Below are 55,582 nucleotides of genomic sequence, written 5' to 3'. Positions count from 1 at the left end.
CATGCGGTTCTGGGCGAACAGCCACGGGTCCTGCCAATGGGTCTCGCGGTTGCCGGCCTCGTCCTTGTCGGTGAGCACCGAGAAGTCCTTGTTCACGCCGCCGATGACGGTGGAACGGGCGCGGGTAGAGGCGGCGTAGTCGGCCACACCGAAGGACATGGCTTCCAGGCGCTTCGACGAGGTGGCGATCGCCTCCACGTTGGCCATACCCAGAGCGGTCTCGATCAGCACCTCGAAGCCGATCTTCTTCTCGCGCTTCTTGGCCTGCTCGATCTGGGTGGTCAGCACGTCGATGGCGTAGACGTCGGCCGGCACGCCGACCTTGGGGATCAGGATCATGTCGAGGCGCGGACAGGCTTCGACGATGTCGACCACGTCGCGGTACATGTAGTGGGTGTCGAGACCGTTGATGCGGATCATCATGGTCTTGGTGCCCCAATCCAGGTCGTTGAGCGCCTGGATGATGTTCTTGCGGGCCTGCTCCTTATCGTCGGGGGCGACCGCATCTTCGAGGTCGAGGAAGATCACGTCGGCCTTCGAGGAGGCGGACTTCTCCATGAAGGTCGGGTTGGAGCCGGGAACGGCGAGTTCCGAGCGATGGAGGCGCGGGGTCGCCTGCTGGATCAGGGTAAAGCTCATCGGGGAATCCTTCCTTGTTTGGTTTCGTTGCGGGTGGTGAGGCCGCAAAACGCGGTCCACCATACCGGTCGTGGGGCGCTCGCGCGCCAGCCCCAGGGCCGTGTCCGACCCTCGGTATCCTTACAAATGCCTCAGCCCGTCGCGCCGAAGCCGACGGCGATGCAGTTGATCGACAGCAGCAACGCGGATTTCACCGCCTCGCGCTTGTCCTCGTCTTCCTCGCCCCGAAAACGGCGAAGCAACTCCACCTGTTCTCGGCTGACCTGATTGATCGTCGGCAGCCGGCCATTGAGGCGGTCCCGGAACTGCGGGTAGCGCTCGGCCAGTTCGCGGTCGCCGCTGACACGCAGGGCCATCTCGCGGGTCAGCTCGTACTCGGCCTCGATCAGCGGGAAGATGCTGTTGCGGGCGGCCTCGTCGGGCACGAGACCGGCGTAATCTTTCGCAATAGCGAGGTCGACCATCAGAAGTGTCTTCTCGACCTCGTCGAGGATGAGGCGGAACGGCTTCGATTCGGCAAAGAGCCGCTTCAGCTGTGCTTCGCCCTGCGCTCCGCGCACGTCGAGGAAACTCTTCAGGCCGGAGCCGACGCCGTACCAGCCGGTGATGACGTGGCGGTTCTGCGACCAGGCGAAGACCCAGGGAATCGCGCGCAGATCCGCCAGCGAGCGGGCGCCGAAGCGCCGCGCCGGACGGGAGCCGATGTTGAGGAGCGCGATCTCGTCGAGCGGGCTCGCGGCCTGGAAATAGGTCACGAGATCGGGGTGCTGGATCAGGTTGACGTAGGCAGCGCGCGAGGCGCCCGACAGCGCTTCCAGCGTGTCGTCGAACTCATTGCGCGGGATGTTGATCGCCTCGCGCTCCGATTTCAACGCGTGGTCGAACACTGACGAGGCCAGGAGCTCCATCTGATAGGCAGCGGTGCCGCGGTTGGCGTATTTGAAGGAGACGACTTCTCCCTGTTCGGTGGTGCGGAATCGGCCGTTGATCGATCCCGGCGGCTGGGCGGCGATGGCCCGGGCGGTGGGCGCCCCGCCACGGCTCACCGAACCGCCGCGACCGTGGAAGAAGGCGATCGGCACGCCCGACGACTTGCCGAGCTGGGTCAGCTTGTCCTGCGCCTTGTAGAGCTCCCAGTTCGAGGCGACGAAGCCGCCATCCTTGTTCGAATCCGAGTAGCCGATCATCACCTCCTGCATCCCGCCCTGCCAGCGGGTGGAGCGGCGCACGACGGGGATCGAGAACAGCTCCTTCATGATGGCGGGCGCAGCGCGCAGGTCGTCGATGGTCTCGAACAGCGGCACGATCGGCAGGCAGCAGATCTCGGTGCCGGCGGCATCGAGGAAGTTGCCGGCTTCTTTGGCGAGGAGATAGGCGCCGAGGATGTCGGGGACCGAGCGGGTCATCGACAGGATGAACGAGCCGAAAGCCTCGCGGTCGAGCTGCTCGCGCATCTCACCGACGAGGGCAAACGTCTCGAGCGTTTCGCGGGCATCGTCGGGCAGGCTCTCGAACGAACGCTCCCCATGCATCGGCTTCGCCAGCTCGGACAGCAGCCAGTTCTTCCACTCGGGCGATTCGAGGGCGGGCGGCGTCTTGTTCTGGCCGTGGCTCTGGTGCCACAGGGCATGGAGCGTCTTCGTGGTGCGCGTGGTGTTCTCGCGCAGGTCGAGGCGCACGGTGGAGAAGCGGAAGATCTCGACCATGCGGCGCACCGGCCGGACGAGGTCGATGGCCAGCGACGGGCAATTCGCTTCGGTGAGGCCGGCTTCGAGGTGGCGCAGATCGTTGATGAGCCCGTCGGCACTCGGATAGTCGGGGCCGCTGGTGCGCTGCCCCTTGTTGCGCGCGATGGTGGCTTCGAGCTTGCGCAGGATGCAGGTGAGGAACTGGCGATAGGCCTCGCCCGGATTGCGGCTGGCGATGGCGCGCCCGTCGCCGCTCTCCGCGAGAAGCTGCGCGAGTTCGGACTTGAACGTCGCCGGCACAGGCAGCGAGCGCTCGGTGAGGGAGAGCGTGCGGCCAAGCGCCGTGACCCCGTCGCGGTAGCGCCGCAGGGAGGCCAGCGCGTTGCGCTGGAGCGTGGCACGGGTCACCGACGAGGTGACGTAGGGATTGCCGTCTCGGTCCCCGCCGATCCAGGAGCCGAACTGGAAGAAGGCCGGCACCTCGAACTTCTCGTCCGGGTAGTATTCGGCGAGGGATTCCTCGAGGGAGTAGAGCACCTCGGGGAGCATTTCGAACAGGGTCTCGTCGAAGAAGTGCAGGCCCCAGGCGACCTCCCGCTCTACGGTGGCCTTCTCGAGATGGAGTTCGCCGGTCATCCAGACGAGCTCGATCTGGTCGCGCAACTCGTTCATCAGGCCGTTGCGCTCGCGCTCGGTCCAGCGCGGCAACTCAAGCTCGCGCAGGACGAGGTAGATGCGTCGGAACTTCTCCAGCACCGTCACGCGCTTGCCCTCGGTGGGATGCGCCGTGATCGTCGGGCGGATGCGCAGATCCTTCAGCAGGGCGTGGATCTCGGGCGCTTTGATGCCGTTCTTCACCGCTTCCGCCAGGACCGCGCTGAAGCTGCCGCCGAGCTCCGCCCGTCCCTTCGTGCGCTCCAGGTGCCGGCGCCGACGCATGGCGGCGTTCTGCTCGGCGATGGAGAGCAACTGGAACCAGATGCCCTGCACCTGAAGGGCGCGGGCGAGGAGCTCGGGCGAGAATTCCGAGATGTTGGCTTGGCCCAGGAGCACGGCCTCCAGTTCCGGCTCGTGCCGGCGGGCGACTTCGAGCAGGGCGTGGAACAGGATGTCGAGCGCCTCCTTCGACGACGTACCGGTGATGACCGGCGGCGCGAAGGGATGGTCGAGGGTCCCGACCGGGGCGTGGAGGGTATCGGTCATCGGATGGCCACCTCGAACAGAGTTGAGCCGATGGCCGCCGGGGACGCGCGGGCAACGGTGATGAAGCGGCCGCCCCGCAGCATGGAACGCAGCGTCGGGGCGATCAAGGGGTGGTTTCTGTGGTTGGGTCCGTCGGCGGCCGGGCGGCGCTGCCCCTCTCCCGGTCGCGCCGCGACCACCCTCCCCCGCTGAGGGGGAGGGTTTGCGCGTTCAGGCGGCGAGTTTGCGCATCACCTGCTCGACCGTCGAGCCGAAATCGCCGGGGCTGGGGGCCACGGTCAGGCCATAGGAGCGCATGATCTCGGCCTTCTCGGCGGCACTGTCGCCGGTGGCGGAGATGATGGCGCCGGCATGGCCCATGCGGCGGCCCTTCGGAGCGGTGAGACCGGCGACGAAGCCGATGACGGGCTTCGACATGTTCTCCTTGATCCAGGCCGAGGCCTCGGCCTCCTGCGGACCACCGATCTCGCCAATCATCAGCACGGCCTTGGTGTCGGGGTCCTGCTCGAACAGGGCGAGATGGTCGAGGAAGGACGACCCGTTAATCGGGTCGCCGCCGATACCCACCGACGTGGTGATGCCGATGCCCTTTTCCTTCATCTGCGCCGCCGCCTCATAGCCGAGGGTGCCCGAGCGCGAGATCACGCCGACATTGCCCTTGAGGTAGATGTGGCCGGGCATGATGCCGAGCATCGACTTGCCGGGCGAGATGATGCCGGCGCAGTTCGGGCCCACCACCATGGTGCGCTTGTCCTTGGGGTAGCGGCGCAGATACCGCTTCACCCGCATCATGTCCTGAGCCGGGATGCCGTCGGTGATCGAGCAGATCAGCGCGAGCCCGGCATCGGCCCCTTCCATGATCGCGTCGGCCGCGAAGGGCGGGGCGACGAAGGTGATCGAGGTGGTGGCTCCGGTGGCCTCGACGGCCTCCTTGACGGTGTTGAACACCGGCACGCCGAGATGGGTCTTGCCGCCCTTGCCCGGGGTGACGCCGCCGACGATGTTCGAGCCGTACTCGATCATCTCCTTGGCGTGGAACGTACCCTTATCGCCGGTGATGCCCTGGACGATGATCGGGGTCTTCTCGTCGATCAGAATGCTCATGACGTATCCTCCCCTCGTCTCAGTGGTTGCGCTTGGCGGCGTCGCAGGCGGCGACGGCCTTGGTGGCGGCATCCGACAGGCTGTCGGCGGTGATGAGATCGAGGCCGCTCTCGGCCAGGATCTTTTTGCCCGCCTCGACATTCGTTCCGGCGAGCCGGACGATGAGCGGCACGTCGATCTTCACTTCCTTCGCCGCCTGGATCACGCCCTGGGCGACCCAGTCGCAGCGGTTGATGCCGGCGAAGATGTTGACGAGGATCGCCTTGACGTTGCGGTCCGAGAGGACGAGCCGGAAGGCCGTCGCCACACGGTCGGGGCTGGCGCCGCCGCCGACATCGAGGAAGTTCGCCGGCTCGCCGCCCGCGTGCTTGATCATGTCCATGGTGGCCATGGCGAGGCCGGCGCCGTTGACGATGCAGCCGATCTCACCGTCGAGGCCGATATAGCTGAGATTGTGCTCGGCGGCCTGGGCCTCGCGCGGGTCGCCCTGCGAGGGATCGTGCATGTCGGCGATGTTGCGCCGACGGAACATGGCATTGTCGTCGAAGGACATCTTGGCGTCGAGCGCCAGGACGCGGTCGTCCTTGGTGACGACGAGAGGGTTGATCTCCAGCATGGTGCCGTCGCAATCGCGGAACGCCCGGTAGGCGTTCATGATCGTCTTCACGGCCGCCGAGACCTGCTTGATGTTCAGGCCGAGCTGGAACGCGATCTCGCGGGCCTGGAACTGCTGCAGGCCGACGGCCGGCTCGACCACGACCTGGATCAGGGCCTCGGGCTCGTTGGCAGCGATCTCTTCGATGTCCATGCCGCCGCGCTGCGAGGCGATGACGCGGACGCGCTCGGCCTTACGGTCGAGGACGTAGCCGAGATAGAGTTCGCGCTCGAACGGGTCGGCGGTCTCGATATAGACGCGCTGGACAGGCTTGCCCTCGGGGCCGGTCTGCAGGGTGACGAGACGCTTGCCGAGGAGGTCCTTGGCGGCATCGCGGACCTCGTTGTAGGTCCGGCACAGCTTGATACCGCCTGCTTTGCCACGGGCGCCGGCATGGATCTGGGCCTTCACCGCCCAGAACGAGCCACCGAGCTCGGTGGCGGCGTAGACTGCCTGGTCGGGGCTGAAGGCCACCGCGCCTTTGGGAACCGCGACGCCGAATCCGGCGAGCAACTCCTTGGCTTGATACTCATGCACGTCCATGTGCGTTCTCCTCGGCGTTTTTCCCTGGGACAGACACTCTCGTAAATTTCACTTCACGGAAAGAGCTTCTGTTGTAATATTTTTTTACATTCTCTTTCACTCCGCCTTTAACGGCGGACGGAATGTATTTTTTAGACGAAAAGGCCGGCTGAGTTTGCTCTCGCCGGCCTGTCGTTGGTCTTAGTTCACCTTGGCCTTCACGACCTCGTAGATATTCTCGTTCAATGGTCCTGCTGGCCCAAGCAACTCTTCGAGTTGCTTCAGGCGCTCATCGGCAAATCCCCGATCGTCCAGGCCCTTGGCGTTGACATAGACGTTGAGCGCTGCGCTGCGCAGACCCGCATGAGCGGAGAGAACCGCGACCCCCGCATCGGAGATGACGTTGAGGTTGCCCTTGTCGGCCACGGCCTCGGCGAGGTCGATGACCTCGCGGCAGGCGCGGCAGCAGGCGAGCGGCACGTCGGTGGCGACCTTGAGGGCCTCCTGGATTCTAGCGGCACGGGCCGCCTTCTCCTCGTCGGTGCCCTTCGGCAGGCCGTAGGCTCCCATCACCGCGTCGAAGGCCTCGACATCGTCGGCGATCATGCCGGTGAGTTCGGCCCGGAGCGCTTCGGACTTGCCAAGGATCTCCTTCAGCTCACCCTCGACCTCGACGTACTTCTTCTTCCCGATGGTGAGGTTGCACACCATGCTGAGGAGCGCGGCGCCCATGGCACCGGAGATGGCGGCGGCTCCGCCGCCTCCGGGGGTCGGGGCCGAGCTCGCAAGCCCGTCGAGGAAGCTCTGGATGGTTTCGTTGGCGGGCGACGTCTTCTCGCTCATGGGTCAGGCCATCGTCTTGGCGAGGGCGTAGATCTCCTCGGCGTCGAACACCTTCTCGGCGCTGTCGAAGAGCTGGCCGACGCAGGCGCGGTGCAGCTTCAGCTTCAGGCCGCCGATGCCGAGGGCGCCGAACACCTTCTTGCCGTGGCGCTCCTTACCCTTGTCCATGGCGTCGATGCCGCCGAAGCCGAGGGGCGGCTGGGCGTTGTAGTCGGCGATGAACTCGATGCTGGCCTCGTCTTTCCAGTCGGCTTCGGCAAGAAGCTCGAGGCCGATGGCGCCGGCCGAGAAAACAAGGTTCTGGCCCTTGACGATGGCGGCGCGCGAGGCGGCGTCCGGCGTCGCGGCGGCGCTGATCTGAACGTTGAAGCGCTTGTTGATGGAATCGGCGGCGGCCTGGGCCTTGTCCAGCGAACGACCGCAGAGGACGACGGTGGCGCCTTCCTGCGCAAGGAGCGCTGCCGAGCGCATGCCCACCGGACCGGTGCCGGCGAGCACGACGGCCTTCTTGCCCTGGAGCGATCCGGCGGCCTTCTGAACCAGCGCGACGCCGGCGGCTGCGGTGGTGTTCGAGCCGTTCGAATCGAGCATGATCGACACGCGGAAGGGGCCGAAGAAACGCTTCTTCACGGCCTCGAACACCGCTTCGCCGGCCGCCATGCTGCCGCCGCCGACGAAGATCGCCGTGGACTTCTTCTCGGAACCGCCGCGGGTGTAAATCGTGCCGTCCACCAGCGCGCCGACATTGTCGGGCGTCACGTTGCCGTAGCCGGTGATGCGATCGGCCCCGCCGTCATATCCGACGACCACATCGAACACGCTCGGAACGGTATCGGTATCGAATTGGAACAGCAGCTTCTTCGTCATGTCGTTTCCTCTGCCCGCGTCGCTGCGCGGTTATCGTGTGATTGGCGAGACTGCGATGAGCCGCGCGATGGTGTGCTCCAACATTCCGCAGTGTCGGCGGCCCGTCATCCGAACACCCCGTCGGCACAGCCTCGATCAGCGCCCGGCGATTTGGATTTCGGGCTCCGCTCCACGGCCCCCGAGGGACGTCTGCGTCTCCGAGCCGGGTCTCCACGTATGGAGCCCGATCCTCACACCACGTTCTGCGGCTTGCCCGCAACATAGGCCTCGACGTTGTCCACGAGCTGGTCGGCCAGGATCTGCATGGCCTCCTTGCTCGCCCAGGCCACGTGCGGCGTGACGATGAGGTTGGGCAGGTCGAGCTCGCACAGGATGTTGCCGTTCTTGGGCGGCTCGGTCATCACAACGTCGAATCCGGCGCCGCCGATCGTGCCGGCCTTCAGGGCCTCGGCGAGAGCCTCCTCGTCGACGAGGCCGCCACGCGCCGTGTTGATCAGGATGGCGTGCTTCTTCATCTTGGCCAGCTGCTCGGCGCCGATCATGTTCCGGGTCTCCGGCGTCAGCGGCGCATGCAGGGTGATGACGTCGGATTCGGTCAGGATCGTCTCGAAATCCACGAGGCCTTCCTGCGGGAACACGTCGTAGGCGATGACCTTCATGCCGAGCGCTTCCGCCCGCTTGGCGATGGACTTGCCGAGCGCGCCATAGCCGACAATGCCAAGCGTCGAGCCGGCGATGTCGTGGATCGGATAATCGAAATAGCAGAACTGGGTGGACTTCGCCCAATCGCCCCGGCGCACGGAGTTCGCGTAGGGCACGATGGCGCGCCGCAGGGCGAACATCAGGCCGATCACGTGCTCGGGCACGGTGTTGAAGGCGTAGTTGCGGATATTGACGACCGTGATGCCGAGTTCTTTAGCGACGGCCTTGTCGACGACATCGGTGCCGGTGGCGGCGACGGCGATGAGCTTGAGGTCGGGGAGCTGCTTCAACGTCTCGGCGCGCATGGGCACCTTGTTGATCAGCGCGATCTCGGCCCCCTTCAGGCGCTCGACGATCTCCTCCGGCGTCCAAGTGGAGTCGTACTCGGTATATTCGTGCGGGAAATTGAACTCACGCACCTTGGCGTCGAGGGATTCACGATCGAGGAAGACGATTTTGTGCGCCATTGGAACCCTCAAGCGACGTTCCGCGCCGAGCGCGACGTTACGCGATACACGCTTCTATAGACGATGCCCCGGGGCCGGCGAGATGCCGGCCCCGGGAAACAGCTTCGATCAGGACTTGGCGAGGGGGTTCTCACGCAGGTAGCTGGAGGCGGCGGCGACGCCGGAGCCCGGCTGCACCTTCACGCCGTTGTCGAGCATGGCCATTTCCGCGCCGGCGATGGCGCCGAGGAGCGAGAGCTCGTTCAAGTCACCCACGTGGCCGATGCGGAACACCTTGCCGGCCACCTGGCTCAGACCCGCGCCGAGGGCGAGGTTGTAGCGCACGAAGGCGTGCTTGATGATCGCGGCGGCGTCGACACCCTCGGGGACGAGGATGGCGGTCACCGTGTCCGAGTTCCACTTGGCTTCCTTGGCGCAGGTCTTGAGACCCCAGGCCGCCACGGCCTGGCGGGTCGCCTCAGCGAGTACGGCATGGCGGTGGTAGACGTTCTCGAGACCCTCTTCCCGCAGGCAGGCGAGTGCCTCGCGCAGGCCGTAGAGAAGCGGCAGGGCGGGGGTGTAGGGGAAGTAGCCGGCGCCGTTCTGCTTCTGATGGTCGGCCCAGTCGAAGTAGACATGCGCGAGACGGTCGTTCGGGCCCGACGAGGACTCGGCGGCCTTGAGCGCCTTCTGGCTGACGCAGATCACGCCGAGGCCGGCGGGGAGCATCAGGCCCTTCTGCGAGCCGGCGATGGCGCAATCGACCTTCCACTCGTCGGCGTAGAACGGCAGCGAGCCGATCGAGGACACGCCATCGACGAAGAGAAGCGCCGGGTGGCTGGCCGCGTCGATCGCCTTGCGCACGGCACCGATGTCGCTCGTGACGCCGGTGGCGGTCTCGTTATGGACCGTCATGACGGCCTTGATTTCGTGGTTCGTGTCGGCGCGCAGCGCCTCCTCGATCCGCTGCGGGTTCGCACCCGTGCCCCACTCTTCTTCCTGAACGATCACGTTCAGGCCGAGGCGCTGGGCCATGTCGATCCACAGGTGGCTGAACTGGCCGAAGCGCGAGGTCAGCACCGTGTCGCCGCGATGCAACGTGTTGGTCAGCGCCGATTCCCAGATGCCGGTACCCGAGGCCGGGAACAGGAAGATCGTGCCCTCGGTCGAGCCGAACACGGCCTTGGTCTCTTCGAACAGGGGCTTGGTCAGCGTCGGGAAATCCACCGAACGGTGATCCTCGGAGGGAACGATCATCGCCCGCTGGACGCGGTCGGGGATGTTCGTCGGGCCCGGAACGAACAGATGGTTCCGACCCGGCCGTCTCGTTGCCGCCATGTTGTGTCTCCGGTTCTTCTTCGGTTCGCGCGCACGCATCGTGCGACGCTGGGATCGAATACGGTGGTCCGAGGTCGCGATCCGGCCTGATGGGCAGCCGGGACGGTTCCTAAGCTTTGGGAAAGAAACGGCGGCGCTGCCAGGAGGCCCGGCTGCCGCGCGTCCGTCTGGAGGAGTAGGCAGGGTCCACGATCGCCGACGGAAGGCGCGAGGCCCGCCTCGTGCCATCACCGATGACTGCGAGTTCCGGAGCGCTCGACGTGACTGCCTTCGACTGGATCAAGCCTCTCTCCGTTGGCCGGGGCGCGCGAATACCGCACACTCCCAAGGCCTTGGACGTCGTTTCTCACCTCGTCGGCAACCTTGATTTCGCCTCGCATGGGCTCCGGACACGCGCTTTCCAGCGCGATCCGGTGGGTCACCTTGATCGGGACTATGCCGGGGTTCGCCCCCGAAGGAAAACGCAAAAAACTTCCCGGCCACTCAAAAAATTTGTCGCGCAGCGCAACATCCGCGCGATGCGGTTGAAGTAGTCGCGTTGGGAGGCGAGCCACGGGGCGAGACGGCGCGCGTCATCAAACTGATACGGGAATCCGGTTTGGCTCAATGCACCGAAGCCGTTCGGAGTGGGTCGTGGGCGAAGATACAGAGAAGACGATCCGCGTGAGGACGCTCTTCCTGTCCGATATGCATCTGGGCACGAAGGGCTGTCAGGCAGGATTGCTGCTGGAATTCCTGCGGGATTACGACGCCGACGAGATCTACCTCGTCGGCGACATCGTGGACGGCTGGCAGCTCAAATCGGGCTGGTTCTGGCCGCAGAGCCACAACGACGTGGTGCAGAAACTGCTGCGCAAAGTGCGCAAGGGCTCGACGCTGATCTACATCCCCGGCAACCACGACGAGTTCCTGCGCGATTATCTCGGCATGACCTTCGGCGGGATCGAGGTGGTGGACGACCGGATCCACGTCGCCGCGGACGGCAAGCGCTACCTCGTCATCCATGGCGACCAGTTCGACATGGTCGTGCGGCATGCCAAATGGATCGCCTTCCTGGGCGACGGGGCCTACACGTTCGCGCTCTTCATCAACACGCATCTGAACACGATCCGGCGTCGCCTCGGCCTCGCCTATTGGTCGCTCTCGGCCTGGGCGAAGCTGAAGGTGAAGAACGCCGTCAACTTCATCGGAAAGTTCGAGGAGCTGCTCAGCGCGGAGGCCAAGCGCGTGGGCGCAGACGGCGTCATCTGCGGACACATCCACCATGCCGCGCACCGGCAGATCGCCGGGCTGACCTATCTGAACACCGGGGATTGGGTGGAATCCTGCACCGCCATCGTCGAGCATTACGACGGCACCATGGAGGTGCTGCATTACCCGAGCGTGTTGCGGGCGCGGGCCGCCGCGGAAGAAGCGGAGCGCAGCGCGGTCGCCGTCGGTCCTGCGCGGGCGGTCGCGTGAGGCTGCTGATCGCCACGGATGCGTGGCACCCGCAGGTCAACGGGGTCGTCCGCTCTCTCGAGAACATGGCGGCGGCGGGCCAGGAGCTCGGCTTCGAGACCGTGTTCCTGACCCATCAGGACTTCGCCTCGGTGCCGCTTCCGGGATACCCGGAGATTCGGCTGTCCTATGCCACCAAGGGCAAGGTCGCGCGCCTATGGTCGGATCTCGCCCCGACCCATGTCCATGTGGCCACCGAGGGGACCGTCGGCTACGCGACCCGGCGCTATTGTCTCGCCCATGGCCGCCCTTTCACCACGAGCTATCACACGCGCTTTCCCGAGTACCTCGCCGCCCGCGCCCCCGTCCCCGAAAGCTGGAGCTACGCCTGGCTGCGGCGCTTCCATGGCGCCGCGAGCGGGACGATGGTCTCGACCCCTTCCCTGGAGCGTGACCTCGCCTCTCGCGGCTTCGGCAACCTGATGCGCTGGACGCGGGGGGTCGATACGGACCTCTTTCGCCCCGCCGGGCCGGATGACGTCCCGCCCGATGCCCTGGTCGGATTGTCCGGACCGTTCTTTCTCTTCGTCGGCCGGCTGGCGGTGGAGAAGAACGTCTCGGCCTTCCTCGATCTGGACTTGCCGGGCACCAAAATCGTGGTCGGAGACGGCCCTGACCGGGCACGCCTCGCCGGCCTGTATCCAAAGGCCCGCTTCCTCGGCACCCTGACCGGCGCGGCGCTCGCCCGCATCTACGCGGCAGCGGACGTCTTCGTGTTCCCGAGCCTCACCGACACGTTCGGCATCGTCCTGCTCGAAGCCCTCGCCTGCGGCGTTCCCGTGGCCGCCTATCCGGTCACAGGCCCCCTCGACGTCATCGGCGGAACCGGTGCCGGAATCCTCGGACCCGACCTGCGCGAGGCGGCGCTCGCCGCCCTGTCGATCCCCCGCGAGCGCTGCCGCTCAGAGGCCCTGCGCTACACTTGGGGCGAGAGCGCGCGCCAGTTCTTCACCAACATTTCGCTGGCTCACGGCACCGGCCTTCCCACGCCGAAGCGCCGGGCGTTCAGGACGGCACCGGCAGTGTAGCGTGGGACGGTGGGGATGACCTTCCGGCCTCTTCGCTTGGGGGCACACGCCCACACATTTCTGGCGCCAAGCAAGGTGACCCGTCTTTGGCCGAAGTGTAATCCATCGGGCCGATGACCAGACCGTTCGCCGACCCCGTCGCCAGCACCCTCCCCGCTCTCATCGGCTGCGACGAGGTCGGGCGCGGTGCGCTGTGCGGCCCCGTGGTCGTGGCGGCGGTCTGGTTCGATCCCGCCGTGTTCCCGGCCTCCGTGCTGGCCTGCCTCGACGACAGCAAGAAGCTCGACCGGGCGACGCGCGAGCGCCTGACGCCACTCATTCGCGAACATGCCGAGGTGGCGGTGGCGGCCGGGTCACGGCAGCTCGTGGACCGGATCAACGTCCGCGCGGCGACCCTCGACGCCATGCGGCGAGCGGTGGAGAAGCTCGGTCTCGAAGCGCCCGTGGCCGTGGATGGGCGCGATGCCATCCCCGGCCTGTCCCTGCCGTGCCGGGCGGTGATCGGCGGCGATCGGCTGGTGCCCCAGATCGCGGCGGCCTCCATCGTCGCCAAGACCTTGCGGGACGATCTCATGCGGGTTCTGGCCGGCCGTCATCCGGCCTATGCCTGGGATCGCAATGTCGGCTATGGCACCGCGGCTCATCTCGCCGGTTTGGCGAGCCTCGGCCGCTCCGCGCATCACCGGGTGAGCTTCACCAAGCGTTTCGCGTCCTCGCCCTCTGTTGTCACAACAGGCGCAGCTGTGCCCCGGACGCCGCTGTAGGATCGAAGAGATCCGTGCGCAGGGAGATGCGCGCATCGGCGTAGCCGAGGCGTTGCTTTGCCAGCCGCATGCGTTGGCCGATGAGATCGGCATAGGCCCCGCTGCCGGTCATCCGCCGGCCGAAAGTCGCATCGTAGGCCTTGCCGCCACGGGCCTCGCGCACGAGCGACATCACGTGCCGCCGGCGCCCCGGATAATGCTCGGCGAACCAGTCGTTCACGAGGTCGTCGAGTTCGAGCGGCAGCCGCAGCAGGACATGGCGCGCCTCGACGGCACCGCATTCCCGCGCCCGCTCCAGTACCGCTTCGATCTCGTGGTCGTTCAGCGATGGAATGACCGGAGCCATCATCACCATGACCGGGATGCCCGCGCGGCTGAGCTGACGGATCGCTTCGAGGCGCCGGTCGGGATGGGGAGCGCGCGGCTCCATCCGGCGGGCCAGGACAGGGTCGAGGGTCGTCACCGACATCGCAACCTTGACGAGGCCTAGCTCCGCCATTGGCGCCAGGATGTCGATGTCCCGGGCGACGAGGTTCGATTTCGTGACGATCCCCACGGGATGGCGGAAGCGCGCCAAGACGCCGAGCACGGCGCGGGTGATACCATGGTCTCGCTCGATCGGCTGATACGGGTCCGTGGCCGTCCCGAGGGCGATCGTCTGCGGCAGGTAGCCCTTCGCGGAAAGCTCACGCTCCAGCAACTCGGCCGCATTGGCTTTGTGGAACAGCTTCGTCTCGAAATCGAGGCCGGGGGACAAGCCGACATAGGCGTGGTTGGGCCGGGCGAAACAGTAGACGCATCCGTGCTCGCAGCCGCGATAGGGATTGATCGAGCGATCGAACGGAAGGTCCGGTGACGTGTTCCGCGTCAGGATGGTGCGTGCGTGCTCGGGCCGGTCTTCGGTACGCAGGCGCTGGGCGGCATCATCCGAAACCCAACCGTCGTCGAAGGCCTCCCGCCGTGCCGGTTCATAGCGACCGCAGGGATTGGCCGTGGCCCCACGCCCCTTTCTCGCATCCGCCGACAGGGTGCTCCCCCCAAGCCGCCGGTCGGGCGCGCCGAACGCCTCGTCACCCTCGTCCCCGGCGGCCTTCACCGCTCGGACCACACAGCCAGTTCCGTTCCCGCCGGGTCCTTGAAATGGAAGCGGCGACCGCCGGGAAAAGCGAAGATCGGCGCCACGATCGTGCCCCCCGCCGCCTCGACCCGTGCCTGCATCGCTTCGAGATCTTGCGCATAGAGTACGGGCAAGGGCACCGCCTTCGCCGCGTCGGCATCGAACCCGCCATCGAGACCCTCATCGAAGGCGGCATAGCGCGGGCCGTAATCGACGAAGCTCCAGCCGAAAGCGTTCCCGTAGAAGGCTTTCACCCGGTCGATGTCGCCGCCCGGCAACTCGAGGTAATCGATCTTGCCATCCTGCCGCATGCCTTGCTCCCCATTCGTTTCGACGAAGGGACGCCTGGCGCGTCGCGCGATGCCCCTCCGTTCGGGCCGCGAACATATCAGGAACACGAACGGCATCCCTGCCCTTTTTTAGAGCAATCGACGGGTTATGCCTGCGAGGCGCGGGTTCTCGTCGTTGTTTCGGCGCCATCCGGCTTTCTCCGGGCCGAAAATACGGTATGCGCGCGCATGATTTCGGCTCTGATCCATGTAGCGATGCCGGTCGGCCCCGATGCGGTCGACCAGCTCGCCGATACTCTGGGGGCTCTCGTCGAGGGCGTTGCCGCCGGGCTCGTCGGCGACGCGGTCATCATCGCCCCCGCCCATGATGCTGCAATCGATGCCGTGGCCGAGGCCACCGGCGCGACCTTCGTCGTCCGTTCGGGCGGTACGCCGCCCTGGTCGGAGGGGGCGAGGGCCGCGCGGCGGGAATGGGTCCTGTGCCTCGAGGCCGGTGACGTGCCGGCCGAGGGCTGGATCCGCACCATCGATCGGTTCATCGGGACGGCCCGGCCGGAGATGGTCCTCGGGCGCCTGCGCCGACCCCATGCGGGATTGCCGTCGCGCCTTGCGGCACAGGGCGAGTCCGTCATCGGCGTGCGCACGCCGCGCGCCGGAGACCTCGTACGCCGGGACCGCCTCATCGCGAGCGCCGTCTTCTCGACCCGCCTGCATCCCCGGCGGGTGAACGTGCGGCTGAACCGAGGGTAATCAGACCGGGATCGAGGCGCCGCGCCGCAGGTGTTCGTCCAGGCGCGGCATGATCTCGACGAAGTTGCAGGGCCGGTGTCGATAGTCGAGTTGCGCGGCGAGGATGCCGTCCCACGCATCGCGGCACGCGCCCGGTGAACCGGGCAGGACGAACACGAAGGTGGCGTTCGCGAGCCCCGCCGTGGCTCGTGACTGCAGGGTGGACGTCCCGATCTTGTCGTAGGAGATGCGGTGGAAGACCGCCGAGAATCCGTCCATCCGCTTCTCGAAGAGCGGCTCGATCGCTTCGGGTGTCACATCGCGTCCGGTGAAGCCCGTGCCGCCCGTGGTGATCACCACGTCGACAGCCGGGTCCCGCGTCCAGGATTCCACCTGAGCGCGGATCGCGACGACCTCGTCGGGGACGATGGCGCGGCCGGCGAGGCTATGCCCGGCCGCGACGAGCCGTTCGCACAGCGTGTCGCCGGAACGATCGTCCTCGGCGACACGGGTGTCGGAGACGGTCAGCACCGCGATGGAGAGCGGGATGAAGCTACGGGTCTTGTCTGCGGCGACCATGGCTGACGGCTCTCGGCTCGGCGGTACCGACCGGTTCTAGCCGCGAATGGGGCGGCAGGTCGATCCCGCCACCCCTTGGGTGCTACACCGCCCCGGCTGACGCGCGATGGCCTTCGCCCGAAGTCGGTCGGGAGGGACGCGATGCCGCGTCTGGTTGCTTTACCGGCGCTGGGTCAGTTCCGGGCCGCCCTGAAAGTGTCGCAGGACTTGGTCTGGCCGCTCTTGTAACCTGTCATGAACCACCGCATCCGCTGGTCGGACGAACCGTGCGTGAAGGAATCCGGCACGGCGTAGCCCTGGGACTGCTTCTGAAGTTTGTCGTCGCCGATGGCGCTGGCCGCCTGCATGGCCTCCTCGATGTCGCCCGGCTCCAGGGAGTTGTACTTGTCGTTGGAGTTCTTGGCCCAGACGCCCGCCAGGCAATCGGCCATCAGCTCGACGCGAACGGAGAGCTGGTTCGACTCGACCTTGCTGGATGCGGCTTGTTGACGACCCTGAACCTTGCCCAGGATGCCAAGTTCGTCCTGCACGTGGTGGCCGACCTCATGGGCGATGACATAGGCATAGGCGAAATCGCCCTTCACCCCGAACTTCTGCTCCATCTCCTTGAAGAACGACGTGTCGAGGTAAATCTTCTTGTCGAGCGGGCAATAGAATGGCCCCATGGCCGCCTGCGCCGAGCCGCAGCCGCTGCGCGTACCGCCTTTGTAGAGCACCATGCCGGTGGGGCGGTACTGCTTACCGGTCTGGTTGGGCAGAATTTCCTTCCACACATCTTCGGTGTTGCCGAGAATCGCGGCCGCGAAGCGTCCGCTTTCGTCCGTAGGTTTGGTGTTGCGTTGCGCCTGCGTCTGCGGGTCGACCCGCTCCTGGCGCGGCTGTCCGCCGCCGCTCATCTGCTCGGCGCCGCCGATCAGGATGGCGGGGTTGATGCCGGTGACCCAGCCGATGATGCAGAGGATGACGATCGTGCCGATGCCGAGCCCACCGGCACCGCCGCCGGGAAAGCCGCCGCCGCCTCCGCCACCCTCGCCCCGGCGGTCCTCGACATTGTCCGAAGAGCGGAAATCTTCCCAGCGCATGATCTCGTCACCCTTCGTGGCGTGGACTCAACCCAAACCCGGCCGCCCAACGCATCTCTGTCTTGAGCCTCGTGTGCCCGAACTAATACGGCGGTGAAAGATACGGTTCCGCTTGGCCCACGCCTTTCGCCCTACGCCTTGCCGTCCAGTATCGCCCGCAACAGGCGGAAATCGCGCCAGGCCAAGCGCTTCTGCAGGGGCTGACGCAGGAGATAGGCCGGGTGCAGGGTGGCCAGCGCCTTCACCTCCCGGTCGCCCACCCGATAGGGATAGAACCGTCCGCGCGCCTTCAGAATGCCGTCCTTCGTGCCGGTGATCGCCTGCGTCGCCGGGCTGCCGAGGCAGACGATGACATCCGGATCGGCGAGTTCGATCTGGCGTTCGATGAACGGCTTGCAGATCGACACCTCCTGCGGGGTCGGATTGCGGTTTCCCGGCGGCCGCCACGGCACGATGTTGGTCACGTAGGCTTTCGTCCGGTCGAGGCCGATCGCCGCCATCATCCGGTCGAGAAGCTGGCCCGAGCGGCCCATGAACGGCTTGCCGACGCGGTCCTCGTCGGCGCCAGGGGCCTCGCCGATGAACATCAGTTTCGACGCCGGGTTGCCGTCGGCGAAGACGAGGTTCTTGGCGGTGAACTTCAGAGGGCATCCGTCGAAATCGGCGAGCAGCGCTTCCAGCTCTTCGAGGGTAGCGACATCCCTCGCCCTCGCCCTCGCATCGCCCGCGGCTTCGCCGGGTTTGGACGCTGCGGATTGCCCGTAAGTTCGTGCCGGCGATGTGGCGAGCGCCTCGCCGCGCGGCGGCAATTCGCGACGGGGGGGCACGGGATCCGCCTGCGGCCGCTCCCGAGGGGCGGAGATTTGTGAGGGACGATCAAGGGGGGGCAGGTCGTGCGTTGGCAAGCCGTGCCGCGCCGGTGCCGGGCGCCAGGGTGACGTCTCCTCGACTTCGGAGAAGCGGTCGTGCGGCCGTTCGTCAAGGCAGAGATCGACACCGGCTTCCACGTGGAAGTCCAGTTCGGCGATCACGTCGCGCTGATGGTCGGGACCTTGGCTCATGGTTCTCGATGTGGACCCTGACGGGCCTGTGGACAACACTTCGCCGGACACGTTACGCGGCCATTGGAACGGCGGCGAGACGGCTCAGACCATGCTGAGACCATTGGCAGGCTTGCGTTCCCAGCTTGGAATCGGTTGAGAGTGTTCGCAATCATAACATCGCGCACGCGCTGACCGGTCTCGATCGGTCCAGGCTGGGGCGGCAGGAGGAGTTCACAGGATGGCGTTGCCGGAACGCGAGGGTATGGATTTCGACGTGGTGATCGTCGGCGCGGGGCCCGCCGGCCTCGCCGCTGCGATCCGCCTCAAGCAGATCGCCGCCGATCTTGCCGTCGTGGTGGTCGAGAAGGGGTCCGAAGTCGGCGCGCACATCCTCTCCGGCGCGGTGATCGATCCGCTCGGGCTGGACCGCCTGCTTCCCGAGTGGCGCCAGGACGAAGCCCGGCCGCTCAAGACCGAGGTCGAGCGTGACGAGTTCCTGTTCCTCACCAAGAACAGCGGCATCTCGCTGCCGAACTTCGCCTTCCCGAAATTCATGTCGAACCACGGCAATTTCGTCGGCTCGCTCTCGAACGTGACGAAGTATCTCGGTGCCAAGGCCGAGGAGCTCGGCGTCGAAATCTATCCCGGTTTCCCGGCCTCGGAAGTGCTCTACGACGATGCCGGCACGGTCATCGGCGTGGCCACCGGCGATCTCGGCATCGGAAAATCCGGTGAGCCGCGCGACGATTACACCCGCGGCATGGAGTTGCGCGGAAAGTACACGATCTTCGGCGAGGGAGCGCGCGGCTCGCTCACCAAGACGCTGATCGACCGCTTCCAGCTCAACCGGGACAGCGACCACCAGAAATACGGATTGGGCGTCAAGGAGCTCTGGCAGCTGAAGCCCGAGACGTTCGAGCCCGGTCTCGTGCGCCATACCATGGGCTGGCCGCTCTCCAACAAGACCGGCGGCGGTTCCTGGCTCTATCATTTCGACGACCACCTGCTCTCGGTCGGTTTCGTCACGCACCTGAACTACGAGAACCCGACCCTGTCGCCGTTCGAGGAATTCCAACGTTTCAAGACCCACCCGATGATCCGCGACGTGTTCGAGGGCGCCAAGCGCATCGGCTACGGCGCACGCGCCATCATGGAGGGCGGCTGGCAATCGGTGCCGAAGCTCGTCTTCCCCGGCGGCTGCCTCGTCGGCTGCTCGGCCGGCTTCGTCAACGTGCCGCGCATCAAGGGGTCGCACAACGCCGTTCTCTCCGGCATGCAGGCGGCCGAGGCCATCGCCGCCGCCCTCGCCGCCGGCCGACAGGGCGACGAGCTGACCGATTACGAGGCCGGTTGGCGCGACAGCGACATCGGTCGCGATCTCAAGCGCGTGCGCAACGTCAAGCCGCTCTGGTCGAAATACGGCACGCTCGTGGGTGTGGGTCTGGGCGGCCTCGACATGTGGTCGCAGACGATCCTCGACGCCTCACCCTTCGGCACGCTCAAGCACGGCAAGCCGGATCACGCCGCCACGAAGCCGATCTCGGAGGTGACGCCGATCGTCTACCCGAAGCCCGACGGCAAATTGACCTTCGACCGGCTCTCCTCGGTCTATCTCTCGAACACCAATCACGAGGAGGACCAGCCGCCGCATCTCAACGTCAAGGACGCGGCGCTCCAGAAGTCCTCGGAGCACGACGTCTACGGCGGCCCCTCGGCGCGGTACTGCCCGGCGGGCGTCTACGAATGGGTGCAGGAGGGCAATCGCGTCCGCTACCAGATCAACGCGCAGAACTGCGTCCACTGCAAGACCTGCGATATCAAGGACCCCAACCAGAACATCAACTGGGTGACGCCGGAGGGTCCGGGCGGGCCGAACTACCCCAACATGTGAGGACGCACCGGACCCTAAGTGCCCGCCATCCTTTCGCCTTGCGAGGATGGCGGGAAGAGTTCAGTGTCCCCGCCCGATCGGCATCGGTCCCTGACGGACGATGCGCTACAAACGCGACTGGTGCCCATGAACGGAAACGCCGCGACCCGCCGGACCCTCTCGGCTCTCGCCCTGTGCCTCGCCGCCTCAGTGGCGACGTCGGTCACGGCCCTGGCCGCCCAGCCTCGGGAATCCGCCCCGGTGACGGAATACGAGCCGGCCGAGTCGCTGGAAGGCAACTTCCTGTCCGCTTATATCGCCGGCGCCTCCAAGGACACCTCCGCCGCGGCGAGCTTCTACCGCGAGGCGGTGAAGGCCGACCCACGCAATGCCGAATTGCTCGAACGCGCCTTCGTGTCGCTGCTCGCCGACGGCGCTCTGCCCGACGCCTTCCGTGCGGCCGAGCGCCTCACCGCCCGCGACGGATCGAACGGCCTCGCCCAGCTCAGCCTCGGGGTCCGCCAGATCAAGGCCGGCCAGTTCGCGCAGGCCCGTCAGAACTTCGCCCGCAGCGGACGGGGTGCCGCGGCCGATCTCACCAGCACCCTCCTGACCGCCTGGGCCTATGCCGGTGCCAATGACGGCAAGCGCGCCCTCGAAGTGGTGAACAAGCTGAAGGGCGAGCGCTCCTACAACACCTTCCGCGACTTCCATGCCGGGTTGATCGCCAACCTCGTCGGCGATCAGGCGGAAGCGGAGCGCCGGCTCAAGGCTGCGTACGACGCGGACCCGAACACGCTGCGCATCGTCGATGCCTATGCCCGGTTCGAAGCGCAGGCCGGTCGGACGGACCTGGCGATCCAGGCCTACACGACCTTCGATCAGCTGCTGCCGCGTCACCCGATCGTGCGTGACGCCCTCGACAAGCTCAAGGCCGGCAAGCCCCTGACCCGCCTGGTCAACACGGCACAGGAAGGCGCCGGCGAGGTGCTCTACGGGCTCGGCTCGGCCGGATCGACCCAGGGCGACGAGTTGCCCGCCGTGGTCTATCTGCGCCTCGCCCTCTATCTCGCCCCCGAACACGCCCTCGCCCGCCTCACCCTCGCCGATACGCTCGACCGGATGAAGCAGACCGAGCGCGCCAACGACGCCTATGCGCAGATGCCGGCAACCTCGCCGCTGAAGCTCAATGCCGACATCCAGATCGGCCTCAATCTCGAGCAGCTCGGCAAGGGCGAGGAGGCGACCCAGCTCCTCGACGCCGCCATGAAGGAGCATCCCGACAGCATCGACGTTGTGACCGCCCTCGGCAACGTGCAGCGCTCGCGCAAGAAATACGAGGAGGCGGCGGCCACCTACAGCCGGGCCATCGAACTCATCGGCAAGCAGCCAGCCGCCAATTACTGGACGACGTTCTACTTCCGCGGCACCGCCTACGAGCGGGCCAAGCAATGGCCGAAGGCCGAGGCCGACCTCAAGAAGGCCCTGGAACTGGTCCCGCCGAACCAGCCGGCGGCGCGGGCGCAGGTGCTCAACTACCTCGCCTATTCCTGGGTCGACCAGAACATGAATATCGACGAGGCCTTCACCATGCTGAAGCAGGCCGTCGATGCGAGCCCGCGAGACGGCATGATCATCGACAGCCTCGGCTGGGCCTATTTCCGCCTCGGTCGCTACGACGACGCAGTGCGCGAGTTGGAGAAGGCCATCGAGCTCAAGCCCGGCGACCCGACTATCAACGACCATCTCGGCGATGCCTATTGGCGTTCGGGACGGCGGCTCGAAGGCAAGTTCCAGTGGCAGCACGCCAAGGACCTGAACCCGGAGCCGGACGATCTCGTCAAGATCAACGCCAAGCTCAAGGACGGCTTGCCGGAACTTGAGAAGCCCGCCGCTACCGCCGAGAATCCTCCCGAGGCGGAGAAGGTGAATCCCGATCTGCCCAAGGGCGCTCCGGCTCCGAGCGAGCCCCCCGGCGCGGCCGACAAGAAGACCGGCGGCTGAGACCCGGCTTGACGGGTGGGGGATCGCGGGGCCAGACCGGCCGCGCATTCCCGCGGTCGACAGACCCGCCCCTCTCCGACAGAGCAAGCCGTGCCCATCCTCGTCACCCGCGCTCCGGCGAAGATCAATCTGACCCTCCACGTCCTCGGCCGTCGTGAGGGGGATGGCTATCACGAGCTCGAAAGCCTCGTGGCCTTCACCGGTTCGGGGGATACGCTGAGCCTGCAGCCCGGCGGCGAGCTGACCCTCGACGTTTCAGGACCCACCGCCGGGCCGGCCGGTCTCCTCGACGACAACCTCGTGATCCGCGCCGCTCGAGGGCTGACCAAGGCGATCCCCGGCCTTCGTATCGGTGGCTTCCACCTCATCAAGCGCCTGCCCGTGGCGGCAGGGATCGGCGGCGGCTCGTCGGATGCGGCCGCAGCCCTGCGGCTGCTGGTGCGCCTCAACGACCTTTCCCTCGATCACCCCGCTGTCGTCGAGGCCGCCCGCGCCACCGGGGCGGACGTTCCCGTCTGCCTGGATCCACGCGGCCGGATGATGCGCGGTGCCGGCGAGGATGTCGGGCCGGCGCTGGGTTTTGCGCCTTTGCCGGCCGTGCTGATCAATCCCGGCGTGCCGGTCGCCACCGCGCCGGTCTTCAAGGCGCTGGGGCTGACGGTGGGGCAGCGCCATGCCGGCGAGGTCCACCCGATCCTCGCGCGAGGCCTTGGCTACGACGAGATACTGGCGGCGGTGACGCCGGCTCGCAACGATCTGGAAGCGCCGGCGCTCACGGTCGCCCCCGTCATCGCCGATACGCTCACGGCCCTGCGCGACCAACCGGGATGCCGGCTCGCCCGCATGTCCGGCTCCGGTGCTACGGTCTTCGGCTTGTTCGCCACCCGATCCGATGCGGTTCGGGCGGCTGCCGCCATCCGCGCGATGCAGCCATCCTGGTGGGTCCGAGCCGCCTTACTACGGTGACGGCCTTCCCTGCCCGGCTCGCGTGACGAGCCGGGATCGGATCAGTGAGCCCGGGCGATGCAGAAATCCACCACCTGCAGCAGCGCCGACTTCATCGGCCCGTTGGGGAACAGCGCCAGGGCATCGCGGGCGATGGCGCCGTAATGGCGCGCCCGGTCGATCGTGTCCTCCAGGGCCCGGTGTTTCCGCAGGATGGCGAGGGCCGTGTCGAGATCGGACTCTTCGACCCGACCGTCCTGGAGTGTACGACGCCAGAAGGTCCGCTCCTCCTCGCTGCCCCGCCGGAAGGCCAGGACGATCGGCAGGGTGATCTTCCCCTCGCGAAAGTCGTCGCCGACATTCTTCCCCATGGAGGCACTGGTGCCGCCGTAGTCGAGAACGTCGTCGATCAACTGGAAGGCGATCCCGAGATTCATGCCATAGGAGCGGCACGCCGCCTGCTCCGCCCGCGGGCGGTCGGCGATCACCGGGCCGACCTCGCAGGCGGCGGCGAACAATTCCGCGGTCTTGGCCCGGATCACGGCGAGATACTCGTCCTCGGAGGTCTCGGTGTTCTTGGCGGCAGTGAGCTGCATCACCTCGCCCTCGGCGATGACGGTCGCGGCGGCCGAGAGGATGTCGAGGGCGCGCAGCGAACCGACCTCCACCATCATTCGGAAGGCCTGGCCGAGGAGGAAATCACCGACGAGCACGCTCGCCTCGTTGCCCCACTTGATCCGTGCCGCGACGCGGCCGCGCCGCATGTCGCTCTCGTCCACCACGTCGTCATGCAGAAGGGTCGCCGTGTGCATGAACTCGACGCTGGCGGCGAGCTTCACCGCGCCATCCCCGGCCCCGTATCCGCAGAGATCGGCGGTGGCGAGGGTGAGGATGGGGCGCAGGCGCTTGCCCCCGGAGGCGATGAGGTGGTTGGCCACCTCCGGAATCATCGCGACGTCGGACCCGGTCCGCGACAGGATGGTCGCGTTCACGCGTTCCATCCCCTTGGCGACCAGGGCCACAAGATCGTTCAGGCTCGACTCCGGATCGGAGCGGCCCTCATCGAAGGAAACGACGACACCCAAACGCGATGCCTCCCGAGCTTTTCACACCGGGCAGATTCCGGCGGCGTACCCGCCGCTCGGGCCGATCCGCTCGACCGGGCAATCTCCCGTGACCAACATCCACGCGGGCACCCCTTCGCATGCGCGCCGAGGCGCTGCAACATCCCGCGTTTCTCCTTGTATACAAAGGGCGGCGGCGGGAAGCCGCCGATGAGGCGGGTGGACGCATGAGAGAGCTGATCCGGAGCAACGACATCGTCCTCATGGGCTTTGCCGAGTCGCTGCTGCAGGGGGCGGATATCCCGGTCCTGATCGCCGACACACATATGAGCCTGCTCGAAGGCTCGATCGGCGCGTTCGCCCGCCGTCTGCTCGTGCCCGACGATCATGCGTCCGATGCGCGACGGCTGCTGGAGGATGCCGGTCTGGCGCACGAACTACGCGATGCGTGATGTGAGCATCGAGAAGGCGGTCCCCGAGGCCGCGACCGCCGATCTGTGGCTCGGCGGCCGTCTTCGCCTTTATCAGCCGCCGCGCGGGGACCATCGCGCCGGCACGGACGCGGTGCTCCTGAGCCGAGCCGTGAGGCCGCCACCGGGGGCGGTCGTCATCGATGTCGGCGCGGCCACCGGGGCGGTGGGGCTGGCGGTGGCCACCTACGAGGCGGCGGCGAAGGTCATCCTGGTGGAGCGTGACCTGGACCTCGTCGCCCTCGCGGCGAGGAACATCGACGGGAACGGCCTCGATGGCCGGGTCGGGGTGACCGCCGCCGACATTCTCTCGGTCGAGAGCCGGAGGGCAGCCGGCCTATCGTCGAACATGGCGGATCTGGTCCTGACCAACCCGCCCTTTTTCGAATCGCGGCGCCACAGGCCATCGCCGATCCCGGGAAGGGCCTCGGCCCATACGTTTTCCGGCGGTGATCTCGAAGCCTGGATCAAATCCTGTCTCGACCTCCTGAAGCCGGGCGGGACGCTCGGCCTCGTGCATCGCGCCGATGCCCTGCCGGATTGCCTCGCCGCCCTGCAGAGGCGCTTCGGAGGGATCGTCGCGAGGCCGGTCCAGGCTCGAATCGAGCGCCCCGCGATCCGGGTGTTGGTGACGGGCATCAAGGGAAGCCGTGCGCCGTTCACTCTGGCGCCTTCCCTCATCCTGCAGGAAGCCGATGGCGCGATGACGCCGGAGGCGGATGCACTTCACCGCGGGCTGTCCTGGCCACCCTGATGATCTTCGCGGCGAGGAAGGACTTCCTCGCCGCGAACCGCTTGTTTCAGAGCATCTGCTCAGTAGAACCGGCGCCAGTGATGATGGCGGCGGTGCCAGTGATGGCGATGCCAGTGATGACGCCGGTGCCAATAAGGCCTGCGCCATCCATAGGCCGGACGGTGGTAGCCATAGATCGGGCGGTAGTAGCGCGGCCGCCAGTAGTGCCGGCGGTAGCCGTAATGCGGACGGTGCCAGTGATGCCGGCGGTACCAGTGGTGCCGGCGGTGCCGACGCCAATGCGCCTTCTCCACGAGTTCCGTTCCGGCGGTTCCCGCGACGGCAGCGATGGGTAGCGGCGCCGCGCGTGCCTGGGACAGGGACCCGTAGGCCCCTCCCAGCACCCCGACCAGAACGATCATCCACGTCACGATACGCATGATGGTCAGTCTCCCTGTTTCAGCGGTCCGCATCTCGGTGGCCGTCGGCCGTCGGCCTGCGGCCGAGTGCTGCGATACCGGACGAGTGAAACAGCGAAGCCTGTAAAATGGTTCGATCGTCTCCATTTCGTGGTGTCTGGACCGGAAGCGAGGGCCGTCCCACGCTTCCATGCCGACGACCTCCCCGTTCAACCGAGACGAGACCGATGCCTCTGGCCCTACCGCGCTTCCTTCACCCGCTCGTCCCGAAGGCGTGGCGTGGCCGCAAGCCCATGGTTGCGGTCATCCGCCTCAGCGGTGTCATCGGCGCTGCGTCACCCCTGCGGTCCGGCCTCTCCATGGCGACGGTGGCGTCCAGCCTGGAAAGCGGCTTCGGAATGGCGGGCGTGTCCGCAGTGGCCCTCGTCATCAACTCGCCCGGCGGCTCGCCGGCGCAATCCCACCTCATCCACCGGCGCATCCGCGCGCTCGCCGTGGAGAAGAAGCTGCCCGTCTATGCCTTCGTCGAGGATGTGGCCGCCTCCGGCGGGTACATGATCGCTTGCGCGGCGGATGAGATCATCGCCGATCCGACGTCGCTGATCGGATCGATCGGGGTGGTCTCGGCCGGTTTCGGCTTCGACAAGCTCATCGAACGGATCGGCATCGAGCGTCGCGTCCATACCCAGGGCGAGGCCAAAGCCATGCTCGATCCGTTCCGCCCTGAGAATCCCGAGGACATCGTGCGCCTCAAGGCGATCCAGGCCGACGTGCAGGATCTCTTCACCTCGCTCGTCAGCGAGCGCAGGCCCGCCGTGAGGGCAGGTGGCGAGAACCTTTTCACCGGTGCCGTCTGGACGGGGCGCCAGGCATTGCCCCTGGGGCTGATCGATTCGTTGGGAGACGTGCGAACCACGCTCAGGGCCAGATTCGGAGACAATGTCATTCTGAAGCTGGTCGCCGAGAAGCAGGGGTCATTCATTGGCCGGCTGCTGCGCCGGGCCGTGCCGGGCTCGACCATCACCGGACTCACCGGCAAGGGTCTTGCCGCCGACGCCCTTGCCGTGATCGAGGAGCGCTCCGCCTGGGCACGCTACGGGCTGTGAGAATTCAGCGGAGCGCGACCGTGCAGGCCGAAGACGGTGCACCGTAGCCCGAATAGACCACCCGGACCTTGCGGGTGCAGGTCTCGGTCGCAGCGGGGGCCGGCACGGAGGACACTTCGATCGCCGTCACGGGCGCCGGCATGGCGACGATGTCGGCCTTGTCGGTGGTCGCCAGGGCGTTCGAGGCTCCGACGACGAAGGGCGTAGCGGCCAAAGATGCTGCGAAGAGTGCGGCGAATACAGTGATCGACTTGCGCATGGTCCGACTTCCGCAATGCTTGCCGCTCTTTGCGAGCCGGCTGATCCCTTGATTTGTGCTAAGAACCAGCGACAAGCGGGACAGTTCCGGCGATAAACCCGATCGTGGCGAAAATGTGTGCCGCCGCGCACCCGCATTCGCGGAACGGCTCGGCTTGACTCCGCAAGCCCGCCTCTTAAACGCTGCCGCCCTTTCCCGCTGACCGGAAGCTTCCCCATGTCGAGCGCACAAGCCCTGCCGAGCGCTGTCGATCTCGCACCCAGGACCTCGTTCCAGGGTCTGATCCTGACGCTGCAGAATTTCTGGGCCGCGCAGGGCTGCGTGATCCTCCAGCCCTACGACATGGAAGTGGGGGCCGGCACGTTCCATCCCGCCACCACCCTGCGGGCACTCGGCCCCAAGCCCTGGAAGGCGGCCTATGTCCAGCCCTCGCGACGCCCGAAGGACGGCCGCTACGGCGAGAACCCCAATCGGCTGCAGCACTATTACCAGTTCCAGGTGATCCTGAAGCCGAACCCGCCGAACCTGCAGGAACTCTACCTCGCTTCCCTCGACGCCATCGGCGTCGACCTCAAGCTCCACGACATCCGCTTCGTCGAGGACGATTGGGAGAGCCCGACCTTGGGGGCCTGGGGGCTCGGCTGGGAATGCTGGTGTGACGGCATGGAGGTGAGCCAGTTCACCTATTTCCAGCAGGTCGCCGGGATCGAGTGCGCGCCGGTCGCCGGCGAACTCACCTACGGTCTCGAGCGCCTCGCCATGTATGTCCAGGGCGTCGAGAACGTCTACGACCTGAACTTCAACGGCGGCACGGGCGACGACAAGGTCACCTATGGCGACGTCTTCCTCCAGGCCGAGCAGGAATATTCGCGCCACAATTTCGAGGCGGCGGACACCGCGATGCTGTTCCGCCAGTTCACCGACGCGGAGAAGGCCTGCCGCACCTATCTCGATGCCGGCGCTCCGGAGGATGACGCGGGGCGGCACAGGATGGCGCAGCCGGCCTACGACCAGTGCATCAAGGCGAGCCACGTCTTCAATTTGCTCGACGCCCGCGGCGTCATCTCGGTGACCGAGCGCCAAAGCTACATCCTGCGGGTGCGGGAATTGGCCAAGGCCTGCGGCGCGGCGTGGCTGAAGACGGCGGGTGGCGGCGTGGCATGAAAGGATAGGTAATTTATAGTGATCGGTCATTTTCTGAAAGATACCCAATCACTTCCATACCCTAGCTGACAGATCGATGGCCGCAACAGTCGCGCCAACGACATCCTGACTATCAATTCGGACGCGACCTGAACCCATGCCTGATCTCCTCCTCGAACTGCGCTCCGAAGAGATTCCCGCCCGCATGCAGCGGCGGGCCGCGGAAGACCTGCGGAAGCTCGTCACCGACGCGCTGGTGGAGCGCGGCTTCCTCTACGAGGGCGCCAAGGCTTTCTCCACGCCGCGCCGTCTCGCCCTGCACGTGGCCGGCCTGCCACCACGCGGCAAGGACGCGCGCGAGGAACGCAAGGGGCCTCGCGTCGGCGCGCCGGACGGGGCGATCCAGGGGTTCTTGAAGAGTGCGGGCCTGACGAGTCTCGATCAGGCGACCACCGTCACCGATCCGAAGAAGGGCGAGTTCTACGCTGCCGTGATCGAGCGTCCCGGCCGGGATACGATCGAGGTGCTGGCCGAGATTCTGCCGGCGATCATCAAGAACTTCCCCTGGCCGAAATCCATGCGCTGGGGTGCGGCCTCGGCCCAGCCGGGAAGCCTGCGTTGGGTGCGCCCGCTGCAATCCATCGTGGCGACCTTCGGCCCCGAGACCGAGACACCCGAGATCGTGCCTTTCACGGTGGACGGGATCGCGGCCGGCACCACCACCTACGGACACCGCTTCCTGGCCCCGGACGCCATCGAAGTGCGGCGGTTCGACGATTACATCCAGGCCCTCGAGCGCGCCAAGGTCGTGCTCGACCCGGAGCGGCGCAAGGACATCATCCTGCACGATGCCCGCGACCTCGCTTTCGCGCGCGGCCTTGAACTCGTTGAGGACGAGGGTCTGCTCGACGAGGTCGCCGGCCTCGTGGAATGGCCGGTGGTGCTCCTCGGGACCTTCGATCCGAGCTTCCTCGACATCCCCGCCGAGGCGATCCGCGCCACCATCCGGGCCAACCAGAAGTGCTTCGTGCTCCGCGAGTCCGGCTCCGACACCCTGGCTCCCGCCTTCATCCTGGTCTCGAACCTCGTGGCCAGCGACGGCGGCATCGCGATCACCGGCGGCAACGAGCGCGTGGTGCGCGCCCGCCTCTCGGACGCGAAATTCTTCTGGGAGACCGACAAGGCGATCCGCCTCGAAGACCGGCTGGCGAAACTCGACAGCATCGTTTTCCACGAGAAGCTCGGGACCCAGGGCGAGCGGGTGGCGCGTATCGCGGCGCTTGCGCGCGGCATAGCACCGATCATCGGCGCTGATGTACAACTCTCCAGTCGCGGCGCTCAGCTCGCGAAAGCCGATCTCGTTACCGAGATGGTCGGCGAGTTCCCGGAACTGCAGGGGCTCATAGGCCGCAAATATGCGACGTTGCAGGGCGAGCATCCCAGTGTCTGTGCGGCGTTGGAAGAGCACTACAAACCTGTGGGTCCGTCGGACCGCGTGCCCACCGATCCTGTTTCCGTCGCCGTCGCTTTGGCCGATAAGTTCGATACTCTTGCCGGCTTCTGGTCAATCGATGAGAAGCCCACCGGGAGCAAAGACCCCTATGCACTTCGACGGGCGGCCCTCGGCGTGGTCCGGCTCATTTTGGAGAATGGCCTGCGCCTGAAGCTCCGCGAGAACGTGCTGAAGGACGCTTTCTATGTTCAGAAGAAACGCCACGTCGCCGTCATATCCGTCTCCGGGGATGACGACCGCGATATGGCCGCGCTGGACGCCCACGGGAACCTCGAAGATCCTCTTCCGGCCGATCTCCTCGTTTTCTTCGCAGACCGCCTCAAAGTCTACCTGCGCGACCAGGGCGCCCGCCACGACCTGATCGACGCCGTCTTCGCCCTGTCCGGACAGGACGACCTCCTCATGGTCGTCCGCCGCGTCGAGGCGCTTGGCCAGTTCCTCGAGACGGACAACGGCAAGAATCTACTCGCCGGCTACAAGCGCGCGGCCAACATCCTCCGGATCGAGGAGAAGAAGGACGGGCGCGTCTACGAGGCCGAGCCCGACCGCGCCGCCATCGCGGCTTCCGGCGAGCCGGAGGAACAGGCCCTGTCCGAGGCGCTGGTGGCCGCGCGTGACGCAGCCTCGGCGGCCGTGGCGGCGGAGGATTTTTCGGGGGCCATGCGCGCGCTATCGATCCTGCGCGCGCCGGTGGATGCCTTCTTCGAGAAGGTCATCGTCAACGCGGACGATCCGGCCCTGCGCGAGAACCGCCTCGCTCTGCTCAATGCCCTGCGGGCGGCCACCCGCGAGGTCGCCGATTTCTCGAAGATCGAGGGATAGCCCGTCGCGAGACGCAAGCGGGAGAATTCGGCAATTCAGGATCGAAGACGGGAACGGTCTAGCTCGCCCCGTCGTTGGGGCGCATGGTTTCGAAGGAGATGTCCATGCGTCAATCAATCCTCACTACCGCCGCGTTGCTGACCCTCTTCGGCGCCTCCGCGGTCCAGGCCCAGACCACCATCATCGAGCGTGAGGTGCCCGAGCGCGTCATCGTCGAGCGGCCGGAATCCGAGACCCGCACCGTCGAGACCCGTGAGACCCGAGACGGCTGTCGGGTCAAATCGGTGACCCGCGAGAACGAAGAGGGTGACCGCAAGACGGTGACCCGCGAATCCTGCGACTGAGCCGCCACGAAACCGTTCGCTGTACCGGATAGGACAACGAACCCCGTCCGTCGTTCCGGGTCCTACCATGCGGCCCGGGATGACGGTATGGGGAGGCATGAGGTCGATGCCCGCGACGGCTAACTACAAGGCCTTCTCGTAGCGCCACGCTTCCATGCCGTCCTCGTAATAGTCTTCGAGGATGGCGAACCGGGCGTAGCCATGGCGCTCATAGAGGCGAATGCCGGCGCCATTATCGGCCCTCACCTCCAGCCGCAACATCGTGCAGCCATGCGCTTTTGCATCGGCCTCCGCTGCGTCCAGCATGATGCCGCCGAGCCCCTGGCCGGCGCGTCCGGGGGACACCGCGATGGAGGAGAGCCGGCAGCTGCGGCTTCCCTTGCGGCGCTCCAGCGTGGCCGCCGCCACCAAGATCGATCGGTCTTCGGCGTCAAGCGCCGCCAGCAACGACATCGACGGAGAGCCGATGGCATGGCGGATCGCCCGCCGTTCCGCCCGGTCTCCGGAAAACGCCGCGTGTTCCAGGGCGACCAGGGCGTCGAGATCGCCCAACGTCGCCGGGCGGATGGTGACAGGAGCAACCGTCTGCCGTTTATGGGCTTGGACGCTCACGCTGCGGTCCAGGGATAGACCCAGGTTTCCGACAACGCTCGACCGCCGGCGCGCAGGAAGGCGCGGAGATCGGTGGATTGATCTGCGACGTCGAGGGTGATGTCGATCGCCGCCCGCAACCCGCCAATATGAGGATTCGGGGTGATCGAAGTGGCGGTGATCCGTCCCCGCGAGGCATCGGCCACCACCTCCACCTTGCTCGGGTCGGGGAGATAATAAGGCAGTTCGCCTCCGGCGAAATCGATGAGGAAGCGGCGGCTCAGCGTCCCTTTCGCCTCCTCCCCCTTGGCGGCACCGCTGGCGCTGGTGGCGGCCAGGAAGGTATTCGCCACATACCCGCCCGTATGCAGCCTGCTGTTCGAACTCCTGGCGCGCACGCGGTACGACATGCGGACCGGTTCGCCGGCCGGATAAGGCTGCTTCGGACGCCAATAGGCGACGATGTTATCGTTCACCTCGGTGTCGGTCGGGAGTTCCATCAGGGTCACGGCGCCCTCGCCCCAGCCGCCTTCGGGTTCGACGAAGTAGCTCGGCCTCCGTCCATAGGATGCTTCGAGATCCTGATAAGACTCGAAGGCGCGGTCCCGTTGCATCAGTCCGAACCCCTTCGGATCGCGATCGACGAAGGACGAGATGCGTCGCGCCTTCGGATTGTCCAGTGGGCGCCAGAGCCATTCGCCCGATCCGGCCGCGATCTGAAGACCATCGGAATCGTGGAGCTCGGGCCGGTAATCGTCGGAGTGGTGCCGGTCGTTCTCGCCGATGAAAAACATCGAGGTCAGCGGCGCGACGCCCACCGATGGGAGCGCAACCCTTGGGATCAGCGTCGAGCGAACGGCGACGCTGGTCTCGTCGCCGGGCTTGACGGTGAAGGCGAAGGCCCCGGTCACCGAGGGGCTATCGAGGAGGGCATGGACCAGCAGGGCGTCGGCGTTGGTCTCCGGCATCGTCACCCAGAATTCGCGGAAGACCGGGAATTCCTCCGGGGCGCCCTCCCCCTCCACATTGAGGGCGAGGCCCCGCGCCGAGAGGCCGTAGAGCTGATCGCGCCCGAGGAAGCGGTAATAGCTGGCGCCGAGAAACACGATGAGTTCGTCGAGCAGGTTCGGCTTGTTGAGGTAGCTGTGGAAGCGGAGGCCGGCAAAGCCGAGATCGACGGGCAGAGGCTTGTCGAGCTTCGTCCGACCCATGTCGAACAGGCTCGACTGATAGGCGATAGGAGTCGCGATGCCACGCCGCACGAGGTTCACGGTGACGGGGCGCGTGTAGAGAAAGCCGACATGGAAAAGCTGCAGCCGGAATGGGCTGTTCTCTCCCCCGAGAAAGGCCTTGTCGGGCTTGAAACGGATGTCACGCCAGGCGTCGTAATCGAGCTTTGCGATGGGAGCCGGAAGGGGCGGTACGCGGGCATCGTAGGCGACCTTGGCGAGTTCCTCGGCCCGCCGTTCCACCTCCTCGAAATCGAAGGGTTTGGGTGCGCGTCCATCCTGCGCCGTCGACGCGGTGCCGGCGACGGACAGGGCGGCGATCCCGGTGAGAAGCGCGCGGCGGGTAGGCTCGGTCATGATCCTGCGGCTCTGGTCGGTGGTGAGAGACGATCGGGCTTCCCCGCACGGTCCCATCCAGCCGCCTCATCCTGAGGTGCCCGTCTCGGCGGGCCTCGAAGGAACCCTCCAGAGGCCGCCATGCGTGCTGGAGCCCTCCTTCGAGGCCTCCGCAGCACTCCGGGACCTCAGGATGAGGAAGCGGATTGGAATGGTTCGATCAGCATGAAAACCGCTTGCTCAATGACCCGTTCGCGGCGCCTTGAAAAGAGCTCGCGCGATGGAGTGAGCCTTCGCGGCCACAATGCCGGGGAACGGCGGTGTTTTTGCGGGCTCGGGACCGTTTTTCCTTGTTGCGGAGTCGCATGAGACGTATATGCGCCTTGCCCAATTTCGCACGTGCCTGTGGCCGCGTGTCGGTTGGTGGGCATCCGGCCAACTGCCGGACAGCCGCCAGGGGTCTTAAAGGATCGATGGTCGACAGGGTGGATTCCCTCCGGCCGGCATCCAGGTGGCAACACCGGACCCCGACAACAACCGGCAGCCGGAGGCGAAACCGGCGAACCCCGCTCTCCACGGGGGACGCAGCTTAAAGCAACGACGAACGGGCTTTTTTGGTCTCGTCGGCCCTCCAAAGGCCGGCACCGAAGAGGCTTGTTTCTCTTTGCCCGGCGTGCGGTGGGGATCTCCCTTCCAATCCACGGCAGCTTCCGGGTGCTGATGCGCCCGCGGTCGACGACGTGTCTCCAAAGCACGCCGCCCATCGCGTTGCATCGCCCCCCGACGCCGGACGGCTGATCGCCGTCCCGATTTCGACAGCGCGCCCCACGAACGGGCGCTCGCGAACCTGTGGGTTGGAACGACCATGACCGATCGTATCCGCGATTTTCTGCGCGCTCGCCGTGACATGGGCCAGGACGAAGGCCCGGTGATGGTGCTAGACCTCGATGTCGTGCGCGACAACTTCACGGCCTTCGCCCGCGCGCTGCCCGATACCCGCGTCTTCTACGCGGTGAAGGCGAACCCGGCTCCGGAAGTGCTGCGTCTGCTCGCCGAGATGGGCTCCTGCTTCGACACGGCCTCCGTGGTCGAGGTGGAGATGGCGCTTGCCTCCGGCGCCACGGCCGACCGGATTTCCTTCGGCAACACCATCAAGAAGGAGCGCTGCATCGGTCGCGCGCTCAAACTCGGCGTGCGCCTGTTCGCCGTCGATTGCGAGGCCGAGGTCGAGAAGATTTCCCGCGCCGCCGATGCGGCCGGTATCGAAGCCGGCGAGGTCCAGGTGTTCTGCCGCATCCTCTGCGACGGTGCAGGCGCCGAATGGCCCCTGTCGCGTAAGTTCGGCTGCGTGCCGGAGATGGCCGTCGACGTGCTCGAGCATGCCTGCCGCCAGGGCCTGCACGCCTATGGCGTGTCGTTCCATGTAGGCTCGCAGCAGGGCAACATCGAAGCCTGGGACGGGGCGCTCGCCTCCGCCTCCACGATCTTCCGCGAATGCGCCGATCGCGGCATCGCCTTGTCCATGGTCAATCTCGGCGGCGGCTTTCCCACCAAGTATCTCAAGGCCGTGCCGGGGGTTGAATCCTACGGAGACGCGATCTTCCGCGCGCTCACCAAGCATTTCGGCAACCAGCTGCCCGAAACCATCATCGAGCCCGGTCGCGGCATGGTCGGCAATGCCGGCATGATCGAGGCCGAGGTGATCCTGGTCTCGAAGAAGTCCGATGCCGAGGACGAGATCCGCTGGGTCTATCTCGACATCGGCAAGTTCGGCGGGCTCGCCGAGACCATGGACGAGTCGATCCGCTACGCGATCCGCACCGAGCACGACGAGGATCGCATGTCTCCCTGCGTGCTCGCCGGGCCGACCTGCGATTCCGCGGATGTGCTCTACGAGAAGGTGCCCTACCCGCTCCCCGTCTCGCTTTCCATCGGCGACAAGGTGCTGATCGAAGGAGCCGGGGCCTACACCACCACCTATGCGGCGGTGGCGTTCAATGGGTTCCCGCCCCTTCAGCAATACGTCATCTGACCGCGATATCATCGTCGGCCGAACGGCTCCATGGTCGTTCGGTAGCGGACGCGGACGGTTCCGTCGCCCATCTCCGGCGCAGAACCGCCCGCCGTCACGTCAGTTGGGTTACCCGGCAGGATCTGGGAAAGGGCATGGCCTTGATCGAAATTCGCGACGAACGGCCGACCGATCTATCGGCTCGGGAGCAGCTGCTCGATACCTGTTTCGGCCCGGCGCGATTCCTCAAGACGTCCGAGCGTCTGCGCGAAGGACGCATGCCTGCCAACGGTCTGGCACTGACCGCGGAACTGAGCGGCCGTGTCGTCGGCACCGTTCGTTTGTGGCACGTGGAGGCAGGGCTTGGGCGGCCTGCCCTGCTGTTGGGGCCGCTCGCCGTCGATCCCTCGCTTCGGGGCCACGGCCTCGGCAGCACCCTGATGTGGGCCTCCATCGGCAGGGCGCGCGCCCTCGGTCACAGCGCCATCGTCCTCATGGGCGATGCGCCGTATTACGCCCGTTTTGGTTTTACCGGTGATCTGATGACCGGGCTGTCCATGCCCGGCCCGTTCGAACGGGCACGGTTCCTCGGTCTCAATCTCCGCAAGGGCGCACTCGACGGGGCGAGCGGCATTCTCTCCGCCTCAGGCACCCTCGAAGAGGCTGCCTGTCTGGAGGGATTGGATGCACGACGACAGGCGGCGTGAGCGCTAGATGGCGGTGGTGGTCGTCGCCTGGTCGCAACGGCGGCGGAAGGCTGCATCGTGCTGGCGGCGCACGGCGCGGATCAGGGCCGCAGCGAGGGTGATGACGCCGGGATCGCGATCGATCGGCTCTTCGGCCGGCGCGGGGGTGTTTGCGATAAACAAGGATAACATAGGAACTCCGTCATTTGGCGTTCTGGCGTTTTCCGTCCCTTCAGGTGTGTCTATGCCGTGTTTGTTGCATCGCAATATCGGTGCGGCGCCGACCGTTCGCAACGGCATCCAACGGGACGGCGACCCGCGTCTGAATCATGTGTCGACGTAACGTCATGTTAATGATCTTCCCGCTTGGGCCTCTCGTGGTCCACGAGGCGGTAGGCGACGACGTGGTTGACCGCACGCCCTCGACCGGCCACTAGCCCGTCGCCTGAGCGTCATTTCCGCCGACTAAGGACGTGCCTCGCTCGTGAGTTCGAGCGGGGCCGAGAAGAAGGATTGCCCGCATGACCGAAGCCGCCACCTCCTGGCCCGTCCACGGCCGCATCAGCGGTCCCATCGTGATGATCGGCTTCGGCTCGATCGGTCGCGGGACCCTTCCGCTCATCGAGCGTCATTTCGAATACGACAAGGCGCGCTTCACCGTCGTCGAGCCCTCGGATGCGCACAAGTCCCTGGCCGATCAGCATGGCCTGCGCTTCGAGCAGGTGGCGCTGACCAAGGACAATTACCGCGAGGTCCTCACGCCCCTCCTCACCGAGGGCGGCGGGCAGGGCTTCTGCGTGAACGTGTCCGTGGACACCTATTCCCGCGCCATCATGGAATTGTGCCGCGAGCTCGGCGCCTTCTACATCGACACCGTCGCCGAGCCCTGGCCCGGTTTCTACTTCGACAAGTCCAAGAGCCAGGGCGACCGCACCAACTACGCCCTGCGCCAGGATATCCTCGATGCGCGCGCCGCCAATCCCGGCGGCACCACCGCCGTCTCGTGCTGCGGCGCCAATCCCGGCATGGTCTCCTGGTTCGTCAAGCAGGGGCTTCTCAACGTCGCCTCCGATCTCGGCCTGACCACGCCCGAGCCGAAGACCCGGGACGAGTGGGCGGCGCTCATGCGCGAGGTCGGCGTCAAGGGCATCCATATCGCCGAGCGCGACACCCAGCGCGCCAAGGGCCCGAAGCCCATGGGCGTGTTCGTCAACACCTGGTCGGTGGAAGGCTTCGTCTCCGAGGGCAACCAGCCGGCCGAGCTCGGCTGGGGCACCCACGAGACCTGGCGCCCGGACAATGCCCGCGACCAGGAGAAGGGCTCGCGCTGCGCGATCTACCTACTCCAGCCCGGCGCCGACACCCGCGTTCGCTCGTGGACGCCGACCGCCCAGAGCCAGTTCGGCTTCCTGGTGACGCATAACGAGGCCGTGTCGATCTCCGATTACTACACGGTTCTGGAGGGCGAGCGCGCCGCCTACCGCCCGACCTGTCACTACGCCTACCACCCCTGCAACGACGCCGTGCTCTCGCTCCACGAGATGTTCGGCAAGGCCGCCGAGGTGCAGGAGAAGCACCACATTCTCGACGAGAACGAGATCGTCGATGGGATCGACGAACTCGGCGTGCTCCTCTACGGCCACGAGAAGAACGCCTATTGGTTCGGCTCGCAGCTCTCCATCGAGGAGACCCGCCGCATCGCGCCCTACCAGAACGCCACCGGCCTTCAGGTGACCTCGGCCGTGCTCGCGGGCATGGTCTGGGCTCTGGAGAACCCGGAAGCCGGCATCGTCGAGGCCGACGAGATGGATTTCCGCCGCTGCCTCGAAGTCCAGATGCCGTATCTCGGCCCTGTCGTCGGCGTGTACACCGACTGGACGCCGCTCACCGGCCGTCCGGGCCTGTTCCCCGAAAACATCGACGAGACCGACCCCTGGCAGTTCCGGAACGTCCTCGTTCAAAGCTGAACGGACGAACGGGGCGCGGGATCGTACTCCCCGCGCTCCGTGCCCTCTGCTTGGCGCCGAGGGTCAGGCCATGGTCGGCGAGGACCAACGCCACGTCTTTCCCCAGGCCGCGCTGTGGAGCCTCGGGATACCGTCCGAGCACGACTGCATAGCGGCTTGCTCTGCACGGATGTTGCAGGGTTCCGGCGGGATGCTACCATCCCGTATCCGATCGGGAGCCCCCGCCATGGCCGACGCCGCGCGCCGCGATACCCGCATGACCGTCGCCGAGTTCCGCCCCTGGGCCGAGCCCCGGCCCGACGAGGAACGCTGGGAACTGATCGACGGCATAGCCCTGCCGATGTCGCCGCCCACCGCGCGCCATCAGTGCATCGTTTCCAACCTGATCCGGCGCCTCGACGAGCTCGCGGAACGCCGGGGCTGCAACGCGCTTCCCGGCCTCGGTGTGCTCAGCGCGGCGATGGACGATTTCGCGCCGATCCCCGACATCGTCGTGACCCGCGGCCCAGTGGGTCAGGACGGCTATACCAGCGACCCTCTGCTGGTGGCCGAGGTTCCGTCCCCGAGCACGACGAGTCTCGATCGCGGCCGCAAGACCGATTTCTACTGCTCTGTGCCGAGCCTGCGGACCTTCCTCATCGTTTCGCAGGACGAGGTCAGAGGCGAGGCCTGGCGCCGGACCGAGGCGGGGAGCTGGACGGTGGAGGCCCTGTATCGCGACGACAGTCTCGTCCTTCCCGAACTCGGTGGCGCCGTGCCGGTCGGCGCCCTCTATACCGGACTGCCCCTCTGAGCCTCTCCTCGCCCTCGCCGCGTCAGGTCCTGCCCTTGCCCCACTTTGAAGATTTCTACGCCGACAAGCTGCGCGGCTCTCTGGGAGTCACCGATGCGGAATCCGTTCTCGACCTGCGCGGGACGAATCGTCCAACGGCCGAAGCATCCTTGAACGACATGCTGGAGCGCAGTCGCTTCGGCAAAGGCAAGACCGTGGCGATCCGCTTCGATCCCCCGCCGGACGGCGGCGGAGAGACCCTGTTCCAGCCCGTTGGGCGGCTGTTGCTCGACGCGAAGCGCAAGGGGATCGTCGACAGGCTCCAGACCCTTCCGGCCGGAGACGGCCTCGGATTCTATGTGGCCCTCGCCGGGAAGACGACGCGTTCGAACGAGTAGGAGGAGCGGGTCTCGCGCCGGCAATGAAGTGAGGGCCATGCCGGAGCGGTCCGAGCCCGATCGGCGTTGAGAATGGTACGGCACATCCAGCCGTCTCCGAAGCACGCCATCGTGAAGGTCACCTCGTGAATCGACTGGGCCGCAATACCATCGAGCGTCTGGCGCGCATGGGGTTCGGTGCGCGAGGCATCGTCTACTGCATCGTCGGCGGGCTGGCGCTTCTCGCGGCACTGGGCCAAGGCGGTCGAGCGGGCGACAGCGAGAGTGCGATCCGCTGGGTCTTCCTCGGCCCGTTCGGGGTGATCCTCGTCGGCCTTATCGCTTTGGGTCTGTTCGGCTTCGCGACCTGGCGCCTCGTCGAATCCGTTACCGACGCCGACCGCCATGGGACTTCGGCGAAGGGGATCGTGGTTCGTCTGGCCCATTTTGGCAGTGGCATCGTCGCGGCCGGCCTCGGCATCACGGCGGCGAGCCTTGCCCTCGGCCTGGGCCGAAGAGCGGGTGGCGGCGACGGCTTGCAGGACTGGACCGCCTGGCTCCTGGCGAAGCCGTTCGGTCCCTGGCTCGTCGGCCTGATCGGCCTCGGAATCATCGGCGGCGGGATCGCCTTTCTGGTGAAGGCCTGGAAGGGCGATGTCACGGATCGACTCGCCCTTGACGAAGCCCATTGCCGATGGGTCAAGCCGCTCGGCCAGTTCGGTTATGGCGCTCGCGGGATCGCGTTCCTCATCATCGGCGGCTTCGTCATCGTCGCTGCCTGGTACCAGGCCTCCTCGGAGGTAAAGGGTCTGGCCGGCGCCTTCTCGGCCCTGCGGTCCCAACCCTATGGTGCGGCTCTCCTCGGCGTCGTTGCGGCGGGTCATCTCGCTTTCGGCGTGTTCGGTCTCATCCAGGCACGGTATCGGCACATCGACGCGCCGGACTTGGACGAAACCGACGATGCGGTCAGGCGTGCGGTGCAGTCCTTGACTTGATGGGCGGCTTCTCGGTTCGCGGATGCGTTGACAGAGAGGCATCCCGTCGCCGATACCGCGCCCGGCCCGGAGCCCATGAAGCAGCGCATCTACAAGTCGGCGGTGATGGTGGTCCACGATTGCGTGGCGACCGTCCTGGCCGTGACCCTCACCTTCGTCTTTCGGTTCAACGGTGAGTTGCTCTCCGAACGCTTGCACGCGCTCCCGATTCTTCTGCCGCCTTTCGTCGGCTTCGCCGCGCTGGTCTACAGCTGGTTCAAGCTCTACCGAACCAAGTGGCGCTTCGCCTCGCTCCCCGATCTTGCCGGGATCGTACGTGCGGCGAGCGTGCTTGCCCTGACTCTTCTCGTGGTCGATTACGTGCTCGTTTCCGCGAGCATGTACGGTTTCTACTTCTTCGGAAAGATCGCCATCGCCCTGTATTGGGTGCTGCAGATCTTCCTGTTGGGCGGCACCCGGCTCGCCTTCCGCTACCTGAAATATTCCCGCTCGCGGCAGAGCCAGGCTCGCGGCGCCACGACCCCGACGCTGCTGCTGGGACGCGGCAGGGATATCGAGCTTCTCCTTCGGGCCATCGAAGCGGGCTCGGTGCGACACCTGTCCCCCAAGGGCATCCTGTCGCCGCGCAGCAACGAGACCGGACAGATCATGCGCGGCATCCCCGTGCTGGGTGGATTTTCGGACCTCGAACGCGTCGTCGCGAACCTCGCCGCCGAGGGATCTCCCGTGCGCCGCCTCGTCGCCGTGCCCAACGCCCTGACGCCCGAGGCCGGCCCCGACGACCTGATCGCCCGCGCCCGGCGCCTCGGCGTCCCGCTCTCTCGGGTCACGAGTCTCGGCGAGGGGATGCGCGATGCCGAACTGGCGCCCCTGGAGATCGAGGACCTGCTCCTTCGGCCCACCGTTTCCATCGACCGGCCGCGCCTGGAGCGATTCCTCAAGGGAACGCGCGTCATCGTCACCGGCGGTGGCGGCTCGATCGGTTCGGAGATCGTCGCCCGGGCCGTCGCCTTCGGCGCGGCTTCGGTCCTAGTCGTGGAAAATTCCGAGCCGGCCCTCCACGGCATCCTGAGCCAGCCAGCCATCGCGGCGGCAGATGTGACCGGCGCTCTGTGCGACATCCGCGACCGGGAGCGTCTGCACGGCGTCTTCGCCGACTTCCGGCCGGATTACGTGTTCCACGCCGCTGCCCTGAAGCAGGTGCCGTATCTGGAGCGGGACTGGCCCGAGGGCATCAAGACCAACGTCCTCGGTTCCATCAACGTGGCGGATGCGACGGTCGCCGCCCGCGCCCGCGCCATGGTGATGATCTCCACCGACAAGGCCATCGAGCCGGTCTCCCAACTCGGCGTCACCAAGCGGCTGGCGGAGATGGTGGCTCAGGCTCTCGATGCCGAGCAGGCCGTCGCGCCGCAGGAAAAGCCGACCCGGCTGATCGCGGTGCGGTTCGGCAACGTGCTGGGCTCCGTTGGGTCGGTGGTCCCGGTGTTCAAGGCGCAGATCGCGCGGGGCGGCCCGGTCACCGTCACCGATGCGGAGATGGTGCGCTATTTCATGACCGTGCGCGAGGCCGCCGACCTCGTTCTCACCGCCGCCTCCCACGGCGACCGCGAGGGACGCTGCCTCTCCCTGACCACCCCCGAATCCGACCAGCGTGCGGCGGTCTACGTGCTGAAGATGGGCCAGCCCGTGCGCATTCTCGATCTCGCCGAGCGCATGATCCGGCTCGCCGGATTCGAGCCCGGCGAGGATATCGAGGTGGTCTTCACCGGATCGCGGCCGGGAGAGCGCCTGAACGAGATCCTGTTCGCCCGCGAGGAGCCGCGTGTCGCCCTCGACGGGATCGACGGCGTCATGGCAGCCAAGCCCGTCTTCGCCGACAGGTCCGTGTTGGAAAGCTGGATCGCGGCGTTGAAGCGGGCGGTGGAGACCCATGACAGGGCCGCCGCCGACCTGGTGTTCGAGACCGCCATTCCGGATTATCGCAACCGGCCGAAATGCGTCCCCGAGCCGAAGCCGGCCCCGGTGACCGTGCCGGCTTAAGCTGCCGTATCGCCGCGGGACAGGGCGGCGAGCCCTTCGGAGGAGGTCTGAGCGGGCGTCCACCCCAGCGCCGACAGCCCGTCGGAACATGCTACGAGATCCCCCGACAGGCGCTCGAAGACCTCTCCCCGACCCGTCACCCGGCAGGCCAGGCCGAGCAGGCTCGGCGGACAGGGAACGAGACCGGCGCGCCGGCCCAGGCCCGCCCTCAACGCAGCGATCATCTCGGGCAATCTGAGCGCGTCGGGTTCGGCCGCCACCAGGGAACGGCCGAGCGGCCCTCGGTGACGCAAGACCGTGACGATGGCGGCCGACAGGTTCTCCACCGAGATCAGCGACCGGCGCCCCGTCAGACTCGCGAACGGCAGGGGATAGGGCGTGCGTGCGAGCCGCAGGAGTGCTGCCATGTTGCCCTTCACCCCCGCGCCGTAGACGAGGACCGGACGCAGGGCGACCCAGTCGATCCCGATCTCGGCCAGGGCTGCCTCGGCGGCGAGTTTCGAGCGGCCATAGGCATCCGTGGGATTTGGCCGATCGTTTTCAGTGATGGCTCCCGCCGCGCTGATTCCCGTCTGTGCCCTGATCGAGGAGAGAAACACGAAGCGCCCGACCCGCGCCTTGGCTGCGGCTTCGGCGAGACGTCGCGTCGCCTCGATGTTCGAAGAGCGATAATCGTCCTCCGGCGTGCCGGACATGGCATGGGCGAGGCCAGCGGAATGAACGATGGCGTCGACGCCGGACAACGCCGCCGCCATGTTCATGGGACGGCTCAAATCGCCCACCACGGCCCCGCTGGCGCCGGGGGGCAGCTCGACCGGGCGGCGCAGAAGCACCCGGACCCGGTAGCCCTGATCGGATAGGGAGCGCAGCAGGTGGCGGCCGATGAAGCCGGTGGCACCGGTGAGCGCGATGACGTTTCCGCTCAAGGGGCTTTTCCTCTTTGCATCGTCGAGAACTGCCGCAGCACCAGGGCGACGAGGGCCGTGCCCGCGCTCATTGCAATGAGCGTGACGAGCGGGGACGGCCAAAGCAAGGTCGCCCCCGCAAGGATCGCCAGGGCGACGTCGAGCAGGAAGACCCGGGTGACGACCTCCATCACCGAGAAGCCGTTCGTGGTGGCGCGCTGGTAGAAATGGCTGCGATGCGCCTGCCAGACTGGCTCGCCCTTGGTGGCACGGCGCAGCAGCGTCAGCGTGGCATCGGCCAGGTAGTAGAGCGGAAGCAGGATGGCGGCCGCCAGCCCGCCCTGCAGGCTCAACCGATACAGAAGCCACGCCACGAGAAGGCCGATGGGAAGGGAGCCGACATCGCCCAGGAACAGGCGGGCCACCGGGCGATTGAAGGGCGCGAATCCGATCAACGCACCGAGGAGGGATGCGGCGACGAGGGTCGGCAACGGCGGCAGACCGCCGACGAGTCCGAGGAGCATGAGCGCGCCGGTGACCGGCACCATGGCCGAGACCGTCATCCAGTCGAGACCGTCCATGAAGTTCGTGAGGTTCACGAACCACACGCCGGCCAGGACCGCGAAAGCCCGTTCGGCGGCGAGCGGCACGTCCGGGAGCAGCCGGCCATCCACGGACAGGACGAGAGCTGCCACGACGAGCGTCTGGAGACCGAGCCGGAGGGAGGCCGGCAGCGGCCGGATGTCGTCCACGGCGCCGACCACGGCGAGGATCAGGGTCGCGTGAGCCAGGACCAGGGCTTCCATCGCGTCCGGCATCGGCGGTGTCAGCGACGCAAGGAGCCCGCAGGCGGCAAGGATCGCCAGGACGATGGCGATGCCCGCACCCTGGGGCGTCGGGACGCTGTGGCTCGACCGAGCGATCGGACGCGCAAGGGCGTATCGCTGCAGGAGTGGTTTCAGAAGGACAATCAGGACCGCGCTGAGGCCGGCAGCCAGCGGTACGGCGACGAGCGGCGCGAAGGGCATTGTCGTGTGAGGTTCCGCTGGTGTCGACGGGTCGTGCGCACGCCGTACTTCGCCTCACCTCGGGAGAGAAGTGCCCCGTGCTCGGGACCGGCACCTCTCCCCCACCCGTTTCGCAGACGCCCTCCCCCAAATCGGAGAGGAATATGCGGCGCTAGAATACCGTCTCACCACCCCTGACGGAGGAGCCGCCGATCCCGGCGGCGGCATCCGCCTTCTCGGCGGCGCGCTTGTCGAGGGCGCGGCCCACCACCTTGGCGATGCCGATCATGATCGTGTCGAGGATGTAGTCCTTCGGCGTGTAGACCGCCGTGACGCCCATGTTCTTGAGCACGAGTTCGTCCTCCGGCGAGATGATGCCGCCGACGACGAGGGGGACGTGGTCGAGGCCGGCTTCCCGCATCTTCGCCTTCACGTCGCGCACCAGCGGAACGTGGCTGCCGGACAGGATCGACAGGCCGACCACGTGGGCGCCGGTCTCCTTGGCTTTCGCCACGATCTCGGCCGGGGTCTGGCGGATGCCGTCATAGGTCACGTCGAACCCGACGTCGCGGGCACGAAGCGCGATCTGCTCGGCGCCGTTCGAATGGCCGTCGAGGCCGGGCTTGCCGACGACGAGCTTGGGCGTCTCGCCCAGGCGCTCGCCGAGATCGGCGATGAGGAGCTTGGCGTCCTCGGCGGCACCCGAGGAGATCGTCTCGAGGCTGACGCCGGTGGGGGCACGGTATTCGCCGAAGACCTGGCGCAGGCGCGTGCCCCATTCGCCGGTGGTGACGCCGGCCTTCGCCGCCGCGATCGAGACCGGCATGATGTTGGCGCCCGAGCGCGCGGCGGCTTCGAGCTCGTCGAGGGCCTTCTCCACGGCCTTGCCGTCACGCTTGGCCCGCCAGTCGCGGATGCGCTGCTCGGCTTCCATCTCCACCGTCTCGGAGACCGTGAAGATGGCGCCCTCCCCGGCCGTGAGGGGTGAGGGCTCACCGGCCTGGAACTTGTTGACGCCGACGACGACCTGATCGCCGGCCTCGATGGCCGAGATGCGCTTGGCGTTGGATTCCACGAGGGCGCGCTTCAGCGCCCCGGTCTCGACCGCCGCCACCGCGCCGCCGATCCCGCCGATCTCCTTGAGCGCCGCGCGGGTCTCTTCCTTGAGGGATTCGACCTTGGCGTCGATGACCTTCGACCCGTCGAAGATGTCGTCGTATTCGAGGAGGTCGGTCTCGAAGGCGAGGATCTGCTGCATGCGCATGGACCATTGCTGGTCCCAGGGGCGCGGCAGGCCGAGAGCCTCGTTCCAGGCCGGCAACTGCACGGCACGGGCGCGGGCGCGTTTCGACAGGGTGACGGCCAGCATCTCGATGAGGATGCGGTGGACGTTGTTCTCGGGTTGCTGCTCGGTGAGCCCTAGGCTGTTGACCTGAACGCCATAGCGAAAAATGCGCTTCTTCGGGTCGGTGATGCCGTAGCGCTCCTGGGCGATCTCGTCCCAGAGTTCCGAGAACGCCCGCATCTTGCAGATCTCGGTCACGAACCGCATGCCGGCATTCACGAAGAACGAGATGCGGCTGAACACGTCGGCGAAGCTCGCCTCGTCGAAATCGGGGTCGTCGCGCACCGTGTCGAGCACCGCGATGGCGATGGCCAGCGCGTAGGAGAGCTCCTGCACCGGCGTCGCTCCGGCCTCCTGCAGGTGGTAGGAACACACGTTCATCGGGTTCCACTTCGGCACTTCCTTGGTCGTGAACAGGATCACGTCCTTGGTCAGGCGAAGCGAGGGCGCGGGCGGGAATACATAGGTGCCGCGCGAGAGATACTCCTTGATGATGTCGTTCTGAGTGGTGCCCTGGAGGCCGGCGAAAGGCACGCCCTGCTCCTCGGCCACCGCGAGATAGAGCGACAGCAGCCACGGCGCCGTGGCGTTGATCGTCATCGAGGTGTTCATCTGCGAGAGCGGGATCTGATCGAACAACGCCCGCATGTCGCCGAGATGCGCGATCGACACGCCGACCTTGCCGACCTCGCCGCGCGCCAGTTCGTGGTCGGGATCGTAGCCGGTCTGGGTCGGCAGATCGAAAGCCACCGACAGGCCGGTCTGACCCTTGGCGAGGTTGCCCCGGTAGAGGGCGTTCGATTCCTTGGCGTTGGAATGGCCGGCATAGGTCCTGATGATCCAGGGCTTGTCGCGCTTGACCTCGGCGACGGTCGCACTCGCGCTCATTCCACTGACTCCACTCGATTCCAACGGCCGCGCCATCTCGCGCTTATTGTGCGGCACCCTATCCAAGCCTCGGGCGTCCGTCATCTGGCCGAAGGTCGGACTTCTCGGCTCATGGCTCAGAATGTTTCGAAAAATTCTAGACGCCAGGATCAAGCGAATTAAAGGACGCCGCACGACAAGGCAGATGCGAAGTCGCTCTAAAGCATTGATTTCGATGCGGAATGCGCCGACTTTGCCAGTCTGTTGAAGCAACAATATTTTGAATACACAAATTGACCCGGCCGACGGCTCCGGTGCGGAAGCGTGGTGACGGGTCATGGCCATTTAGGGGGCCTTGGAGCAGTTCAGGTTCGTCGATATAGGGTCGCTCAGAAGAATAACCGGGAGAGCCAAGATGTCGGCGAGTGCGGCCTTGAATACGACCGAGGGCAAGGACCTCTACGAGTTGGGCGAGATCCCGCCCCTCGGCCACGTTCCGGCGAAGATGTATGCCTGGGCGATCCGGCGCGAGCGTCACGGTCCGCCGGAGGAATCGATGCAGGTCGAGGTGGTGCCGACCTGGGAGATCGGCGACGACGAAGTGCTGGTCTACGTCATGGCCGCCGGTATCAACTACAACGGCGTGTGGGCCGGGCTCGGCGAGCCGATCTCCCCCTTCGACGTGCACAAGGCCGATTACCATATCGCCGGTTCGGATGCCTCTGGCATCGTCTGGGCCGTGGGCGCCAAGGTGAAGCGCTGGAAGGTCGGCGACGAGGTCATCGTCCATTGTAACCGCGACGACGGTGACGACGAGGAATGTAACGGCGGCGACCCGATGTTCTCGCCCTCGCAGCGGATCTGGGGCTACGAGACCCCAGACGGCTCGTTCGCGCAGTTCTGCCGGGTGCAGTCGCGCCAGCTGATGAAGCGGCCGCAGCACCTCACCTGGGAGGAAGGCGCCTGCTACACGCTGACCCTCGCCACCGCCTACCGCATGCTGTTCGGCCACGCTCCCCATACGGTGAAACCCGGCCAGAACGTGCTGATCTGGGGCGCCTCGGGCGGTCTCGGCGTGTTCGGCGTCCAACTCTGCGCCGCCTCTGGTGCGAACGCCATCGCGGTGATCTCGGACGAGTCGAAGCGCGACTACGTGATGAGCCTCGGTGCCAAGGGCGTCATCAACCGCAAGGACTTCGATTGCTGGGGTCAGCTGCCTAAGGTGAACTCGCCGGAATTCCACGCCTGGACCAAGGAAGCCCGCAAGTTCGGTAAGGCGATCTGGGACATCACCGGCAAGGGCAACGACGTCGACATCGTCTTCGAGCATCCCGGCGAGGCGACCTTCCCGGTCTCGGCGCTCGTTGTGAAGCGCGGCGGCATGGTGGTGTTCTGCGCCGGCACCACCGGCTTCAACATCACCTTCGATGCCCGCTACGTCTGGATGCGCCAGAAGCGCATTCAGGGTTCGCACTTCGCCCACCTGAAGCAGGCCTCGGCCGCCAACCAGTTCGTTCTGGACCAGCGCATCGACCCGTGCATGAGCGAGGTGTTCCCGTGGGACAAGATCCCCCAGGCGCACACCAAGATGTGGAAGAACCAGCATCCGCCCGGCAACATGGCCTGCCTCGTCAACGCTCCCCGCGCCGGCCTGCGGACGCTGGAAGACGTGATCGAGGCCGGTCCCCTGAAGCGCTGAGGTCGAGAACCGTGCTCAGCGCTTGCCGCCCTCGGCGGGCAGATGCTGGGCATAGGCCTCGCGCTCTTCGCGCTCCTTGATCAAATCGGCATAGGCCTGGCGCATTTCCGGTGACACGGAAACGCTCCGGGCCTTTTCCTTTTTGCGCTTGGGCGCCTTCTTGAACTGATTGGCGGTCTCGTTCATCGCGTCATCCCGGTCATTGATCGCGGCTACCATAAGCGGCTTCGACGACTGCGGCGAGACAGGCTTACCGCCAACCACACGCGGTGCTAAACATCGCTTTGGATTCTTTTCGGCCGACGAAAGCACCGTGTGCCCTGCCCTTCCACCTCAAGACGAGGTTCATAGCCGGGGAGACGAGCGCGGAACTCTCAACCACCCGGACTTCGAGCATCATGGAAAAGTTCACGACCCTGACCGGCGTTGCCGCGCCGATGCGCATCACCAACGTCGATACCGACCGGATCATACCGAAGCAGTATCTCAAGACGATCAAGCGCACCGGGCTGGGCAAGGGCCTGTTCTCCGAGATGCGCTACAACGACGACGGCTCCGAGAACCCGGATTTCGTCCTCAACCAGCCGGCCTATCGCAACGCCAAGGTGCTGGTGGCCGGCGACAATTTCGGCTGCGGCTCGTCGCGGGAGCACGCCCCCTGGGCGCTCGCCGATTTCGGCATCCGCTGCATCATCTCCACGAGCTTTGCCGACATCTTCTTCAACAACTGCGCCAAGAACGGCATCCTCGCCGTCATCGTCTCGCCTGAGGATCTGGAGAAGCTGTTCGACGATGCCGAGCGCGGCGCCAACGCCACCCTGACGATCGATCTGGAAAGCCAGACCATCAAGGGGCCGGATGGCGGCACCCTGCATTTCGACATCGATTCCGGGCGCAAGGAGAGCCTGCTCAACGGGCTCGACGAGATCGGCCTGACCCTTAAGCGCGCGCCGAAGATCGACGCCTACGAGGAGAAGCTCGCCGCGCGCGGATTTGCCTGAGCGCCAGCATCATCACGGTTCGTTTACCATGCGCGCGGCTTAAAGGTCGGGAAACGCCGAAACCCGCCGGGAGACCGCCCATGACGTCGCGCGCGAAGCTGACCGCCCTCCTCTGCCTCGCGAGTGCGGCAGCGTCCGTACCCGCCAAGGCCGACTTCCGCTCCTGCCTCGTCTCGCTTCAGGCGGAGGCGGCCTCGCAGGGGATCTCGGCCCAGACCTTCCGCGCGGCGACCGACGGCATCGCCTTCGACGACAAGGTCATCGAACTCTCCCAGGCGCAGCCCGAATTCAAGACGCCGATCTGGGACTACATGGCTGCCCTCGTCGACGAGGAGCGCGTGGACGACGGCAAGGCGGCGATGAAGCAGCACGGTCAGGCCCTCGCCAATGCGGAGGCGCGCTACGGCGTCGACCGCTACACCATTGCCGCCGTCTGGGGCGTCGAATCGAATTTCGGCAAGAACCTCGGCAAGATGCCGTTGGTTCAATCCTTCGCCACCCTGATCTGCTCGAATCACCGCCGCGCGGGCTTCTTCAAGGGCGAGCTGATGGCGACCCTGAAGATCATTGAGCGCGGCGACATCGACCCGTCCCGCCTCACGGGGTCATGGGCCGGCGCCTTCGGCCAGACCCAGTTCATGCCCACCACCTACCAGCGCCTCGCCGTCGACGGCGACGGCGACGGGCGCCGCGACCTCGTGGATTCTGTGCCCGACGCGGTGGCCTCCACCGCCAACTTCCTGCGCGTGGCCAAATGGTCGAACGGCCAGCCCTGGGGCTACGAGGTGCGTGTACCGAAGGGCTTCAATGCCGGGGCCGCCGGGCGCAAGAACAAGCACGCCGTGGCGCATTGGGCTTCCATGGGGGTCACCCGGATCGACGGACGCCCGCTTTCCGGAGACGGCCCTGCCGGCATCCTGCTCCCGGCCGGCATCAACGGCCCGGCTTTCCTGGTGACCCGGAATTTCGACGCCCTCTATTCCTACAACGCCGCCGAATCCTATGGTCTCGCCATCGCGGTGCTGTCCGACCGCCTGCGCGGCCGCTCGGGCGTCCAGGCGGAATGGCCCACCGACGATCCGCCCCTGTCGCGCGCCGAGCGCCGCGACCTTCAGACCCGACTGGCGGCTCGGGGCTATGACGTGGGCGAGCCGGACGGCAAGGTCGGCGCCAAGACCCGCGACGCGATCAAGGCCATCGAGCGCGAGCTCCGCATGCCGCAGACCGGGCGACCGGGCGGCAAGGTGCTCGAGGCCCTGCGCCGGGGGTAGTGGTGCGAAGGGGTCGGGACGTCCTCGTTCGATCGGCCGACCCGACCTCCAATCCGCCCTTTCTGGGACGCCGATGAAGCTGACCCCTCCTCCGAGGCGGCGTCGGTCGCTGCCTCGGGCTGTAACGACCAAGGCTTCGGCCGGAAGTAATGTTTCCGACGAAATCTTCTCATCACTTGAACTCGAGCGGCGTGATCGCTTTCGTAAGATGACGCCGATATCTATCGTTATTTATCGAGATCGCTTCCGGAAGTAAAAACTCGATTTACTTTGCTGTGTGCCGTCATCTTACCGATGATCTTTTTTATTGTGCTTTCGCGGGACCACGTTCGAATCGAGTCATGAGGTTAATCCGCCTCTCCGAACGCAATGTCTCGCATTTCCTCATGGCCCGTGTGACGCCGCACCCTGTTCGCGGACTGGGCTGTTTGGCGTAGGATTAGGCATTATTGGACGCTCGTTGATCCTTATGTAGCTGAAACATGCACTAAGGAAAATCATGTTGTATAAAAATGTAGCAATTGCCGCCGTGCTCGTGCTCGCGACAGGCTCATCCGCTGCGATCGCTCAGACCTCGGGAAAGCGCGGCGTTCAACAGCGTCACCAAGATATCGACGCGACTCATGCGATCGACCAGCGCAATGAGCCGTCGCGGATGTTGAGCCCTGCGCCGAAGCAGGACATGAAAATGATCCCCTTCCCCCGTGGCGGGCGGATGGAAATGATCCTCGTGCCGGCCAATCCGTCTTCGTAACTGTTGCAATCGAGGATGGGGTGGGTCGAGCATGTCTCGGGATACGAGACTGGTTTGGGATGGATGCCGATGCGGCGTCCATCCGCCAACGAAAAAGGCCGGGCAATGCCCGGCCTTTCGCAATTCTGACGAATCGCGCCGAAGATCTTACTCGGCAGCGGTCTTTGCCGCGGACTTCGCGGCCTTCTCGGCCTTGCGGGCGTCCTTGTTGGCCTTCGAGGCGTCGGCCTTTGCGGCCTTCTCGGCGGGACGGTCGGCGCGCTCGACGATACGGGCCGACTTACCGCGACGGTCGCGCAGGTAGTACAGCTTGGCGCGACGCACCTTGCCGCGACGCACGACGGCGATCGAATCGATCATCGGCGAGTAGACCGGGAAGACGCGCTCGACGCCCTCGCCGTAGGAAATCTTGCGGACGGTGAAGCTCTCGTTGAGGCCGCCACCGGAGCGCGCGATGCACACGCCTTCATAGGCCTGCACGCGGGTGCGCTCGCCTTCCTTCACCTTGACGTTCACGGTCACCGTGTCGCCGGGCTGGAAGTCGGGAATGGTCTTGCCGAGCGCAGCGATCTGCTCCTGCTCGAGCTGCTGGATGATGTTCATGGTCAAGTTCCTGCCGGTGCGCGCCCGCGATCCCAGGAGGGGAATGCGTGCGTCAGGATTTCGGCATCCTGTTTTGAGTTGCCGCGGGCCATACAGGAAGCATCGAGGCTTGTCGACATCCCACACAGCGAAAGCGCGTCTGCGGGCATGACCGCGGAGGTGTGCAGGTTGAGAAAATCCCGCGCGCGGTCCACATGAATACAGAGGTGCGGGCCATTCCCCGCGCCCTTCCCGGCCGGCCTTGAACCGGCGCAGTGGACGAGGATACATCAAAGCCATGTTCATCCAGACCGAAGCCACCCCGAACCCCGCCACCCTGAAGTTCCTTCCCGGCCGCGTGGTCCTGCCCGAATCGACCTTCGAGGCGCGCGACGTCGAAACCGCCGCGCGCTCTCCCCTGGCGCAGCGCCTGTTCGACGTACCCGGAGTCGCGGGCGTGTATTTCGGCCATGACTTCATCTCGGTGACGAAGATCGAGAACGAGCATGGCTGGCCGCAGGTGAAGCCCGCGATCCTCGGTGCGATCATGGAGCATTTCCAGTCGGGCGCCCCGGTCCTGGCCGAAGGCGTCGTCCTCGGCGGCGACGACGCGGAGGAGTTCTACGACGAGGCGGACCACGACACCGTCGTCACCATCAAGGACCTCCTCGAGACCCGCGTGCGCCCGGCCGTGGCCAGCGATGGCGGCGATATCACCTTCCGCGGCTTCAAGGAGGGCGTCGTCTACCTGGAAATGAAGGGCGCCTGTTCCGGCTGCCCGTCCTCCACCGCCACCCTCCGGCACGGCGTGCAGAACCTGTTCAAGCACTTCCTCCCCGAGGTGCGCGAGGTCCAGGCGGTCTGATCGCCGTCGCAAGCGCGCAACACCCCGCGTCCTTCGTCTCTTTCGAGGCCGCCCCGCGCTGACGGGGCGGCCTTTTCCGTCGTAAACTCATGCGCCCGACGGGCATCCCGATCTGGAGTGACGTTGCGTATCCTGGCTATCGACACGGCGCTCGACGCCTGCTCCGTCTGCATCGCGACGGATCTCTCCGACGATCTCCTCGCCGAAGAATCCATGACGCTGGCCCGTGGCCATGCCGAGGCGCTGCTTCCTATGCTCGAACGCGTGATGGCGCGGGTGGATGGTGGGTTCGAGAGCCTCGACCGGGTCGCCGTCACCGTCGGTCCCGGGAGCTATACCGGTCTGCGCGTCGGCCTGTCGGCCGCCCGGGCCGTCGGGCTCGCGGCACAGATTCCGGTGGTCGGCGTCACCACCCTCTCGGGCCTCCTGGCACCGCTCCTCGCCACGAACGGCCAGGGCCTGATCGCGGCCGCGATCGATGCCCGGCACGGCTCCGTCTATTTTCAGGCCATGAACATGGCGGAAGGCATCGTCGTGCCTCCCAGCCTGTTGCGGCTCGAGGAAGCGGCCGATCACGTCGGCCGTGATGCCGTCACCCTCGTGGGGTCCGGTGCGCCCGCTCTGTCGGGCTTGCTCAGGTCCCGCGGCATCGCCGCGACGGTCAGCGATGCCGGCCCGCCGCAGATCGCCTGGATCGCCTCCCTCGGCATGCTGGCCGACCCCGCCCAAGCCCTGGCACGCCCGCTCTATCTGCGCGGACCGGATGCCACTCCCCAGGATCACGCGAGGCTGGCCCGTCGATGATTCGTCCCGTCTCTCCGCTCTGGGCTCTCGATTGGTGGCTGGCCTGGTGGGACGCCTGGGGTGGCGAGCCCTATGTCACGCCCCTGCGCGATTCCTCCTCCGCCGCCGCCCTCGCCCGCCTCCATGCCACCGCCTTCGCGCGGCCGTGGGACGCCCACGAATTCGAGCGGATGCTGTGCGAGCGCTCCACCGAGGCCCATGCCCTGTGGCGGGCCGGTTCGATCCAGGGCTTCATCCTCTCGCGCCGCGTGGGCGACGAGGCCGAGATTCTGACCGTCGTCCTGGCGCCTGCCGTGCGCGGTGGGGGACTGAGCCACAAGCTCGTGCGCGAGCATCTCGGGCATCTGGCATTGAGCGGCGTGCGCAACGTCCATCTCGAGGTCGACGAGGGCAACGCCGCCGCCCTGAAGCTCTATGCCCGTCACGGGTTCAAGCAGGTCGGCGAGCGGACGGGGTATTATGCCCGCCCCGATGGCAGCCGCGCCACCGCCTTCACCATGACGGCGTCCCTGTCGTGAGCCGCGATTCGTGATTGGCTGCGGGCGATGACGCGTCTCGGCACCGTCTTCCGGCTCCTGATCTGCGTCCTCGCCTTCGCGGTGCTGGTCGGGCCGCACGTCCTCAGCCTCAGGTTCGGGCGGGGGCGCATCGCCGCGCATACGCCGACCTACTTCCACCGGATCTTCCTGGCGCTGTTCTCGGTGAGGGTGACGCAGAGTGGCACGCCGCCGGCCCTCGGCGAGCCGGCCCTCGTCCTGTCCAACCACATCTCCTGGCTCGATATCCTCGTCCTCGGGTCGCTGCGGCCGCTCTCGTTCGTGGCGAAATCGGAGATTTCCGGCTGGCCCGTGGTGGGAACCCTGGCCCGGCTCCAGCGCACCGTCTTCATCGAGCGGGCGCGCCGCGCGGCCACCGCCAGCGTCAACGCCACGGTGGCGAGCCGGTTGACCGACGGCGATCTCATCGTCCTCTTTGCCGAGGGCACCACGGGCGATGGAACGCGGCTGCTGCCGTTCCGCTCCTCCCTGGTGGGGGCCGCCCGCGCCGCCATCGATGCCGAGGGCGGCACTCGCGACCGTGTCCGGCTCCAGCCCCTCGCCCTCACCTATCCGCGCCGCAACGGCCTGCCCGTGGTCCGCTCGGAGCGGCCGGGCATCGCCTGGTACGGCGACATGGAGCTCGCGCCGCATCTCGCGGTCTTCCTCCGGGACGGTCCGATCGACGTCCACGTGGTCTGGGGCGATCCCATCGCCTTCGAGGCCGGCACCGACCGCAAGCGCGCCACCGCCATGGCCGAGGCCTCGGTGCGCAGGGCGATGCAGGCCTCGGTGACGGGACGCTGGGAGAGCGGGGCGGCGGTTCGGTCGGTTCCGCCACCCGGCACCGAGACGTTGCCTGCCTCGAATATCGCCGCCTGAAACCCTTCAGGCGCCGGTGATCGACGGTTCGATGGCCGCAAAAGCGTCGGCATCCCGAGATCATTCGGCCAACGATGTTGATGGTCGCCATGCGTGTTTGCGGCGCAGCAAGACGTCACGGCCTTCGTCCAAGGTCAGTCTTTGTCGCGGTCGCGCGTAGAGTGTCGTGGGGAAGCGACGGGCCGGGTGAAACGTGGTAGCACCGCCGACAGCAATGGGCGTCCGAGCGACGCCCGGGGTTCATACGGTGCTGGAACGGTCGCGTTGAAGAAAGCCTTCGTCAAATCCTACGGCTGCCAGATGAACGCCTACGATGCGGGCCGCATGTCGGACCTGCTCGCCAGCCAAGGCTATGCCGCCACGGAGAGCGTCGAGGAGGCGGATGTCGTTGTCCTCAACACCTGCCACATCCGCGAGAAGGCCGCCGACAAGGTCTATTCCGAACTCGGGCGCCTGCGCGTTCTGAAGACGGCCCGCGCCGAGGCCGGCCTGGACACCCGGATCGTGGTGGCCGGCTGCGTCGCGCAGGCCGAGGGCAAGGAGATCCTGGCGCGGGCGCCCTCGGTCGACGTGGTCGTCGGCCCGCAGAACTACCATCGCCTGCCCGATCTCCTCACCCGCTCCGCCTCGACGCGCGTGGTGGACACGGAGTTTCCCGTCGAGGACAAATTCGACCACCTGCCCATCCGCCGGACGGCCGCCGTATCCTCCTTCCTCACCGTGCAGGAAGGCTGCGACAAGTTCTGCGCCTTCTGCGTCGTGCCCTACACGCGCGGGGCCGAGGTCTCGCGCTCCGTGGAGGCGATCCTGGACGAGGCGCGCAAACTCGCTCGGGGCGGCGCGCGCGAACTCACGCTGATCGGGCAGAACGTCAACGCCTATCACGGGGCCGGCGCCGACGGCGTTCCGGTGACGCTTCCCGCTCTGATGCGCGCTCTCGAGGCGATCCCCGGCCTCCTGCGCCTGCGCTATACCACGAGCCACCCCAACGACATGGCCGATGACTTGGTCCGGGCACATGGGGAGATCGCCGCTTTGATGCCCTATCTGCATCTCCCGGTGCAGTCGGGCTCCACCCGCGTACTTCAGGCGATGAACCGCAAGCATACGGGCGACGAGTATCGCCGGCTCATCGAGCGCGTGCGCCGGGTCCGGCCGGATATCGCCCTGTCCTCCGACTTCATCGTCGGGTTTCCCGGCGAGACCGACGTGGAGTTCGACGAGAC

Annotated in this window: 54 protein-coding genes (2 of these 54 running past the window's edge); 30 read left to right on the top strand and 24 right to left on the bottom strand. The window is 66.5% G+C overall.

Features of this window, described 5'->3' with window-relative positions:
* The 8 genes from ASF08_RS13270 to ASF08_RS13235 all read right to left on the bottom strand — a co-directional run.
* Positions 1 to 639, bottom strand: the 5' portion of a protein-coding gene (locus ASF08_RS13270) for an HpcH/HpaI aldolase/citrate lyase family protein (RefSeq protein WP_018042403.1). The gene continues 336 nt to the left of window position 1, outside the view; only the first 639 of its 975 coding nucleotides appear in the window; it begins with the start codon at positions 637 to 639; the stop codon falls past the left edge of the window.
* A 131-nt stretch (positions 640 to 770) separates the two neighbouring features.
* Complete coding sequence (locus tag ASF08_RS13265) at positions 771 to 3,530, bottom strand: phosphoenolpyruvate carboxylase (RefSeq protein WP_018042402.1); 2,760 nt, start codon at positions 3,528 to 3,530, stop codon at positions 771 to 773.
* Between the two features lie 210 nt (positions 3,531 to 3,740).
* A complete protein-coding gene (sucD, locus tag ASF08_RS13260; protein WP_018042400.1) occupies positions 3,741 to 4,634 on the bottom strand; it encodes a succinate--CoA ligase subunit alpha in 894 nt (297 codons plus the stop codon).
* Positions 4,635 to 4,653: 19 nt separating this feature from the next.
* Positions 4,654 to 5,832, bottom strand: a complete 1,179-nt coding sequence (locus tag ASF08_RS13255; protein WP_018042399.1) for a malate--CoA ligase subunit beta — start codon at positions 5,830 to 5,832, stop codon at positions 4,654 to 4,656.
* Positions 5,833 to 6,012: 180 nt separating this feature from the next.
* Positions 6,013 to 6,654 carry a methenyltetrahydrofolate cyclohydrolase gene (gene fchA / locus ASF08_RS13250; protein WP_056146000.1) on the bottom strand — a complete coding sequence of 214 codons (642 nt, stop codon included), beginning with the start codon at positions 6,652 to 6,654 and terminating at the stop codon, positions 6,013 to 6,015.
* A 3-nt stretch (positions 6,655 to 6,657) separates the two neighbouring features.
* Positions 6,658 to 7,521: an NADP-dependent methylenetetrahydromethanopterin/methylenetetrahydrofolate dehydrogenase gene (locus tag ASF08_RS13245; RefSeq protein ID WP_056145995.1), complete on the bottom strand. Its 864-nt coding sequence runs from the start codon at positions 7,519 to 7,521 to the stop codon at positions 6,658 to 6,660.
* Between the two features lie 230 nt (positions 7,522 to 7,751).
* Positions 7,752 to 8,690, bottom strand: a complete 939-nt coding sequence (locus ASF08_RS13240; RefSeq protein WP_018042396.1) for a D-2-hydroxyacid dehydrogenase — start codon at positions 8,688 to 8,690, stop codon at positions 7,752 to 7,754.
* A gap of 108 nt (positions 8,691 to 8,798) precedes the next feature.
* On the bottom strand, positions 8,799 to 10,007 hold the full coding sequence (locus ASF08_RS13235; protein ID WP_056146556.1) for an aminotransferase class V-fold PLP-dependent enzyme: 1,209 nt from the start codon (positions 10,005 to 10,007) through the stop codon (positions 8,799 to 8,801).
* A 260-nt stretch (positions 10,008 to 10,267) separates the two neighbouring features.
* Here ASF08_RS13235 and ASF08_RS24850 point away from each other — a divergent pair, with 260 nt between their 5' ends.
* From ASF08_RS24850 to ASF08_RS13220, 4 genes are all read left to right on the top strand, one after another.
* The gene (locus tag ASF08_RS24850; protein WP_156629583.1) at positions 10,268 to 10,540 is read left to right on the top strand and encodes a hypothetical protein; all 273 of its coding nucleotides are present in this window, start codon (positions 10,268 to 10,270) and stop codon (positions 10,538 to 10,540) included.
* Positions 10,541 to 10,640: 100 nt separating this feature from the next.
* The gene (locus ASF08_RS13230; protein ID WP_056146553.1) at positions 10,641 to 11,468 is read left to right on the top strand and encodes a UDP-2,3-diacylglucosamine diphosphatase; all 828 of its coding nucleotides are present in this window, start codon (positions 10,641 to 10,643) and stop codon (positions 11,466 to 11,468) included.
* Complete coding sequence (locus ASF08_RS13225; protein WP_056145993.1) at positions 11,465 to 12,535, top strand: glycosyltransferase family 4 protein; 1,071 nt, start codon at positions 11,465 to 11,467, stop codon at positions 12,533 to 12,535. The genes ASF08_RS13230 and ASF08_RS13225 overlap by 4 nt, the downstream gene beginning before the upstream one ends.
* 113 nt (positions 12,536 to 12,648) lie before the next feature.
* The gene (locus ASF08_RS13220) at positions 12,649 to 13,299 is read left to right on the top strand and encodes a ribonuclease HII (protein WP_056145990.1); all 651 of its coding nucleotides are present in this window, start codon (positions 12,649 to 12,651) and stop codon (positions 13,297 to 13,299) included.
* On the opposite strand, the gene ASF08_RS13215 is transcribed toward ASF08_RS13220, so the two are convergent.
* Together ASF08_RS13215 and ASF08_RS13210 are read right to left on the bottom strand one after the other, a co-directional pair.
* Positions 13,262 to 14,395, bottom strand: coding sequence for a PA0069 family radical SAM protein (locus ASF08_RS13215; RefSeq protein ID WP_056146551.1), 1,134 nt, complete (start codon positions 14,393 to 14,395; stop codon positions 13,262 to 13,264). The two genes, ASF08_RS13220 and ASF08_RS13215, sit on opposite strands and share 38 nt — an antisense overlap.
* Positions 14,392 to 14,727 (bottom strand): VOC family protein, encoded by a 336-nt coding sequence (locus ASF08_RS13210; protein WP_056145987.1) that lies wholly within the window; start codon positions 14,725 to 14,727, stop codon positions 14,392 to 14,394. The genes ASF08_RS13215 and ASF08_RS13210 overlap by 4 nt, the downstream gene beginning before the upstream one ends.
* A gap of 207 nt (positions 14,728 to 14,934) precedes the next feature.
* On the opposite strand from ASF08_RS13210, the gene ASF08_RS13205 reads away from it, so the two are divergent.
* A complete protein-coding gene (locus ASF08_RS13205; RefSeq protein ID WP_018042389.1) occupies positions 14,935 to 15,456 on the top strand; it encodes a hypothetical protein in 522 nt (173 codons plus the stop codon).
* Here the strand turns inward: ASF08_RS13205 and moaB are convergent, their stop codons facing one another.
* The 3 genes from moaB to ASF08_RS13190 form a co-directional block, all read right to left on the bottom strand.
* Positions 15,457 to 16,014, bottom strand: a complete 558-nt coding sequence (moaB, locus tag ASF08_RS13200; RefSeq protein ID WP_018042388.1) for a molybdenum cofactor biosynthesis protein B — start codon at positions 16,012 to 16,014, stop codon at positions 15,457 to 15,459.
* 173 nt (positions 16,015 to 16,187) lie between these two features.
* On the bottom strand, positions 16,188 to 17,096 hold the full coding sequence (ypfJ, locus tag ASF08_RS13195; protein ID WP_018042387.1) for a KPN_02809 family neutral zinc metallopeptidase: 909 nt from the start codon (positions 17,094 to 17,096) through the stop codon (positions 16,188 to 16,190).
* A gap of 131 nt (positions 17,097 to 17,227) precedes the next feature.
* On the bottom strand, positions 17,228 to 18,157 hold the full coding sequence (locus tag ASF08_RS13190; protein ID WP_056145984.1) for a uracil-DNA glycosylase: 930 nt from the start codon (positions 18,155 to 18,157) through the stop codon (positions 17,228 to 17,230).
* Between the two features lie 220 nt (positions 18,158 to 18,377).
* Here ASF08_RS13190 and ASF08_RS13185 point away from each other — a divergent pair, with 220 nt between their 5' ends.
* From ASF08_RS13185 to ASF08_RS13175, 3 genes are all read left to right on the top strand, one after another.
* On the top strand, positions 18,378 to 20,030 hold the full coding sequence (locus ASF08_RS13185) for an electron transfer flavoprotein-ubiquinone oxidoreductase (RefSeq protein ID WP_056145980.1): 1,653 nt from the start codon (positions 18,378 to 18,380) through the stop codon (positions 20,028 to 20,030).
* Positions 20,031 to 20,156: 126 nt separating this feature from the next.
* A complete protein-coding gene (locus tag ASF08_RS13180) occupies positions 20,157 to 22,013 on the top strand; it encodes a tetratricopeptide repeat protein (RefSeq protein ID WP_056145976.1) in 1,857 nt (618 codons plus the stop codon).
* Positions 22,014 to 22,103: 90 nt separating this feature from the next.
* A complete protein-coding gene (locus ASF08_RS13175; protein WP_056145974.1) occupies positions 22,104 to 22,979 on the top strand; it encodes a 4-(cytidine 5'-diphospho)-2-C-methyl-D-erythritol kinase in 876 nt (291 codons plus the stop codon).
* A gap of 41 nt (positions 22,980 to 23,020) precedes the next feature.
* Here ASF08_RS13175 and ASF08_RS13170 read toward each other — a convergent pair whose 3' ends face one another.
* Positions 23,021 to 24,043 carry a polyprenyl synthetase family protein gene (locus tag ASF08_RS13170; protein WP_018042382.1) on the bottom strand — a complete coding sequence of 341 codons (1,023 nt, stop codon included), beginning with the start codon at positions 24,041 to 24,043 and terminating at the stop codon, positions 23,021 to 23,023.
* Positions 24,044 to 24,249: 206 nt separating this feature from the next.
* Here ASF08_RS13170 and ASF08_RS13165 point away from each other — a divergent pair, with 206 nt between their 5' ends.
* Positions 24,250 to 24,474, top strand: coding sequence for a putative signal transducing protein (locus tag ASF08_RS13165; protein ID WP_018042381.1), 225 nt, complete (start codon positions 24,250 to 24,252; stop codon positions 24,472 to 24,474).
* Positions 24,467 to 25,246, top strand: coding sequence for a tRNA1(Val) (adenine(37)-N6)-methyltransferase (locus ASF08_RS13160; protein ID WP_056145971.1), 780 nt, complete (start codon positions 24,467 to 24,469; stop codon positions 25,244 to 25,246). Before ASF08_RS13165 ends, ASF08_RS13160 begins: the two co-directional genes overlap by 8 nt.
* A gap of 59 nt (positions 25,247 to 25,305) precedes the next feature.
* Here ASF08_RS13160 and ASF08_RS24130 read toward each other — a convergent pair whose 3' ends face one another.
* Positions 25,306 to 25,665: a hypothetical protein gene (locus ASF08_RS24130; RefSeq protein WP_082473200.1), complete on the bottom strand. Its 360-nt coding sequence runs from the start codon at positions 25,663 to 25,665 to the stop codon at positions 25,306 to 25,308.
* 206 nt (positions 25,666 to 25,871) lie between these two features.
* Here ASF08_RS24130 and ASF08_RS13155 point away from each other — a divergent pair, with 206 nt between their 5' ends.
* Complete coding sequence (locus ASF08_RS13155; protein ID WP_056145967.1) at positions 25,872 to 26,750, top strand: S49 family peptidase; 879 nt, start codon at positions 25,872 to 25,874, stop codon at positions 26,748 to 26,750.
* A 4-nt stretch (positions 26,751 to 26,754) separates the two neighbouring features.
* On the opposite strand, the gene ASF08_RS13150 is transcribed toward ASF08_RS13155, so the two are convergent.
* Positions 26,755 to 27,009: a hypothetical protein gene (locus ASF08_RS13150; RefSeq protein WP_056145963.1), complete on the bottom strand. Its 255-nt coding sequence runs from the start codon at positions 27,007 to 27,009 to the stop codon at positions 26,755 to 26,757.
* A gap of 216 nt (positions 27,010 to 27,225) precedes the next feature.
* Between ASF08_RS13150 and ASF08_RS13145 the strand changes: the two genes are divergently transcribed.
* The 3 genes from ASF08_RS13145 (at position 27,226) to ASF08_RS13135 (ending at position 30,831) form a co-directional block, all read left to right on the top strand.
* A complete protein-coding gene (locus ASF08_RS13145; protein ID WP_018042376.1) occupies positions 27,226 to 28,173 on the top strand; it encodes a glycine--tRNA ligase subunit alpha in 948 nt (315 codons plus the stop codon).
* 136 nt (positions 28,174 to 28,309) lie between these two features.
* Positions 28,310 to 30,487: a glycine--tRNA ligase subunit beta gene (gene glyS / locus ASF08_RS13140; RefSeq protein ID WP_056145960.1), complete on the top strand. Its 2,178-nt coding sequence runs from the start codon at positions 28,310 to 28,312 to the stop codon at positions 30,485 to 30,487.
* Between the two features lie 104 nt (positions 30,488 to 30,591).
* Entirely contained in the window at positions 30,592 to 30,831 is a 240-nt protein-coding gene (locus ASF08_RS13135; protein ID WP_026175680.1) for a hypothetical protein, read from the top strand.
* 123 nt (positions 30,832 to 30,954) lie between these two features.
* Here the strand turns inward: ASF08_RS13135 and ASF08_RS13130 are convergent, their stop codons facing one another.
* Both ASF08_RS13130 and ASF08_RS13125 read right to left on the bottom strand, forming a co-directional pair.
* Positions 30,955 to 31,443, bottom strand: coding sequence for a GNAT family N-acetyltransferase (locus ASF08_RS13130; protein ID WP_056145957.1), 489 nt, complete (start codon positions 31,441 to 31,443; stop codon positions 30,955 to 30,957).
* On the bottom strand, positions 31,440 to 33,008 hold the full coding sequence (locus ASF08_RS13125; protein ID WP_082473199.1) for a glucan biosynthesis protein: 1,569 nt from the start codon (positions 33,006 to 33,008) through the stop codon (positions 31,440 to 31,442). The genes ASF08_RS13130 and ASF08_RS13125 overlap by 4 nt, the downstream gene beginning before the upstream one ends.
* 844 nt (positions 33,009 to 33,852) lie before the next feature.
* Here ASF08_RS13125 and ASF08_RS13120 point away from each other — a divergent pair.
* Positions 33,853 to 35,019, top strand: a complete 1,167-nt coding sequence (locus ASF08_RS13120; RefSeq protein WP_056145951.1) for a type III PLP-dependent enzyme — start codon at positions 33,853 to 33,855, stop codon at positions 35,017 to 35,019.
* 140 nt (positions 35,020 to 35,159) lie between these two features.
* Complete coding sequence (locus ASF08_RS13115) at positions 35,160 to 35,705, top strand: GNAT family N-acetyltransferase (protein WP_056146549.1); 546 nt, start codon at positions 35,160 to 35,162, stop codon at positions 35,703 to 35,705.
* Between the two features lie 3 nt (positions 35,706 to 35,708).
* Here ASF08_RS13115 and ASF08_RS25185 read toward each other — a convergent pair whose 3' ends face one another.
* The gene (locus tag ASF08_RS25185; RefSeq protein ID WP_162238958.1) at positions 35,709 to 35,867 is read right to left on the bottom strand and encodes a hypothetical protein; all 159 of its coding nucleotides are present in this window, start codon (positions 35,865 to 35,867) and stop codon (positions 35,709 to 35,711) included.
* Positions 35,868 to 36,205: 338 nt separating this feature from the next.
* On the opposite strand from ASF08_RS25185, the gene ASF08_RS13110 reads away from it, so the two are divergent.
* The 5 genes from ASF08_RS13110 to ASF08_RS13090 all read left to right on the top strand — a co-directional run bounded on the left by ASF08_RS13110 (position 36,206) and on the right by ASF08_RS13090 (position 41,838).
* Positions 36,206 to 37,651, top strand: coding sequence for a homospermidine synthase (locus ASF08_RS13110; protein WP_056145948.1), 1,446 nt, complete (start codon positions 36,206 to 36,208; stop codon positions 37,649 to 37,651).
* Positions 37,652 to 37,877: 226 nt separating this feature from the next.
* Positions 37,878 to 38,444: a Uma2 family endonuclease gene (locus ASF08_RS13105; RefSeq protein WP_056145945.1), complete on the top strand. Its 567-nt coding sequence runs from the start codon at positions 37,878 to 37,880 to the stop codon at positions 38,442 to 38,444.
* A gap of 35 nt (positions 38,445 to 38,479) precedes the next feature.
* Entirely contained in the window at positions 38,480 to 38,821 is a 342-nt protein-coding gene (locus ASF08_RS13100) for a hypothetical protein (protein WP_056145942.1), read from the top strand.
* Between the two features lie 167 nt (positions 38,822 to 38,988).
* Complete coding sequence (locus ASF08_RS13095; protein ID WP_056146547.1) at positions 38,989 to 39,795, top strand: DUF1206 domain-containing protein; 807 nt, start codon at positions 38,989 to 38,991, stop codon at positions 39,793 to 39,795.
* 75 nt (positions 39,796 to 39,870) lie between these two features.
* A complete protein-coding gene (locus ASF08_RS13090) occupies positions 39,871 to 41,838 on the top strand; it encodes an SDR family NAD(P)-dependent oxidoreductase (protein WP_056145940.1) in 1,968 nt (655 codons plus the stop codon).
* On the opposite strand, the gene ASF08_RS13085 is transcribed toward ASF08_RS13090, so the two are convergent.
* The 3 genes from ASF08_RS13085 to ASF08_RS13075 form a co-directional block, all read right to left on the bottom strand.
* A complete protein-coding gene (locus tag ASF08_RS13085) occupies positions 41,835 to 42,764 on the bottom strand; it encodes an NAD-dependent epimerase/dehydratase family protein (RefSeq protein ID WP_056145937.1) in 930 nt (309 codons plus the stop codon). The genes ASF08_RS13090 and ASF08_RS13085 overlap by 4 nt on opposite strands.
* A complete protein-coding gene (locus ASF08_RS13080; RefSeq protein ID WP_056145931.1) occupies positions 42,761 to 43,771 on the bottom strand; it encodes an MraY family glycosyltransferase in 1,011 nt (336 codons plus the stop codon). The genes ASF08_RS13085 and ASF08_RS13080 overlap by 4 nt, the downstream gene beginning before the upstream one ends.
* A gap of 151 nt (positions 43,772 to 43,922) precedes the next feature.
* The gene (locus ASF08_RS13075) at positions 43,923 to 45,983 is read right to left on the bottom strand and encodes a protein meaA (RefSeq protein ID WP_056145927.1); all 2,061 of its coding nucleotides are present in this window, start codon (positions 45,981 to 45,983) and stop codon (positions 43,923 to 43,925) included.
* Positions 45,984 to 46,377: 394 nt separating this feature from the next.
* Here ASF08_RS13075 and ccrA point away from each other — a divergent pair, with 394 nt between their 5' ends.
* Positions 46,378 to 47,661, top strand: coding sequence for a crotonyl-CoA carboxylase/reductase (ccrA, locus tag ASF08_RS13070; RefSeq protein WP_018042359.1), 1,284 nt, complete (start codon positions 46,378 to 46,380; stop codon positions 47,659 to 47,661).
* Positions 47,662 to 47,676: 15 nt separating this feature from the next.
* On the opposite strand, the gene ASF08_RS25345 is transcribed toward ccrA, so the two are convergent.
* Positions 47,677 to 47,847 carry a hypothetical protein gene (locus tag ASF08_RS25345; protein WP_187273293.1) on the bottom strand — a complete coding sequence of 57 codons (171 nt, stop codon included), beginning with the start codon at positions 47,845 to 47,847 and terminating at the stop codon, positions 47,677 to 47,679.
* Positions 47,848 to 48,059: 212 nt separating this feature from the next.
* Between ASF08_RS25345 and leuD the strand changes: the two genes are divergently transcribed.
* The 3 genes from leuD (at position 48,060) to ASF08_RS13050 (ending at position 50,687) form a co-directional block, all read left to right on the top strand.
* A complete protein-coding gene (gene leuD, locus ASF08_RS13060; RefSeq protein WP_056145919.1) occupies positions 48,060 to 48,662 on the top strand; it encodes a 3-isopropylmalate dehydratase small subunit in 603 nt (200 codons plus the stop codon).
* Between the two features lie 80 nt (positions 48,663 to 48,742).
* On the top strand, positions 48,743 to 49,933 hold the full coding sequence (locus ASF08_RS13055; RefSeq protein WP_056145916.1) for a lytic murein transglycosylase: 1,191 nt from the start codon (positions 48,743 to 48,745) through the stop codon (positions 49,931 to 49,933).
* A gap of 499 nt (positions 49,934 to 50,432) precedes the next feature.
* Positions 50,433 to 50,687 carry a hypothetical protein gene (locus ASF08_RS13050; RefSeq protein ID WP_056145914.1) on the top strand — a complete coding sequence of 85 codons (255 nt, stop codon included), beginning with the start codon at positions 50,433 to 50,435 and terminating at the stop codon, positions 50,685 to 50,687.
* A gap of 147 nt (positions 50,688 to 50,834) precedes the next feature.
* On the opposite strand, the gene rplS is transcribed toward ASF08_RS13050, so the two are convergent.
* A complete protein-coding gene (gene rplS / locus ASF08_RS13045) occupies positions 50,835 to 51,290 on the bottom strand; it encodes a 50S ribosomal protein L19 (protein WP_018042354.1) in 456 nt (151 codons plus the stop codon).
* A 277-nt stretch (positions 51,291 to 51,567) separates the two neighbouring features.
* Between rplS and ASF08_RS13040 the strand changes: the two genes are divergently transcribed.
* The 5 genes from ASF08_RS13040 to miaB all read left to right on the top strand — a co-directional run.
* Entirely contained in the window at positions 51,568 to 52,134 is a 567-nt protein-coding gene (locus ASF08_RS13040; protein ID WP_056145910.1) for a NifU family protein, read from the top strand.
* A gap of 123 nt (positions 52,135 to 52,257) precedes the next feature.
* On the top strand, positions 52,258 to 52,938 hold the full coding sequence (gene tsaB / locus ASF08_RS13035; RefSeq protein WP_056145907.1) for a tRNA (adenosine(37)-N6)-threonylcarbamoyltransferase complex dimerization subunit type 1 TsaB: 681 nt from the start codon (positions 52,258 to 52,260) through the stop codon (positions 52,936 to 52,938).
* A complete protein-coding gene (locus ASF08_RS13030; RefSeq protein ID WP_056145904.1) occupies positions 52,935 to 53,456 on the top strand; it encodes a GNAT family N-acetyltransferase in 522 nt (173 codons plus the stop codon). Before tsaB ends, ASF08_RS13030 begins: the two co-directional genes overlap by 4 nt.
* A gap of 27 nt (positions 53,457 to 53,483) precedes the next feature.
* A complete protein-coding gene (locus ASF08_RS13025; protein ID WP_056145900.1) occupies positions 53,484 to 54,356 on the top strand; it encodes a lysophospholipid acyltransferase family protein in 873 nt (290 codons plus the stop codon).
* 264 nt (positions 54,357 to 54,620) lie between these two features.
* Positions 54,621 to 55,582: the 5' portion of a tRNA (N6-isopentenyl adenosine(37)-C2)-methylthiotransferase MiaB gene (miaB, locus tag ASF08_RS13020; protein ID WP_056145897.1), read on the top strand. The gene runs 379 nt beyond the window's last position; 962 of the gene's 1,341 nt are visible here — the first part of the coding sequence; it begins with the start codon at positions 54,621 to 54,623; its stop codon lies off the right edge, out of view.

It is taken from the genome of Methylobacterium sp. Leaf85, from assembly GCF_001422125.1.
GTDB lineage: Bacteria > Pseudomonadota > Alphaproteobacteria > Rhizobiales > Beijerinckiaceae > Methylobacterium > Methylobacterium bullatum.
This window is presented reverse-complemented; position numbering and strand designations above follow the sequence as displayed.

Coding starts and splice junctions, on each gene's coding strand:
- ASF08_RS13265 (WP_018042402.1), bottom strand. CDS start 3,530: ATGACCGATACCCTCCACGCCCCGGTCGGGACCCTCGACCATCCCTTC.
- sucD (WP_018042400.1), bottom strand. CDS start 4,634: ATGAGCATTCTGATCGACGAGAAGACCCCGATCATCGTCCAGGGCATC.
- ASF08_RS13255 (WP_018042399.1), bottom strand. CDS start 5,832: ATGGACGTGCATGAGTATCAAGCCAAGGAGTTGCTCGCCGGATTCGGC.
- fchA (WP_056146000.1), bottom strand. CDS start 6,654: ATGAGCGAGAAGACGTCGCCCGCCAACGAAACCATCCAGAGCTTCCTC.
- ASF08_RS13245 (WP_056145995.1), bottom strand. CDS start 7,521: ATGACGAAGAAGCTGCTGTTCCAATTCGATACCGATACCGTTCCGAGC.
- ASF08_RS13240 (WP_018042396.1), bottom strand. CDS start 8,690: ATGGCGCACAAAATCGTCTTCCTCGATCGTGAATCCCTCGACGCCAAG.
- ASF08_RS13235 (WP_056146556.1), bottom strand. CDS start 10,007: ATGGCGGCAACGAGACGGCCGGGTCGGAACCATCTGTTCGTTCCGGGC.
- ASF08_RS13220 (WP_056145990.1), top strand. CDS start 12,649: ATGACCAGACCGTTCGCCGACCCCGTCGCCAGCACCCTCCCCGCTCTC.
- ASF08_RS13210 (WP_056145987.1), bottom strand. CDS start 14,727: ATGCGGCAGGATGGCAAGATCGATTACCTCGAGTTGCCGGGCGGCGAC.
- ASF08_RS13205 (WP_018042389.1), top strand. CDS start 14,935: ATGATTTCGGCTCTGATCCATGTAGCGATGCCGGTCGGCCCCGATGCG.
- moaB (WP_018042388.1), bottom strand. CDS start 16,014: ATGGTCGCCGCAGACAAGACCCGTAGCTTCATCCCGCTCTCCATCGCG.
- ypfJ (WP_018042387.1), bottom strand. CDS start 17,096: ATGCGCTGGGAAGATTTCCGCTCTTCGGACAATGTCGAGGACCGCCGG.
- ASF08_RS13190 (WP_056145984.1), bottom strand. CDS start 18,157: ATGAGCCAAGGTCCCGACCATCAGCGCGACGTGATCGCCGAACTGGAC.
- ASF08_RS13185 (WP_056145980.1), top strand. CDS start 18,378: ATGGCGTTGCCGGAACGCGAGGGTATGGATTTCGACGTGGTGATCGTC.
- ASF08_RS13180 (WP_056145976.1), top strand. CDS start 20,157: ATGAACGGAAACGCCGCGACCCGCCGGACCCTCTCGGCTCTCGCCCTG.
- ASF08_RS13165 (WP_018042381.1), top strand. CDS start 24,250: ATGAGAGAGCTGATCCGGAGCAACGACATCGTCCTCATGGGCTTTGCC.
- ASF08_RS13160 (WP_056145971.1), top strand. CDS start 24,467: ATGCGTGATGTGAGCATCGAGAAGGCGGTCCCCGAGGCCGCGACCGCC.
- ASF08_RS24130 (WP_082473200.1), bottom strand. CDS start 25,665: ATGCGTATCGTGACGTGGATGATCGTTCTGGTCGGGGTGCTGGGAGGG.
- ASF08_RS13155 (WP_056145967.1), top strand. CDS start 25,872: ATGCCTCTGGCCCTACCGCGCTTCCTTCACCCGCTCGTCCCGAAGGCG.
- ASF08_RS13150 (WP_056145963.1), bottom strand. CDS start 27,009: ATGCGCAAGTCGATCACTGTATTCGCCGCACTCTTCGCAGCATCTTTG.
- ASF08_RS13145 (WP_018042376.1), top strand. CDS start 27,226: ATGTCGAGCGCACAAGCCCTGCCGAGCGCTGTCGATCTCGCACCCAGG.
- glyS (WP_056145960.1), top strand. CDS start 28,310: ATGCCTGATCTCCTCCTCGAACTGCGCTCCGAAGAGATTCCCGCCCGC.
- ASF08_RS13135 (WP_026175680.1), top strand. CDS start 30,592: ATGCGTCAATCAATCCTCACTACCGCCGCGTTGCTGACCCTCTTCGGC.
- ASF08_RS13125 (WP_082473199.1), bottom strand. CDS start 33,008: ATGACCGAGCCTACCCGCCGCGCGCTTCTCACCGGGATCGCCGCCCTG.
- ASF08_RS13120 (WP_056145951.1), top strand. CDS start 33,853: ATGACCGATCGTATCCGCGATTTTCTGCGCGCTCGCCGTGACATGGGC.
- ASF08_RS13110 (WP_056145948.1), top strand. CDS start 36,206: ATGACCGAAGCCGCCACCTCCTGGCCCGTCCACGGCCGCATCAGCGGT.
- ASF08_RS13105 (WP_056145945.1), top strand. CDS start 37,878: ATGGCCGACGCCGCGCGCCGCGATACCCGCATGACCGTCGCCGAGTTC.
- ASF08_RS13095 (WP_056146547.1), top strand. CDS start 38,989: ATGGGGTTCGGTGCGCGAGGCATCGTCTACTGCATCGTCGGCGGGCTG.
- ASF08_RS13090 (WP_056145940.1), top strand. CDS start 39,871: ATGAAGCAGCGCATCTACAAGTCGGCGGTGATGGTGGTCCACGATTGC.
- ASF08_RS13080 (WP_056145931.1), bottom strand. CDS start 43,771: ATGCCCTTCGCGCCGCTCGTCGCCGTACCGCTGGCTGCCGGCCTCAGC.
- ASF08_RS13075 (WP_056145927.1), bottom strand. CDS start 45,983: ATGAGCGCGAGTGCGACCGTCGCCGAGGTCAAGCGCGACAAGCCCTGG.
- ccrA (WP_018042359.1), top strand. CDS start 46,378: ATGTCGGCGAGTGCGGCCTTGAATACGACCGAGGGCAAGGACCTCTAC.
- ASF08_RS25345 (WP_187273293.1), bottom strand. CDS start 47,847: ATGAACGAGACCGCCAATCAGTTCAAGAAGGCGCCCAAGCGCAAAAAG.
- leuD (WP_056145919.1), top strand. CDS start 48,060: ATGGAAAAGTTCACGACCCTGACCGGCGTTGCCGCGCCGATGCGCATC.
- ASF08_RS13055 (WP_056145916.1), top strand. CDS start 48,743: ATGACGTCGCGCGCGAAGCTGACCGCCCTCCTCTGCCTCGCGAGTGCG.
- ASF08_RS13050 (WP_056145914.1), top strand. CDS start 50,433: ATGTTGTATAAAAATGTAGCAATTGCCGCCGTGCTCGTGCTCGCGACA.
- rplS (WP_018042354.1), bottom strand. CDS start 51,290: ATGAACATCATCCAGCAGCTCGAGCAGGAGCAGATCGCTGCGCTCGGC.
- ASF08_RS13040 (WP_056145910.1), top strand. CDS start 51,568: ATGTTCATCCAGACCGAAGCCACCCCGAACCCCGCCACCCTGAAGTTC.
- ASF08_RS13030 (WP_056145904.1), top strand. CDS start 52,935: ATGATTCGTCCCGTCTCTCCGCTCTGGGCTCTCGATTGGTGGCTGGCC.
- ASF08_RS13025 (WP_056145900.1), top strand. CDS start 53,484: ATGACGCGTCTCGGCACCGTCTTCCGGCTCCTGATCTGCGTCCTCGCC.